Genomic DNA, 56,603 nt, shown 5'->3' with positions numbered 1-56,603 from the left:
CAACCCTTCATCGCCATGAATATCCAAAAATAAATCCACGCCTGTTTCGTGCATTTTTTCGCGTACATAATACACTTCGGGGCTGCGCTCTAATGTGGGATTGACCCATTCGCGGTTTAAATTTGCGCCCGCTGCGTTGGTGCGCAAATTGCCCAACACGCTGCCATCGGGATTCATATTCGGCACAACATAGAATGTGGCGCAATCCAGTAAAGCGCGAGCGGTGGGGTCTTGCGGGTCAAGCAGTCGCGCGAGCAAGCCTTCAATAAACCATTCCGCCATTGTTTCCCCAGGGTGCTGGCGGGCGATAATCCAAATTTTCCAATCGCTTTCGGCTTGGCTGCCGATGGTGAGCAAATTCAAATCGCGCCCTTGCACGGTGCTGCCCAAGTCATCAATTTGGCACAAGCCGCTGCCTTGCGCTTCACCGAGCAAATTCAAATGTTGTTCATGCGAATAGGGTTCAAAATAAGCGTAATAAATGCTGTTGGCGAGCGGCGTGTGTTCAATAATTAATTCGCCATTTTCATAACGCGATGGCACACGAAACCAGTTTTGACGGTCGTAAGAAGCCACCGCCTGATAATCTTCCCAGCCATTGGGATACGCCGATTGCGCCGCATTTTCAAAGTGCATGGTGCAACGCGTGTACGCCGCGCCTTGCAAACGAAAATAAAACCATTGGGCAAATTCTGAAGCATTATCAGGGCGTAACGCCAAACGAATGTGGTCGGGATTGGACAAATCGTGTACCACCACCGAGCCAGCGTCAAATTGAGTGCTGATTTTCATGTGCTTTTCCTTTTTCAGGCTGCCTGAAATTATTGAACTTTATAAAATGTTTCGCCCGCTTGAATATAATGCAATTGCGTGCGCGCCATTTCGGTTACGGCTTCATAGCCATTTTTTAAATCTTTTACTTCGGCTTTTAATTGTTCATTGCGTTGGGCTAATTTGCGATTTTGTTCTTCGGCGGCGGCGGCTTTTTGTTTCATCACTTCATATTCGGTGCGTAAACCACCTTTGTGAAACCAAATTTGGTATTGTAGCCCCAAAAATATCACCGTTAAACCAATGGTAATGTACTTCATGATAACCTACTTTATTTTGTGTCTTTAGTAAGAGTTACAGGCTGCCTGAAAACCAATATAATGGTTTTCAGGCAGCCTATTTTCCATCAAATAATGCTTAACTCATTATTTTTTCAACTGATAAAATGCGGCAATACCAGGGTAGTAAGCAGCTTCGCCCAATTCTTCTTCAATGCGCAACAATTGGTTGTATTTTGCCATGCGGTCGGAGCGGCTCAATGAACCTGTTTTGATTTGCATACAGTTGGTGGCAACGGCTAAATCGGCGATGGTGCTGTCTTCGGTTTCGCCAGAGCGGTGGCTCATCACGCTGGTGTAACGATGGCGTTTTGCCAAATCCACCGCTTTCAAAGTTTCGCTCAAAGTACCGATTTGGTTCACTTTTACCAACAGGGCGTTGGCAACGCCTTTGTCAATGCCTTCTGCCAAAATTTTTGGATTGGTAACGAACAAATCATCGCCGACCAATTGCACGCGGTTGCCCAATTTTTTGGTCAAATATTTCCAACCAGCCCAGTCGTTTTCGTCCATGCCGTCTTCAATGGAGATGATGGGGAATTTGTCCACCAATTGCTCCAAGTAATCTGCAAATTCTTCGCTGGTGTACGATTTGCCTTCGGCAGATAAATGGTATTTGTCATTTTCGTAGAATTCGCTAGACGCGCAATCCAAGCCCAAAGCCACATCTTCACCTGCTTTGTAGCCAGCCGCTTCAATCGCTTCCACGATGAGTTGCAAGGCTTCTTCGTGGCTGCCCAAGTTGGGTGCGAAACCGCCTTCATCGCCAACAGTCGTTGGGAAACCTTTGCTGTCGCACAATTTTTTCAGCGCGTGGAAAATTTCTGCGCCGCAACGCAAGGCTTCGCGGAAAGATTTTGCACCAATTGGCAAAATCATAAATTCTTGAATATCCAAGCTATTGTTTGCGTGTTCGCCGCCATTAATCACGTTCATCATGGGAACGGGCAAAGCCATCGGACCTGCACCACCCAAGTAACGATACAAAGGCAAACCAGCGTCTTCTGCCGCCGCACGCGCCACCGCCAAAGATACGGCTAACATGGCATTCGCACCCAAACGCGCTTTGGTTTCCGTACCGTCCAAATCAATCATGATTTGGTCAATATAAGTTTGCTCGCTGGCGTCAATGCCAATCAGGGCTTGGGCGATTTCATTGTTTACATGTTCAACGGCTTTCAATACGCCTTTGCCCAAATAGCGCGATTTGTCGCCATCGCGCAATTCCAACGCTTCTTTTTCGCCTGTGGACGCGCCGCTTGGCACGGCTGCGCGACCCATCACGCCGCTTTCCAACAATACATCACACTCCACCGTTGGATTGCCGCGTGAATCCAAAATCTCGCGGGCAACGATGTCAATAATTGCGCTCATGTGTAGCTCCTGTGTTTTCGTTTTAAGGGAAATAGAATTGCGGCGGATTATACCTGTTTTGTGGGTCGTAGCGTAGTGTAATAATGTTGTTTTAGGTTAAGAAATTTAGTTTTCAGGCTGCCTTTCCGTACACGACAAAAATAACAGTAGGGTGCGCCGTGCGCACCAATCCCGCCGCAATATTTATATTATTCAGCCATTTGGTGCGCACGGCGCACCCTACTACATTTTGGCGATTGGGAAAATTGTTGTGTACTTTCAGGCTGCCTGAAACCCATTTTCCCGCAAATGCGCCGCCAAACGCGGCAAATCATGTTCCACCAAACCTGTTGAACTGGCACACAAAAATAAACGCGCCATGTGTTTATCAAAATAGCTGGGCAAATCGTCCAATGCCGCCCACGCGTCTTGTTCGCGCCCAAAATCGCGCAACCATTGCAAAATTTCGCGTTCACGATGACCGTTCAGGCTGCCTGAACGGGGTAAATCGGGCGTTGTGCCAATGATTCGCGCATGAAAATTGGGAGAAAATGGGCGACGCAAATCGTCCAAATCGCGCCCCAAACGCCATGTTGATGAAACCACAAATTGCACATTTTCCCATTCAGGCTGCCTGAAAAAGGTTTCCAAAAGCGGTATTTGGCTAAATAAACGCGCATTGGGACGCGATACGGCAGAATGCAATACGCCGTCAAAGTCTAAAAAAATCAACATTTTGGATTGTCCTATTTTGTCAAATTTGCCCATTTTAACCGAAAATATGCTTGATATGCCAAGCTGTTTTTTTTGGGTTAAATCCAGTAAAATGGCGTTTTTCAGGCTGCCTGAAACCCATTTTTTATCACATGATTGGAAAACACCATGACCCAAGAATCTTTAAGCTACCGCGATGCAGGCGTGGACATTGACGCTGGCGACCAACTCGTTGAAAACATCAAACCCTTTGCCAAACGCACCATGCGCCCCGAAGTGCTGGGCGATTTGGGCGGCTTTGGCGCATTGGTGGAAATCAGCAAAAAATACCAAAACCCTGTATTGGTAAGCGGCACAGATGGCGTTGGCACCAAACTGAAATTGGCGTTTGAATGGGACAAACACGACACAGTCGGCATTGATTTGGTGGCAATGAGCGTGAACGACATTCTGGTTCAAGGTGCAGAGCCTTTGTTTTTCTTGGATTATTTTGCATGTGGCAAATTGGACGTGGCGCGTGCCACCGATGTGATTAAAGGCATCGCGCAAGGCTGCGAAGAATCAGGCTGCGCCCTAATCGGTGGCGAAACGGCAGAAATGCCCAGCATGTACCCAGACGGTGAATACGATTTGGCAGGTTTTGCGGTGGGCGTGGTGGAAAAATCGCAAATCATCAACGGGCGCAACATCAAAGCAGGCGATGTGGTGTTGGGCTTGGCGAGCAATGGGGCGCATTCCAACGGCTATTCGCTGGTTCGCAAAATTTTGGCGCGCGACAATCCCGATTTGGACGCGCCTTTTGATGGCGACAAAACTTTGCGTCAAGCGATTATTGCGCCAACCCGTTTGTATGTGAAACCGATTTTGGCAGCCTTAAAAGAATTTGAAATCAAAGGTATGGCGCACATCACAGGCGGTGGTATTACCGAAAATGTACCGCGCGTGTTGCCTGAAAATTGCGTGGCGCAAATTGACGCAAAAGCATGGGAATTGCCCAAATTATTCCAATGGTTGCAACAAGGCGGCAATGTGGAAATGGCGGAAATGTACCGCACGTTCAACTGTGGTGTGGGCATGGTCGTGATTGTGTCGCCCGAAAACGCGGACAAAGCCGAAAAATTCTTGGCGGAACAAGGCGAAACGGTTTACCGTTTGGGCAAAATCCGCGAGCGCGTGGGCGATGAACATCAAACGCAAATCGCGTAAATCTTTTCAGGCTGCCTTTTTGATTCAAAGGCAGCCTGAAACCTATTTTGAGGTGAAATGATGTTTAATCAACAAGAGGGTATTATTTGGTTGAATCCAGATGATGATTTGGAACAGGCTTATGCGTATGCCCGCGCCACGTTCAAATATTTTTGGCGTGAACTGTATTGGGAATACCGCCGCATTATTCCTGCTTTGGATTTTGCGATGGTCAAAGCCCCCTTTATGCAGGAACTTGATGGCGAAATCCGTACCGAGCATATGTGGTTGAATGAAATTGATTTTGACGGCATACACGTCAGTGGTACTTTGGTGAATGAACCGCATGAATTGACGATTGTCAGCGTAGGTGAACGCATTGAAGGGCTGCCTGTGGATGCAATTAGCGATTGGATGTTTTTGTGTCAAGATGTGGTGTATGGCGGTTTTACCGTTCAGGCTGCCCGCTTGCAAATGGACGAAGCGGAACGTGCGGAACACGATGAAGCATGGGGTTTGAATTTTGGCGAAGCAGGCAAAACTTTGCTGGTTTACGAGCAAGAAGCCCACCCCGAAAATGTGCAAGAACACCCCATGTGTGTGAATATGGTAGAAAAATGGCGCGAGCATTTGCAGCAAAACGCTGATTTGCCTACCGAATCCAATCAACGCGGCTACACTTTGTTGCACACGGAAGCGATTGCGGGCAATGCACCTTTGGTTGCATTATTGCTGGAACACGGTGCAGACCCCAAAGCGCAAACCGATGAAGGCTATACCGCAGCCAACTTTGCTCGCCATTTGCAATGGCAAAATGTGCTGGTGGCTTTGGGCGAAGTGGCGGATTTGCATTAAATGGATTTTCAGGCTGCCTTTTGGGTACACGACAAAACTCATGTAGGGTGCGTATTACGCACCAAAATTTCAATTACTTGAATGATTTGGTGCGTAGTATGTACCCTACATGAAGGCAGCCTGAAAATTTAATCTTCCTGCCAACCACCCAAATGCTCCACCAATTCCAAAATCATTTGCGACAAACTTTCCGCCATCAAAATTTGTTCTGCAAAAGCCATGCTGGGTGCGTCATCGCCGTGCTGTTCCGCTTGTTCTTGTAATACGTCCAAATATTGAATGCGCTTAAATGTAAAATCTGCGGTCAAAATAAACGCGATTTGCTCGCGCCACACCAAACCCATTTGGCTCACGGTTTTGCCCGTTTTCAAATGCTGGGTAACTTCATCGGCGGTCAAATCCTGTTTGGCGACTTTCACCACCGACACCACATCGCCCGAGCCGCGCAATTCGCAATCGCTGTCCAATTCAAATCCACCCGCCGCCGCGCCCGCCGCCAGCCATTCGGTCATCAATGCGCTGGGCGATTGCTTGGTGTGGGGCAATTTGGCTTCCAAGCCGCCGAGTGCTTCGCGCAATTTCACCACCATATTTTCCGCTTTATTCGCAGAAGCATGATTGACAAACAAAAAACCATGTCGCGTGTCGCACAAAGCATATAATCGGCTGCTGCGTGTGAATGCGCGTGGCAATAAATCATCGGTAATTTGTTCTTTTAATTCATTTTTTTCTTTTTTGCCAATTTTACGGTTTTCATTTTCTTGAATTTCGGCAACTTTTTCATCTAAAAATTCACGAATCACGCTGGCGGGCAAGACCTTGTCCGAGCGTTTGAGCGAAACCAGCCATGTGAAATCGGCTGGAAATAGCAATTCGGGCGAAAAACCATGCGGCGCAGCAAAACCTTCGCTAAACCAATCCAAACCCGTGATGGGCGCAAATTCGCTGCTGTTTAATTTGTCGGCTAGGGTGTCGGCTTCGGGTAATTGATTGATATTGATGGGATAAAAACTGATTTGTTTGAACCACATGATGTGTTTCCTGCTGTTGAAAAAGGGGGCGATTATAGCATTTTTATGGGGCATTTGATTTCAGGCTGCCTGAACTATTTTATTTTTTGTGAATGAAACGGTTGGGATTTTTTCATTTGGCTGACTTTTGAAAAAGCAGGTGTAGATTGGCTCTCAAAGCCGACATTTCCACAGAAAATCAAATGGGTGAGAATAGCGCGTTTTGTGTTTTTGATAAATGAAATAATCATACAATTTTGGTTGTATACCGTAAGGCTGCCTGAAAGCCGTAAATCCGTGTACAATACACGCCGAATTTTTCAAACCACTTTTCCCAATATCATGGACGACCTTCCCAGTATATTGTTTTTATTATTTTCTCAATCAAAATAAGGCTGCCTGAAATGCACTTCTGCCATTTTGGGCAGTTGGAGCATAACTATGGATACGCAAATCATCAACGAAGACAACGAGCGCAATCACGATATTGAGCGCATTCACCAGCTTGCCAGTGAACTTCTGCCTTTTAGCAAAGACATTGACCCCCACACCCATCAGTTACCCGAAATCAACATCAATTTGCAATTGCAAATGTTGGTGGGTTTACTGGAAGAAATGCACCCTGCCGATATGGCAGACGTGTTGGAAAATTTACCGCCCAAAGAACGCGCCCTTGTTTGGCAATTAAGCAATCCCGAAGAAGATGGCGAAGTTTTGTTGGAAGTGTCCGATTCAGTGCGCGAGCATTTGATTGAACACATGGACGAAGACGAGTTAATCGCCGCCGTTGAAGAAATGGACGCAGACGAACTCGCCGAGCTCGCCGATTCCCTGCCCGAAAAAGTCGTTGTGGAAGCGATGAAAGAATGGGACGAAACGGAACGCGCCCAAGTTCAGGCTGCCATGTCTTATGCCGACCATCAAGTTGGCGCAATGATGAATTTTGAAGTGGTCAGCATTCGCGCCGATGTAACGTGTGAAGTGGTGCTGCGCTATTTGCGCCGTTTTGACAAATTGCCCGAACACACCGATAAAATTTTTGTGGTGAATCAGGAAGATATTTTGCAAGGCGTGTTGCCCATTCGCAAATTATTGGTGGCTGACCCCGAAGATTTGGTGGCAGACGTGATGGTGAGCGATATTGTCGTGTTTCGCGCCGAAGACGATGTGGAAGAAGCCGCCGCCGCCTTTGAACGCTATGATTTGGTTACCGCGCCTGTGGTGGATGCCGACAAAAAACTCATCGCCCGCTTGACGGTGGACGCGATGATGGACGTGATTCGTGAAGAAGGCGAAACCGATATGTTGAATATGGCGGGTTTGCGTGAAGACGAAGATTTGTTTGCGCCCGTTATGCGTTCCGTGAAAAATCGCTGGGTGTGGTTGGCGGTGAATTTGGTTACGGCGTTTATTGCCAGTCGCGTGATTGGTGCGTTTGAAGACTCTATTGCACAAATTGTCGCATTGGCGGCGTTGATGCCGATTGTGGCAGGGATAGGCGGCAATTCGGGCAATCAAACCATCACCATGATTGTTCGCGCCCTGTCCAGCAGCAGCATTTCGCAAGCGCAAACGGTGGTGTTGATGAAAAAAGAAATTGGCGTGGCTTTGGTGAATGGGCTGGTGTGGGGTAGCGTGATGGGGCTGGTATCGTATTTATTGTATGGCAATTTGGGGATTGGTATGGTGATGGTGGCGGCGATGACGTTGAATTTATTGCTGGCGGCGGTATTGGGCGTGTTGATTCCCGTACTGATGGAGAAATTTGGTAAAGACCCTGCGTTGGGCAGTTCGGTGCTGATTACGGCGGTAACCGATTCGGGGGGATTTTTAATCTTTTTGGGTTTGGCGACAGTATTTTTATTATAAAAACGGGTTTTCAGGCTGCCTTTGGCTTTTTCGCAAAAATAAGGCAGCCTGAAAAAACACACTTTTTCGGTTTTTATCATAAATTTCTTGACAAAAATCAAAAAATAAACGATAATCCACGCTCTTTATCCGAAGCCATCGCCTTCAGCCTATTTCTGCCCAGATGGGGCATTTTCTTTTTTGCAGGTTGTCGCCGATGTAACCCACCAGTATCGTGAAACTGGCGACAACTTTTCTGTTAAATTTTTGATGTTATTTTATTTTCAGACTGCCTGAAACGATTTCATCTCATATTTTCCCTGCGCCTCATGCTTCTAAAGGCTGCCTGATATATTGTATCAGGCGGAATGTTGTTGTTTTCAAAAAGAAAAAACATGACCATTCAATTTTCCGATTTAAATTTAGACAAAAATCTTGTTTCCGCTTTGAAATCAGCAGGCTACGACAGCCCCACGCCCATTCAAATGCAAGCCATTCCAGCCGCTTTGCAAGGGCGCGACATCATGGCTTCCGCCCAAACAGGTTCAGGCAAAACCGCCGCATTCTTGTTGCCCAGTTTGCAAAAAATCACCAAACGCAGCGAAAAATCAGGCAAAGGTCCTCGCGTTTTGGTGCTGACCCCCACACGCGAACTCGCCGCCCAAGTGGAAAAAAACGCACAAATTTACGCGCAAAACATGAAATGGGTACGCACCGTAACTTTGGTGGGTGGTTCATCTTTTGGTCAGCAAATCAAGGCTTTGAGTCGCCCCATTGACGTGATTGTGGCAACCCCAGGTCGCTTGATGGACCACATGCGCAGTGGTCGCATTGATTTTGACCGCTTGGAAGTGCTGGTGTTGGACGAAGCCGACCGCATGTTGGACATGGGTTTCATTGATGATATTGAAACCATTGTTGCCGCCACACCTGCCGACCGCCAAACTTTGCTGTTTTCCGCCACTTGGGACGGTGCAGTGGGCAAATTGGCGCGTAAATTAACGCAAAACCCTGAAATCATTGACATTGAACGCGAAGACAAACAAGGCAAAATTGAAGAGCAACTTTTGTATTGCGATGACAAAAATCACAAAAACCGTCTGCTTGACCACATTTTGCGCGATGCGAACATTGACCAATGCGTGATTTTCACGTCCACCAAAGCCATGACCGAAGTGCTGGCAGATGAATTGTACGAAAAAGGCTTTGCCGCAAATTGCTTGCATGGCGATATGCCGCAAGGTTGGCGCAATCGCACGCTGATGGATTTGCGTAAAGGACGTTGCAAAATTTTGGTGGCAACCGATGTAGCAGCGCGTGGCATTGACATTCCCACAATCACCCACGTCATCAATTACGATTTGCCCAAACAAGCGGAAGATTATGTGCATCGCATTGGGCGCACAGGACGCGCGGGACGCACGGGCTTGGCGATTTCCTTTGCCGAAGTGAACGAATACATGGCGGTGCATAAAATTGAGCGTTACATTGAACGCAAGCTGCCTGAAACCGTGATTGAAGGCTTGGAACCCACGCGCAAACGCAACAAAAATGCCGACCGCAAACCCAAAGGCAAAGGCGGTTTCGGCGGCAAACGCGAAGGCGACCGTTGGTCTAGCCGCAGTGGCTCGGGCGACAAAAAACCGTATGGCGAGAAAAAATCGTTTGGCGGCAAACGTGAAGGCAGCCGTGATGGGGTAAAACGTGATGGCGGCTTTAAAAAAGACAGTTTTCGCGGCAAACCGAAATCGGGTGGCGGTAAACCACGAGTTTAATCATTGATTAAAAAACCTGTTTTGTTTTGGCAAAACAGGTTTTTTGGTTTTTCAGGCAGCCTTTCATTACCCTACAAATTTTTGCCTGCCACCCACCTGTTCCTCTCCTTTGGGAGAGGGTTAGGGAGAGGGGAAAACTGGCGATACTCAACGACTTTTCCCTCTCCCCAGCCCTCTCCCAAAGGAGAGGGAGCAGAGGTGGCATCTCAACGATTGCGGGCAATGTTTTATTTTTGTAGGGTAGTGAAAGGCAGCCTGAAAACCATTCACCCACGCAAACGCCGCACCGTTTCCGCCACATCTGCCGCTTGCGTAATTGCGGAAATCACCGCCACGCCGTCCGCACCCGCCGCGTGAACACTTGCCACATTGTCCACCGTAATGCCGCCAATCGCCACAATTGGCTTATCGCCGCCAAGCTGTCGCGCCAACCGCAGCAAATCCAAGCCCACGTTTTGCGTGGCATCGGGTTTGGATTGCGTGTGAAAAATCGCGCCTACCGCCCAATAAGCCAATTCAGGCAGCCTGAAACTGCGTTGCAAATCCGCTTCCGAACTGTTGGACAAACCCACAAACAGCCGTCCAGCCGACTGTGCCAATACTTCACGCGCCGCCATATCGCTCTGCCCAATATGCACGCCGTCTGCGCCAATCGCCAATGCCAACGCCACATCATTATTCAGCACAAATGGCACATTGAATTGGCGACATAAATCTTGGCAATCTTGGGCTAATGATTTGATGTGTAATGGATTATTTAAAGCGTTGTCGCCTTTTTCGCGTAATTGGAAACAAGTGATGCCAGCACGTAAAGCGTTTTCCAAAGTGTGCAATAAATTGGCTTGCGGCGTACCCATGCTTTTGTGCCGACAATCGGGTGTACCAGCGACCCAGTAAACCGATAAAAATTCTCGTGAAAACATGATATTATCCTTATTTTATCCTTGTTTTACTCTTTCAGGCTGCCTGAAAAATCATCTTGCGCCAATGCCCAATGGTTCACCGCGCCATGCCCATGCCCCACGCCAATCGGCTGACCGATTGCCGAACTAATACATTGTTTTGCCAAACGAATTGCGCTGAATACATCTTGCCCCTTTGTCAATTCCGCCGCCACACACGCCGAAAACGTGCAACCCGTGCCGTGCGTATGCGGCGTATCAAAACGCGGACTGTCCAACACAAAATGCTCATCGCGGGTAAACACAAAATCGCGGCAAATCGCGCTGCGTGAATCGTCCAAATGCCCGCCCTTAATCACCACCGTGTCCACGCCCAAATCGTGCAAAATCGCGGCGGCTTGTGCAGCATCATCTTGATTGTGAACATGAATGCCTGTGAGCATGGCGGTTTCGGGCAAATTCGGCGTAAGCACGTTTGCCATCGGCAATAATTCACGCTTTAATGCGGAAATTGCGCTATTTTGTAGCAAAGCCGCGCCGCCTTTCGCAAACGCCACAGGGTCAAGCACCAACGCGCCAAAATCGTATTGGCGCACCGAATGTGCCACGCATTCAATCATTTCCGCCGTGCCAAGCATGCCGATTTTGTACGCGCCAATGTGGAAATCTTCGCCAATCGCGGCGATTTGCTTGGCAACATTATCCAATGAAATCATGTGAATATCGTGTACGCCCAATGTGTTTTGCGCGGTAACGGCGGTAATCACGCTGGTGCCAAACGCGCCGCGCATTTGAAAGGTTTTCAAGTCCGCCTGAATGCCCGCGCCGCCGCCACTATCCGAACCTGCAATGGTTAAAACCTGTGGTGTCATCATCAATTTCCTTGTTGTAAATGAACGAGTTGGGCGACTTGTTCGGCGGACACGGCTGCCAGCGTGTCCAACAATTTCCATGCGAATGTGCCGCTTTGCGTGGGTGATAAATCTTGCGCGGCTAATTCGCCCGCCACCGTGTAAACTGCCACTGCTTCGGCGGCAGCCTGAAATACGTTTTCACGCGGCGCAACCGCCAAAAATGCCCCCACCACCGCACTCAACAGGCAGCCTGAAGCCGTTACTTTCGGAAACAAAGTTGTGCCATTGTGTAATGAAATAAATTGTTTACCATCGGCAATATAATCCACTTCGCCGCTTAAAATCGCCACGCAATTCAATTTTTGCGCGACCGTTTGGGCGATTTGCGCCAAATCCGCCGAACCCGAGCCCGCGTCCACGCCTTTCGCCTGCCAATCCACGCCCGCCAAATACGCCAGTTCGCCTGCATTGCCACGAATGGCAGAAAATTGCATATTTTGTGCCAATTTTGAAACGGTATTGCGGCGTAATGCGCTTGCCGCCACCGCCACAGGGTCAAGCACAATCGGCACATTCGCCCGATTTGCCGCCGCGCCCGCGTTGAGCATGGCGGCGACTTTTTCATCGGACGGCGTACCCAAATTCAGCACCAATGCGCCGCTCAACGCCGCCAATTCCGCCATTTCATCAGGACTTTCCGCCATCATCGGCGACGCACCCAATGCCAACAAACCGTTGGCGGTAAAATTGGCGGAAACCAAATTGGTAATATTGTGAATCAAAGGGTTATGTTTACGGATTTTGTCTAAATATTGAATGTGCATTGCTGTTTCCTTGTGCAAAAACAGCCAGCCACAGACGAAAGAAAGCACCGATTTGACATGATAAAATCACGCCAAATCAGTGCTAACCGAATGAAAATAAGCTAAATTCATTTTAGTTTCCTACGCCAGTGCTAACTGTATCAGGTTCACGGGTGTTTCTCAGCTGCCTTGTTTGTGGCAGCACCCCGACTAAAAAATGGGAATAGGCTTGAATTGTATAATATTTGCTTGGAAAAAAACAGATAGGCAGCCTGAAAAAAGTTTTGGTGGTGTCCTGAAAAGTGTGCTGATTTAAACTTGTTTAGGATTATTCATCGCCCAAAAACCAATATTAAATGCTTTAATATGGTAAAACAATGTTTTAGAAAAACAGCGACTGCGCCGTATTGCTCTACTTAATCGATGACGAATACGACAATTATTTCCTTCAATCGCTTTGGTATGTTGCTTACCAATCCATTGGTCATCTGCGTCAGAAAATGCGTTTACAAAAGCATCCCACTCATCGCTAGCAATACGGTCGTAAGTAACTTTCAGTTCTTTTAATCGCGTTTTTAAAGCCAGAGCTGTTTGCAAATCACGTTTTCCCCAAACAAATGCAACTATTTCACCTGTTTTGGCATGATAAGCATAAATCAACCAGACTTTGTTTTTCTTATGTCCAACAAATGTATGAAATTCATCAATTTGTAAAGTGTCATAATGTTTTTGTTTGGGTGTGATTTGGTGTTCGCTGCGTTTTAAGGCAGCCTGAATTTTGGCTCTGCTATAAGCCATTATCCTAGAAATAGCGCGGATACTACAACCATTAACAATCATTCTCCAAATCATGAAATCTGATTCGGAATGACAGCCTTTGTTATTCAGAGCGTGGTCACCAATAAAACATCGTTTGCATGTTTTGCAGCGATATTTTTGTTTGTGATTGCCATTGAAGCCATTTTTCTTTATATTTAGTTCTTGGCAGCTAGGACATTTCAGGGTTATTTCGGTTTTCACACATCAAAATATACTCTGTTCTCGCTGCTTTTTGTTAGCTTATTTTAAACAGCACACTTTTCAGGACACCACCCGTTTCCGCCATCAGCGTTTCAATCGCGTTCAACACAGCTTCGCGTGCGCCCAGTTGGGTGCGCTGTGCTTCGGTGCTGCCTGAAAGGTCGGGTTTTTCAGGCTCAACATCGGGCAAAGCAGGTAAAGGGGTGGCGGCTTGTTGTGCCAACACTTGCTGTTGATAGCATTCTTGGATTTGGCGCATGATTTCAGGCGGTGGGGCGTACACTTTTTTCATGCCACCTTTGCCGCCTTTGGCTGCGACTTCTTGGAAAGCCCAAGCCTGTCGTTTAACCAAATCGCCCAAGCCAACTTTGGTACTTGGTATGCCCTTCAAGCCCATTTCCAAGAGTTCAGCAATGAAATAATGAGATTTCAGTTCCATTTTCAGGCTGCCTCTTCATATAAATGTTGATAACGGGGACGAATGCGTTTACCATCTTTTGTCCAACGTTTTGGGAAAAGCTCATGTAATGGCTTACCCAAAAAATCAGCAATCGCCTTTTCGCCTGATAAACTGGGCTGATACAAAGCCAAACTTACCACTTTCAACGAAACATTATGCGCTTCTGCAACATCGGTTAAAGTTTTACCACGCATTTTGATTTCCGCACGAATTAACTCTGGGTGCATAAAAAATCCTTTCAATAAAACAGCTTAATCGGCTGACCTTATGTCTCATAACCACAAAATCAACCTGTTAAACAGTCTTTGCAAACTGTTGATTAAGGCAAATCAAGCATTTATTGGCACTTTTTTCAAATTGTTAAAGAACATTTTTTCAAAACGGTTTACAATTTCTGTTTTGAAGTTGTAAACATGATAAAGTAGATTACCAAAGTAATCAACTTGCTTACCTAGAAAAAAATGATTAATTTTTATAAAACTTTGGTTTATTTACAAATAAAGTATTCTACTCCTGTATCAAACTTGGTAATCAACTTTCAAATGGAGTAGATTACTTTTCGGAGCTAAAAAATGGTTGAGCTGGGCGCACAAGAAATTACAGAATTAGTGGAAAAAGCATCTGAATTAGGTGTACAACTGGATTTACCAACAACTAAAACAGGTGTAAAAAAAAGGGCGGATAGCCAAAATTGGCAAACACGCACCGTAAAAGGAAAAGGGGGACGTGCAGGACTGAAAACTTTGTATTCACTCCCTACACAAGTCATTGAAGAATTAGAGAGAAAGGGCTTATCCCATTTAATTGAAGGTCATACGAGCAGTACACCCGTGCCATTTTATTCCGCCACTTCAATTAGTGGCGTGCCTGAATCCATGCAGGCTGCCGTCCAAAATTACACAATGTGGGCAAACGAACAAGACCGTAGTAGTGTTGTTCCCATTCGCTATTATCGCCATGTTTATGCCAGTGCAGGCGCAGGCGAAATCGCATGGGATACCAGTTGCGATGTTATGTGGTTTCGTACCAGCTTTATCAACTATTTAGGCTGTGATGCCGCGCATCTGTTTTGCACACGCATTAAAGGCGACAGTATGTTTCCTACCTTAATTGATGGCGGCACGGCTCTATGGCGCACCTGCACCGAATATGCAGGCGAAGGCATTTATATTTTGCGCCAATTTAACGAAATCCGTGTTAAACGGCTTGTTCGCCATAATCGCCACAGTTTCCACATCATCAGCGATAACGACAACAAGTCTATCTATCCTACCGAAACCCTAGATTTGAGCGAATACGAGCCGCACGAATTTGAGTTATATGGCAAGTACCTGTGGGATTGCGGTATCTCTGACCACAGCATTTCAGAATCGGTAATCATTCCCTAATCATTTTGTGATAACAATATGACAAAAATCGCGCAAAATTATCTGAAATTTGATAATTTTTGCGCGAAATTTTGCATTTTTGTTTTGGGGCGTGATTATGTCTTGTATGTTGATTTGTTTGCGATTTAGCATGGCGCAAATGCAGTCCCACCCATGACAAAACTATCACTACCCCATAAAAACAAAACAGCAAACGCGACGACATCGCATTTGCCTGTTTTGTTTTTGAAATGGTGTTGCAAGATGTGAAATAAAATTCAAGGTAATTTATCTTGTAGAAGAGTGCGGAAATTTCGTGCTTGGCATCATTCAGGCTGCCTTATTTATTTTAAATTATTGTGCGCTCACATCTTTACCGAAAAATTGTTCGCCCAATTTTTTCAAAGTGCCGTCTTCGCGCAATTCCATCATGGCAACATTGATTTTTGCCAATGCGTCTTGATTGCCCTTATTGACAATCAAACCTGCGCCTTGTTTCTCATTTGCGTCTGCTGTCCAGACAATTTTCAAGCCTGAATTTTCATTTTTTTGCAAATAATCCAAAAATGACAAAGTGTCATTCAGGGTAACATCAGCGCGTTTTTGTTGTACCAAAGTCAAGGCTTGTGCCATACCATCAACGGGCACGATTTCCGCTTGGGCTTTTTTCGCGGTTTCGCCGTAGTTACTGCTCAAGGTTTGCGCCGCTTTCAAGCCTTTGATGTCGGCAACGGTGTTTACGCGCGTTTCGTCTGTACGCGCCATAATCGCAGGCCCGCTCCAGCTATAAGGCTCTGATTTATCAAAAGTAGCTTGGCGTTCTGGCGAAGTCAAAGCCACTTGGTTCGCCACCATATCAAAACGGCCTGCTTTCAAACCTGCCAACATCGCGTCCCATTGCGTTTCTTTAAATTCAACGGTTACGCCCAATTTGGCGGCAACGGCGCGGGTTACTTCCACATCGTAACCTGTTAATTTGCCGTCTTTATCGTGGTAGGTAAAGGGCGCGTAAGTGCCTTCGGTGCCAACGGTAATCGTGCCTTTGTTGTTAATGCGCTCAATCAGGCTGCCTGAAACGGTGGCGGCGGTGCTGTTGCTTTGGCTGGCGGCTGCGGCAACGCTGGCTGCCACGCCACTGGCGGCGGTGGCTGATTTGCCGCCGTCAGATTGTCCGCAAGCGGATAAAATCAAAACGGTGGTGGCGGCAAGTGCAAATTTTTTCAACATAATTTTCTACCTTGTAAATGTGCGTTTAATGAAAAAATGATAATTGTATCGGAAAAGCAAGTGTATTCAAAATGATATTTCAGGCTGCCTGAAAATGTTTAATCCGTGCCACGCGCCCGATTTTCGTGGAATTGCGCTTGCCAATCGGCGAACTTGCCTTGTTCAATGGCTTCGCGCATTTCTGCCATAATCACTTGATAAAAATGCAAATTGTGAATGGTACAAAGTTGTGCCCCCAAAATTTCGCCGACTTTATCCAAATGATGCAAATAGGCGCGACTGAAATTTTGGCAAGCATAACAAGTACATGACTCATCAAGTGGACGTTTGTCAAATCTGTGTTTGGCGTTGCGGATTTTGATGTCGCCAAAACGCGTGAACAGCCAGCCATTTCGCGCATTGCGGGTCGGCATGACACAGTCAAACATGTCCACACCGTGTGCCACGCCGTACACCAAATCTTCAGGCGTACCCACGCCCATTAAATAATGTGGTTTGTGTTTAGGCAGCATGGGTGCAATGGCGCGGAGCATGCGGTACATTTCGGGTTTTGGCTCGCCTACGGATAAGCCGCCAATCGCAATCCCTTTAAAATCAATATCTTCCAAGCCGAGCAAAGATTCTTCGCGCAAATCTTCATACATCGCGCCCTGAATGATGCCAAACAGCGCATTCGGGTTTTTCAAATCTTCAAACGCCTTTTTGCTGCGCTCTGCCCAACGCAGCGACATTTGCAGCGATTTTCGCGCTTCGGCGTGGGTGGCGTTGCCTTCGGTGCATTCGTCCAGTTGCATGACGATGTCGGAATTCAAAACCGTTTGAATTTTCATGGAAATTTCGGGCGATAAAAACAATTTGTCGCCATTGATGGGGCTTTTGAAGGTGCAGCCGTCTTCGGTTAATTTCCGCATTTGCGACAAGGAAAACACTTGGAAACCGCCCGAATCGGTCAAAATCGGCTTGTTCCAGCCAATGAAATCGTGCAAACCGCCAAATTGCTCAATCACTTCAAGACCAGGGCGCAACCACAAATGATAGGTGTTGCCCAAAATGATTTGCGCTTTGATGTTGTGCAAATCGGTGGGGGTCATGGCTTTAACCGAGCCATAAGTGCCGACTGGCATGAATACGGGCGTTTCCACTTTGCCGTGATTGAGTTCCAAAGTGCCGCGCCGTGCGTAGCCGTCTGTTTTGTGTAGGGTAAATTTCAGCATATTTTTTTCTCAAAAAAGTTTCAGGCTGCCTGAAACAGATTAAAACGGCGTGATTATAACTTTTTTTGCGCGGAAATTGCGTTTCAGGCTGCCTGACAGTACACGACAAACTAATCGTAGGGTGCGTATTACGCACCGAAATTTCAATTATTTGAATGATTTAGTGCGTGGTACACACCCCAGACCTACCAAGTTCTCATCGTATCGTAGGGGCGGATTTTATATCCGCCCTGTGGGAAGTACCACAATTCAAATATCGTAGAAAGGGCAGATATGAAATCTGCCCCTATGAAGTACAGAACTTGGCAAGTCTGGGTACGCACCCTACCCTTTAGTTTTAATTATTGGTGGCACCATTTGGCTCTTGCGTAGCCTAAAATTATTCCCTGCCACCAGCGATATTATTGCGGCTGTATTTGCCCTAATAGGCGCATTTATTTTCATACTAGAAGGCGTGAATAAACAAAGCATTATCGTTTCCCCCACCCTACTCTATATGGGCGGCGCAACCTATGCCTACACACGCTACCCACTTACCCTATCCACCCTTTTTGCGGCAGGCATGATACTTTCAGGCTACCTGATGTTAATTGCCCGCAGCGATATTATTCCCGACTCGCCCAGTAAACGCTTGCCAAAAAAATAAAATCATCATATAATCTTGCGTTTTTCAACCTTGCTGTTTATTTGCATGAATAAATGGCTGATTTTAAACCATAAGGACAAAAACATGCGTCATTACGAAATCGTGTTTATCGTTCACCCAGACCAAAGCGAGCAAGTGCCTGCTATGGTTGAACGCTACAAAACCATGATTACCGAAGCGGCTGGTAAAATTCACCGCTTGGAAGACTGGGGTCGCCGCCAATTGGCTTACCCAATCAACAAAATTCACAAAGCACACTATGTTTTGATGAATATTGAAGCAACACCTGCTACTGTTGAAGAATTGGAAACCGCATTCCGCTTCAACGATGCCGTATTGCGTCATCTGACCATTCAAACCAAAGCAGCCGTTACCGAAGCATCGCCTATGATGCGCGAAGAAAAATCCAAAAGCCTGATTGCAGGCGAAGCTGCTAGCGAAGAAATTGCTGAAGCATAATTAATTGGATAACCAATTTACCCTGACCGCTTGCCTACACAAAATTGATGTCTTGCGCCACACCCCAGCAGGTGTTCCTGTTTTAGATGTGGTTTTGCAACACAACAGTTGGCAAGAAGAAAATGGTTTACGCTGCCAAATTAAATTTGAACTCCCAGCCAAAATCATCGGTCAAAATGCCCAAGCATGGCAGCACAGACAAGGCGAAATCGTTACCGTAAGCGGTTTTCTGGCACAAAAAAGCCAACGCATTTTTCGCCCCGTGCTGCGCATTCAACACATTACAGAATATAAAGGTTAAAACGACATGGCTCGTCAAACATTTAAACGCCGCAAATTCTGCCGTTTTACAGCAGAAAAAATCCAAGAAGTGGATTACAAACAAGTGGATTTGCTGAAAGATTTCATTACCGAAAACGGCAAAATCATTCCCGCTCGCATTACTGGCACCAAAGCACACTACCAACGTCAGTTGGCTGTGGCTGTGAAACGCGCTCGTTTCTTGGCTCTGTTGCCTTACACCGACCAACACAAATAATTAGGAGTATCACATTATGCAAATTATCTTGTTGGAACGCGTTGCTGGTTTGGGCAACTTGGGCGATGTGGTAACTGTAAAAAACGGTTACGCGCGCAATTTCTTGATTCCTACTGCAAAAGCAAAACGTGCAACCGAAGCAAACTTGAAAGAGTTTGAAGCTCGCCGCGCTGAATTGGAAGCCAAACAAGCCGCAATCTTGGCAGACGCACAAGCGCGTAAAGCCAAATTGGACGGTCAAACCATTACTGTGGCTCAAAAAGCAGGTGTGGATGGTCGTTTGTTCGGCTCTGTTACCAATGCAGACATCGCTGAAGCCATCAAAGCGACTGGCGTGGAAGTGGTTAAATCCAATGTACGCTTGCCAGAAGGTCCATTCAAAGCGATTGGCGAATACGATGTGGAAGTGGCATTGCACGCTGACGCAGTTGCCAGCATTAAATTGGTTGTAGTCGCTGCTACAGAGTAATACTCTCATAAAAATCAAAGGCAGCCTGAAAATGATTTTCAGGCTGCTTTTTTGTGGTGAATTTAAATCAAATATTCATTATTTTCTTGACAGTTTGCCGCAAAATTCATACGATTACACAAATTTAATAATTTTAACTTATATTTGATGACATCGTTGTCATGCTCATCAAATGTAAATTTTCCACTACCCTTATTTTTCACTTGGAGTTTTGTATGTTTCGCCAATCTTTACTCGCTACTGCTTGTTTAGGCTTGTTTGCTGCACCTGCGCTTGCCGCACCCAGCAACACCACGCACACCGAAGCTGCTATTCAACGCATTGATAACACAAAACAATTCATCTCTGACCGCTTTACTTTAGACGGTGTGGTGCGTGTTCGTGCTGATGGCGAAGATACAGCCGCACAATACACGAGCATTGCCAATCCAAAATCTAAAACGGAAAGCCACATCAATTTAGAAGCATGGTTGGGTTTGCGTTTGTACAAAGATTGGACGGTTAAAATGCAGCTTGAGCCGCAATACAATTTGCGTACAGGCAAAATGAACAACGACCAAGATATTCCCATGAATAAATTATTTGTGGAAGGCTCATTAACCAACAATATGAAGTTGCGCGTGGGTAAATATGGCGCGTTCTCTTCTTATGGTCGTGTGTATGATAATGAGGTAACGGGTGCGGAATTGACATTTAACAATTCAATTGCACCGACCAAATTGGCAGTGGCGCGTGTTACCAAAAATGCGTTTAACGACAATCCTTGGGGCGTGGGCGTACATCGCAATGGCACGGTGATTTTACAATCCAAATACCCATTGGCGGTAAACACGAATATCGGCGGCACAGTGGCTTATGTGCAAGATGTGAAACGTCCAAATGGCAATGAAAAAGACGCTTGGTTTGGCGAAATTGGTTTGGATACGAAATTGGGTCAAGATTGGTCGGGTTTCATCGCTTATAGCCGCTCCAATATTGAAGATGTATTTGATTCAGCAGGCAAAGAAGTGAAACAAGATGGCGCGTTTGCCGAAATCAAATATAAAAATGCGGATTGGCAAGCGGTAAATTCGTATGATGTGTATGCCAATGTGCGTCATGTGGGTGCGATGTCGGGTGTGTCTTCTGTCAGCGATTACAGCAAAAACGTAAAAGGCGTGCAAGTGGGCGCAAACTATGTGCCATACAAAAACCTGAAAGTTGGCGCGTTCTATTTGCACGGCAAACAGATTAACGCGACCGTGCCAACAGGCGAAAAACAAGACGTGAATGTTTGGCGCGTACAAGCTGAATACAAATTCTAATTTTTGCCTTATTTGAATAAAAAAACCGCTACGATTTGTGTTGTAGCGGTTTTTTGGGCTTTCAGGCAGCCTGAAATATTGTAAAATCAATTTATTTAATGAATTTGGAGAACGCGATGAAAGTGATTTTCGCAGGTACGCCCGATTTTGCCGCCGCCGCATTGCAAGCGATACACGCGGCTGGTTTTGAGATTCCATTGGTTTTAACGCAACCCGACCGCCCGAAAGGTCGCGGCATGCAATTGCAAGCCTCGCCCGTGAAACAAGCGGCGTTGGATTTGGGTTTACGCGTGGCGCAGCCTGAAAAATTGCGCGGCAATACGGAAGCACTGGCGATGTTGCGCGATGTGGGCGCAGACGTGATGGTGGTGGCGGCGTATGGCTTGATTTTGCCGCAAAATGTGTTGGACACGCCCAAACACGGCTGCCTGAATATCCACGCTTCGCTCTTACCGCGTTGGCGCGGTGCTGCGCCAATTCAACGCGCCATTGAAGCGGGCGACACGGAAACAGGCGTGTGCATTATGCAAATGGACGTGGGTTTGGACACGGGCGCGGTGGTCAGCGAACACCGTTACGCCATCAAACCGACCGACACCGCCAACGAAGTCCACGATGAATTGATGAGCATAGGCGCGGCGGCGATTGTGGCGGATTTGCGTGAATTGGCGCGTTCAGGCAGCCTGAAAAGTGTCGCACAACCCGAAAATGGCGTTACCTACGCGCAAAAATTGTCCAAAGAAGAAGCGAAAATCAATTGGCAGGAATCGGCAGATGTGGTTACCCGCAAAATCCGCGCGTTCAATCCCGTGCCGACCGCGTGGACAGACTGGCAAGGCAAACCGATGAAAATTTGGGCAGCCAACACAGTGGCGCAACACGGCACGGCTGGCACCATTTTGGCAGCAAACGCGGACGGTATTGTGGTGGCGTGTGGCGATGGCGCGGTGCAAATCACTCAATTGCAGCCTGCTGGCGCGAAACGCATGACGGCGGCGGCGTTTTTGGCGGGGCGCGAATTGAGCATTGGCACAGTATTTGAATAATTTTTCAGGCAGCCTGATAGTACAAAAAAATTAAAGTTTGCCTACAGCGTGCGCTCTATCGCCGCGCGGCGACTTACTTTTTAGAAAAGTAAGCCAAACAATAATAAAATCAAAAAATATTATTCAAATTCAAATGGTTTGAAATTTCAGGCTGCCTGAACTATTTTATTTTTGTGAATGAGACTGTTGGACTTTTTTCATTTGGCTTACTTTTTTGATAAACAGCGTAGGTCAGTTTTCCAAACCAACATTCACAAAATGACAACACGCCCAACAATAACCCAATGTTTCAGGCTGCCTGAAAAAGGAAACCCATGAATTTACTGTTTATTTGTTCACGCAATCAATGGCGCAGCCCCACCGCCGAACAATTGTTTTATCGCCACCCTACCCACCAAGCGCGTTCTGCTGGCACGAGCAGAAATGCGCGGCACACCGTTTCCGCCGCCGATATTGCGTGGGCTGACCATATTTTTGTGATGGAAGAAAAACACCAAGCGCGTTTGAAAGCAGAATTTACCCGCGCCTTGCAATATAAACCTTTGACGGTACTGGATATTCCCGATGATTACCGTTATATGGACGCGGAATTAATTGAATTATTGCAAACCAGTTTACAAGACTACTTATAATTAATATTCAGGCAGCCTGAAAACTTAAAATCATAGGAAAAACAAATATGTGCCAACTACTCGGCATGAATTGCAACACCCCCACCGACATTGTTTTCTCATTTGAAGGCTTCAGCAAACGCGGCGGCTTAACCGACCACCACACCGATGGTTTTGGCATAGGTTTTTTTGAAAACAAGGGTTTACGCTTATTTTTAGACAATCACCCCAGCGCACAATCGCCCGTTGCCGAATTGGTCAAAAATTACCCGATTAAATCAGAAAACGTCATCGCCCACATTCGCAAAGCCAGTCAAGGACACACTTCGCTGGAAAACACCCACCCTTTCCAACGCGAATTGTGGGGCGAATATTGGCTGTTTGCCCACAATGGACATTTGCAAAATTTTCAACCAAATTTTAAATATTATCAATCAGTTGGCAACACAGACAGTGAACGCGCATTGTGTTACTTGCTGGATAGCCTGCGCCAACAATTCGCCCACAAACCCGACCCAGCCACCCTGTACGCGGCGGTGCAAGCCATTGTGTTGGAAATACGCGAATTTGGTTTATTTAACATGATGTTATCCAATGGCGATTATTTATTCACCCACACCAGCACCCTACTCCACTACATCGTGCGCCAAGCCCCATTTGGCGAAGCGCATTTGGTTGATGAAGACATTGCCATTGATTTCAATGAAGTAACCACGCCCAACGACCGCGTTGCCGTCATCGCCACCCTGCCACTCACCGACAATGAAACATGGCAACAATTGGCGCAAAACGAGTTTGCCGTCTTCCATCACGGCGAAATTGTGTATCGCCACACGCCACAACCAGCCGTGTATTTAAGCGTGGAAGAAGGCTTAGCGATTGCCCGCGCAGTCGGCACGGCGTGTTGAAATTCAGCCATTTGCCCCCATTTTACTTTTTCAGGCTGCCTGAAAATATTTCCACTCACTCAAAGGATTAAAATATGAAAAAAATGATTTCTCTTGCTGCTGTTTTGGCTGTGGCTGCTTGCGGTGGCGCACAAAACGAACAAGACAAAAAAATTGCAGAAAATGCCAAAAAAATTGAAATTTTGGAACAAGAAGCCAAAATCAAACAATTAGAAGCCCAAGCCGCTCAAGCTGCCGCCGCTACCCCAGCCCAAGCCGCCAGTCAAGTTTACCAATTGGCAGCCAGTGCCGTTGCCGAGACCATTCCGCAAAATTTGCAAGAACAAGCCAAAGCAAGCGGTCAAGCCGTTACAGGCACGGACGGGCAACAATATATGTTTGACCCCGATAGCGGCAACTGGTTGCTGTATGGCGCGATTGGTGCGGCGGCGGGTTATTTGATGGCAAATGCAATGAACAATAAAAATGCCGCCAAATATCAACCCGTTACCAAACCAACAGCAGCCGTGCAGCGCGTGTACAAAGATTACACCGTGAAAAACCCAAACAGCATTCCTGCGCCACGCGCCGCCGCCCCAGCCGCGAATTCGGCAAATACGAAACCCACGCCGAACTACCGCCCTGTTCCCACGCAAGCCGCGCCACAACAGTCTGCACAACCGTCCACTCAACCATCGGCACAACCCAAACCCACGCCCAACTATCGCCCTACACAACCTAGCAAGAGCGGTGGATTTGGTTTGGGCGGTGGTCGCCGTGGTCGCCGTTAATATTCAGACTGCCTGAATACATACATATGAACCAATATTAGGAGTATGACAAGGCAGCCTGAAAACCGTTTGCAGGTTTTTCAGGCTGCCTTTATACTTGGCAACATTTTTTGTTTGAAAGACAACCATGAAATTTAACACCCCACGCCATTGCTCATTTTGCGGCAAATCCGAAAACGATGTTGCCCACCTAATTGAAAACGATGCTGGCAACGCTTTGATTTGCAACGAATGTATTTCCGATTGCAATGCACTTTTTTCAGAACACAGTCATGGCAATCAGCCAGCAGGCGGCGAAACCAGTCCATCAGATTTGGGCGAATTGCCCACACCCGCCGAATTGGTTGCCCAATTAAATGAACATGTGATTGGGCAAGATTTGGCGAAAAAAGCCCTTGCCGTTGCCGTGTACAATCATTACAAGCGTTTGAACACGCCTGCGGAAGACGGCAAAGTGGAATTGTCCAAATCCAATATTTTGCTGATTGGTCCAACGGGTTCAGGTAAAACCTTGTTGGCACAATCGCTGGCGCGTAAACTCAATGTACCGTTTGCGATGGCAGACGCCACCACACTCACCGAAGCAGGCTATGTCGGCGAAGACGTGGAACAAATCATCACCAAATTACTCAATAAATGCGATGGTGATGTGGCAAAAGCTCAACGCGGCATTGTTTATATTGATGAAATTGACAAAATTTCACGCAAATCCGACAACCCGTCCATCACTCGCGATGTCTCAGGCGAAGGCGTGCAACAAGCCTTGTTGAAACTGATTGAAGGCACATTCGCCAGCGTGCCGCCACAAGGCGGTCGCCGCAACCCGAATCAGCAATTTATTGAAGTGGACACCACCAATATTCTGTTTATTTGCGGCGGCGCGTTTGCGGGGCTGGAAAAAGTCATTCGCCAGCGCACCGAAAAAGGCAGCATTGGTTTTGGCGCAACCGTACACAGCAAAGATGAAAACATCAATGTAACCGAATTATTTGAAAGCGTTGAACCTGAAGATTTGATTAAATTTGGTTTGATTCCCGAATTGATTGGTCGCTTACCCATCATCGCCACGCTGGAAGAATTGGACGAAGACGCTTTAATCAATATTTTGACCGAACCCAAAAATGCTCTGGTGAAACAATATCAAAGCCTGTTTGCGATGGAAAACGCCGAATTGGTGTTTGAAACGGAAGCCTTGCGCAGCATTGCCAAATTAGCCATCAAACGCAGAACGGGCGCGCGCGGTTTGCGTTCTATTGTGGAACGCGCTTTGTTGGAAACCATGTATGTGTTGCCCGATTTGAAAGAAGTGCGAAAAGTCGTGATTACCCAAGCTGTGATTGAAGACGAAGCCGCGCCCACTTTGTATCGTGAAGACGGCAGTGAATTTATTTTGAAAAAATAATAATTTAAAATAGAAAAACACGTTTCAGGCTGCCTGAAACGTGTTTTTTATGTAAACAATATTGTTGTGCCACAAGGCAGCCTGAAAAATTATTTAAACAATAAAATCAACACCAAAACCACCGCAATCACGCCCAACCAAAAATTTTGCCGCCTTTGCGTGGCAACCAAATGAATATAGGCTTCACGCATTTCCTGTTGGCGTTTTTCGTCTAATAATTGGTTTAATTTGCGGGGCAGACTGGGCAAAATATCAGCCCAATCAGGCACTTCTTCTTTCAGATTTTTCAACAGGGCGCGTGGACCAATTTGCGTGTCCATCCATTTCACCAAAAACGGTTTTGCCGTGTCCCACAAATCCAATTCAGGGTCAAGCTGTCGCCCAAGTCCTTCAATATTCAATAAAGTTTTTTGTAACAAAACCAATTGCGGCTGAATTTCCACATTAAACCGCCGACTGGTTTCAAACAATCTCATCAACACCAGCCCAAAGGAAATTTCCGACAAAGGCTTATTGAAAATCGGCTCGCACACGGCACGAACAGCGGCTTCCAAATCTTCGGCGCGAGTGTCGGCTGGCACCCAGCCACTTTCAATGTGGGCAGTCGCCACGCGATGATAATCGCGGTTGAAAAATGCGAGAAAATTAATCGCCAAATAGCGTTTATCGTATTCGGTCAGGCTGCCAACTATGCCAAAATCCAGCGCAATATACCGTCCATCGGGCGCAACGAGAATATTACCAGGGTGCATATCGGCGTGAAAAAAACCATTGGTAAACACTTGTGTGAAGAAAATTTCCACGCCATAACGCGCTAATTTTTTTAAACTAATGCCTTGTTCCAATAATTTTTCTGTTTCGGAAATGGGCGTGCCGTCCATCCACTCAATCGTCATCACTTCGCGGCTGCACAAATCAAAATACACTTTGGGAATAATGATTTGCTCGCTGTTTTCAAATTGACGGCGCAATTGGCTGGCGTTGGCGGCTTCGCGCATTAAATCCAGTTCATCGTGTAAATATTTGTCAAATTCGGCGACCACTTCGCGCGGCTTCAAGCGTTTGCCATCGGCAAATAAACGTTCTATCCACGTTGCGGCAAAACGCATTAACGCCAAATCTTGGTCTATCACTTCGCCCAAATTCGGGCGCAATACCTTCACCGCCACCCACGTTCCATCAAATAACTGCGCCTTATGCACTTGGGCAATGGACGCGCTGGCAACGGGTTCGGCTTCAAATTCCGCATACAATTCATGAATGGGTTTGCCCAAAGATTGCTCAATTTGTTGGCGCGACAATTCGGCGGGAAACGGTGGCACTTTGTCCTGCAATTTTGCCAATTCTTTTGCATAATCAGCAGGTAACAAATCGGGGCGCGTGGACAACACTTGTCCCAATTTCACAAAAATCGGGCCCAAACTTTCCAATGCCAAACGCAAACGCACAGGCATGGCTTGTTCACGCGCTTGTGGCGATTGTGGAATACGGCGCACCAGTTTTCGCGCCCAGCCGTGATGAACGTAGGGCAAAATCATATCGGTTAAACCATAACGATAAACCGTTTTGAGTATGGTGTGGGGACGGGAAAACCAGTTCATAAAATTCATTTCTTGCCATGTGTTTGGGAATGCGGATTATACCGTTTTTAGGTGCTTTCAGGCTGCCTGAAAAGGGGAAAAAATCCTTTCAGGCAGCCTGAACGTCATGAATGTTGGTTAAATAAGACTCATCAAATGTAATATCTGCTAAATTTTTGTCAATTCCTGCCGCATTTGGGCAATCACTTTCGCGTAATCAGGCTGCCCAAAAATCGCCGAACCTGCCACAAATATATCCGCCCCAGCCGCCGCAATCTCGCCAATATTGTCCACTTTCACGCCACCGTCCACTTCCAACAAAATGCGTCTGCCCGACTGATGTTCGTATTCGTCCAACATTGCGCGTACTTGTTTGATTTTATTTAAAGTATTGGGAATAAAACTCTGCCCACCAAAGCCAGGATTCACCGACATCAACAACACCAAATCCAATTTATCCATCACATTTTCAAGCACATAGGCTGGTGTGGCAGGGTTCAGCACCAAACCCGCTTGTTTGCCTGCCGCTTGAATCAGCGACAGGCTGCGGTCAATGTGGCGACTAGCTTCGGGGTGAAAAGTAATCACGTCTGCGCCAGCCGTGCTAAATTGTTGAATTAAATCATCAACTGGTTCAACCATCAAATGCACGTCCATCAGCGCATTGCCTGCGTAAGGCTTCAAAGCTTGGCAAACCATTGCACCAAAAGTCAAATTCGGTACATAGTGATTGTCCATCACATCAAAATGAATCCAATCCGCCCCAGCCGCCACCACCGCCGAAACTTCTTCGCCCAAACGCGCAAAATCTGCCGCTAACAGACTGGGGGAAATACGAAAATCTCTCATTTAAGACACCTTTGTTTCATCTAAAAATTAGATTACAATCAAAACTAGAAAATTCAATTTTAGCCCAAAATCAACCCTTTTTAGGAGAATAGCCATGAAAAAATTATTTGCTCGCCCACTCTATTATTCACATTATGCCGTTTTGTGTATCAGTATGATGTTGATGTCTTTACATATTTCCCCTATTCACGCGGCAGAAGTGCGCTTAAATTGCGATTTGCGCGTGCTGGAATTGAGCGAGCCGCAACGCAATCAAATTCGCGTGCGCCGCCAAGCCTACAAAAACGAACAAATCCGTTTGAGACGCGAACAGCAAAATTTCAGCAATCAAAATAATCAATTGGTATTGCGCAATTTTTTTGCCAAATCCGCGTTTGATAATCAGCAAGCAGGACAAATTGCCCAACAACGCCACCAAGTGAATATGCAACAAACCATTTCTGAATTAAGTTTTTATCATGATGTTTTTCAAATGCTTACACCAAAACAAAAAGACATTTGGTTGCAAAAATGTATGCCCTCTTCATCGGGACACATTTGAATATAGAGTGTTTATACTTTCAGGCAGCCTGAAAACTTCCAAAACGCTGAAAATTCGCGTATTATCTGCCCCAATCTTTTCGTAAACAGAGTATGCAGATGAAACCCATCTTCCTTGATTTTGAACAACCCATTGCCGAATTAACCAAAAAAATTGAAGAATTGCGCTTTGTCCAAGACGATTCTGCGGTAGATATTTCCAAAGAAATTAATCAATTGCAAAAAAAGAGCAATGATTTAATCAAATCCATCTACAGCAAATTGACGCCCGCGCAAATCTCGCAAGTTTCGCGCCACCCGCAGCGTCCCTACACTTTGGACTATATTGCTGCGCTTTGCACCGATTTCCAAGAATTGCACGGCGACCGCCATTTTGCCGATGACCATGCCATTGTAGGTGGTTTGGCGCGATTTAATGGGCAAAGCGTGGTGGTGATTGGACACCAAAAAGGACGCGACACGAAAGCCAAAATCAAGCGCAATTTTGGTATGCCACGCCCCGAAGGTTATCGCAAAGCCTTGCGTTTAATGCACATGGCGGAAAAATTTGGGCTGCCTGTTTTGACTTTTGTGGACACCCCTGGTGCCTACCCAGGTATTGGCGCGGAAGAGCGCAATCAATCCGAAGCGATTGGTAAGAATTTGTATGAATTAACCAAATTGCGCGTACCTGTGATTTGCACTATTATTGGCGAAGGCGGCTCGGGTGGCGCATTGGCGATTGCGGTCGGCGATTATGTGAATATGTTGCAATATTCCACCTATTCCGTGATTTCGCCCGAAGGTTGCGCGTCTATTTTGTGGAAAACGGCAGAAAAAGCCGCCGACGCCGCTTCCGCATTGGGCATTACCGCCGACAGATTGCTGAAACTTGGCTTAATTGACGAAGTGATTGCCGAACCCTTGGGCGGCGCACACCGCGATTACGATGAATTGATGGAACGCGTCAAAGCCGTGTTGGAAACGCAATTAAGCGCGGTGCAGGCTTTGCCTGTTGATGATTTGCTCAATCGCCGTTTTGAGCGGATTATGGATTATGGTCAATTTATTGATAAATAATTGAATGTTTATTTTTCAGGCAGCCTGAATGAATTTTCAGGCTGCCTGAATTATTTTTGCGTAAAAACACGCAATTTCATTTGCCTATTGATGATTTGTTTGCTATTTTGCGCCTTTACTTATACGCCGCATTCATCGCCCATGTTTTCACGCAACACATTCATTATTATTGCGCTTTTTTTCCTGACCATGTTTACCATGATGTTGGTCAATCCCATTCCCGTTCGCGCACAATTGCAAATCGCCAAACTGTGGCTGCAACCTTTGCCCAGCGCAAACAGTTTACCCAATCCTGTTCCGAAACAACGCTTTATTGACACATGGGGTGCGCCACGCGGCGGTGGGCGCAAACACGAAGGCGTGGACATTTTCGCCAAACGCGGCACACCTGTGGTCAGCAATATTGACGGGGTGGTGTGGAAAATGGAAAACAATCGTTTGGGTGGCACATCGGTGTGGCTGATTGGTGCGGGCGGCGCATTTCACTACTACACGCATTTGCATAAATACGCCGATATTCAATTGTATCAATATGTTAAACAGGGACAAGTGATTGCCTATGTGGGCAATACGGGCAATGCGCGTACCACGCCGCCGCATTTGCATTATGGTATTTATGTGAACGGCAAAGCGATTAATCCTTATCCTTTGCTAAACAAAAAATCCTAATTAAAATAATGGGTTTATCCAATTCAGGCTGCCTGAATAAGTCAAAACAGGACAAAATCATGCAAATCATTTATGTACACGGTTTACACAGCAATGCCCATTCGGTAAAAGGTAATATTTTGCGCGATTATTGCGCGGCACACCACCCAGAAATTGTGGTACAAAGCCCTGATTTAAATCATAAACCTGAACAAGTTTTACAAATTTTGCGCGATTTAATTGCGTTTTTTTCCTGAAAATGCGCAGAATTTGCCCGATGATTTTGTCGCCCACGATGAAAAAGCGACTACTTGGCAAATGACGATGGGCGATTTGCGTTGGTTCGCACAACGCAAGCCGCAAACCATCAGGCAGCCTGAAAACGTGTTGGTGTTGCTGGAAACAGGCGATGAATTATTGGATTATCGTGAAGCGGCGGATTATTATCGGAGCTGTCATGTGGCGATTACGCAAGGCGGCGACCACAGAATGACGGGATTTGCGGAGAAATTGCCGCAGATTTTTGAATTTATAGTGGATTCAATTTAAATCAGGACAAGGCGACAGCGACCCATAAGGAAACTAGCAACGCTGTACTGGTTTAAATTGAATTCACTATGTTTACACGACTCTCAACACTTTTTAAACAAGCATAGAAAAAGCGCATAAGTTTGTTCTAAAATATTTATCGACCAAAATAACTCATCAAAGAAACCAACTTATGCGCCAAGACGAATTTATCATCAAAATGTACTTAATGGTAGATGATTTATACAAAAAATTAATTACTACACCCATCAAAAAAGGCGGTTTTGAAACCCAATTATCTGATAGTGAATTGATTTGTATGGAACTTGTCGGTGAATTTTTGAATCTCAATACCAACCAAAACATTTGGCAATATTTCAGGCAGCATTGGCTGGACTGGTTTCCTAATATAACGCTAACTCGGGATAAGCCTTTCTTACTTCATTGGTAATAAAGACTTTTTCCCGAACATCATTGGCTATAAGGAAAAAGACAATAGGCGGAACCTGAAATCAAATTCAAAATAAAGCCGCGCTCCAAACGATGGCGAGTATGTTCAATTTAACACAAATTTTTCAGTTGCCCAAAAATGGTTTCGATAAACCCACGTTTTTTGAGCAATTTTTTTCTGCTCACTTGTGTATTGTTTGGGCTTCATATCGTACACGGCGGGCGTTGTCGCCTTGTACTGCATTTTCATTTCTACGACTATATCTGAAATCAGTTTTCAGGCTGCCTGAATATTTTTACGGCTTCAATTGACTATGTGATTGTTTTGCCAATAAATATGCTACATCCGCCGTATCCGCCAACACGGTCAAATGCCCCATTTTGCGCCCTACTCGTGCTTGCGTTTTGCCATACAAATGCAAATGCGCTTGCGGATTATCCAGCACCGCCGACCAATTTGGCTCGCCGCCATCATCGCCCCACACATCACCCAAAATATTCGCCATGCAACACGCTTGCTGCAAACGCGTATCGGCAGGCGCAAAACCGCACATCAAGCGCACTTGTTGCTGAAATTGGCTTGCCAAACACGCGTCTATTGTGTGATGTCCGCTATTGTGTGGGCGCGGTGCAATTTCATTCACAATCAAATCGCCCGCATCGCCCACCACAAACATCTCCACCGCCAACACACCCACATAATCCAATTCATTCGCCAAACAAATTGCCATGCTACGCGCTTGATTTTGCACACTTTCAGGCAGCCGCGCAGGTACGACCGAATACGCCAAAATGCCGTTTTCATGGAAATTTTCCGCAGGGTCAAACGCGGCAATCGCGTCCGCATTCAAACGGCACACCACCACCGAAATCTCGCCACGCAAATCCACCATTTTCTCCAATACGCACGGCACTTCTCCATGTGAAACAAAGGCTTGGCGCAATTCGTCCAATGTATTTACCCGAATTTGCCCCTTGCCGTCATAACCCAAAGTCGCCGTTTTCAAAATGCCCGATAAATATTGTGAACTTTCTGCACCAATATCTGCCATTTTTTCAATCACTTGATACGGTGCAGTTTGCAAACCCGCTTTGCGTATCCACGATTTTTCCAAAATACGGTTTTGGGCAATCGCCACACAATCGCCGCTCGGCGACACGCGCGTGTGTTGCGCCAAATCGCGCATGGCTTGGGCGTTCACATTTTCAAATTCGGTGGTAACTGCGGCACATTTTGCCAATTCTGCCAAAGCCTTGGGGTCATCAAATTTGGCGCACAAATGCTGGTCGGCGAAACGAGCAGCGGGCGCATTCGGGTCGGGGTCAAGCACGGTTACGCGATAGCCCATGGTTTTGGCAGCCATCGTAAACATGCTGCCCAATTGTCCACCGCCCAAAATGCCCAACATGGCTGGTGGTAAAATTTTATGTGTATTCATTGAGTTAACCTTTCAGCCTGCCTGAATTATTTTGAATGGTGTCCAATACCGTTTGCGCGTGATTGGCGACTTTTACTTTGCGCCATTCGTGGACAATTTCGCCTTGTTCGTTCAACACAAAAGTGCTGCGCTCAATACCAAGATGTTCTTTGCCATACAATTTTTTCAATTTCAACACATCAAATTGTTTGCACACGCTTTCGTCTGTGTCGCTCAATAGTTCAAATTGGAAACCTTGTTTGGCACAAAAATTTTGATGTGATTTCACACCATCGCGCGAAATGCCGACCACCGTGTAACCCAATTGGGCAAATTCGGGCAACAAGCGATTAAAATCCAAGCCTTCAGTGGTGCAGCCTGCGGTGTGGTCTTTGGGATAAAAATACACGACTAATGGCAAATGTTTTGAACTATCAAATACTTCGCCACTTGATGAAGGTAAACTAAATTGCATAATGGTCTTCCTAAAATGTTTTTTCAGGCTGCCTTTCAGTACACGACAAAAATAACAGTAGGGTGCGCCGTACGCACCAAATTCACCAACAATATTTAAATTATTCAGCCATTTGGTGCGTACGGCGCACCCTACATGATTTGTGTTTGGAAAAATTGTCGTGTACTGTAAGGCTGCCTGAAAGTGGATTTAGCCGCAAAACCTAATCACAGTTTTGCGGCTAGTTTGAATTTTCAGGCTGCCTGAATTATTGCAAAGTCAATGCGCCCACGCGATCAAACACATGGTCTTTCGCATTGCCTTCTTCCCACAATTTAATGCGCAAACGCAAGTCGTTTACCGATTCGGCTTGGCGCAAGGCTTCATCAAAGGTAATGCGGTCTTGGGTGTACAGGCGGAACAAGTCATCGTCAAAAGTTTGCATACCATCGGTTTGCGAGCGTTTCATCAACGCCATCGCTTCCATTAATTCGCCTTTGAAAATATGGTCTTGCATGGCAGATGAGTTAATCAACAAGTCCACAATCGCAGTACGACCACCATCTTTCAAACGCGCCAAACGCTGACCAATAATTCCCACCGTATTCAATGCCAAGTCCATCAAAACTTGTTGATGACGTTCTTCTGGGTAAAAGTTCATAATCCGTTCAATAGTTTGCACGGCATTGTTGGCGTGAATGGTGAAAATACACAAATGCCCCGTTTGCGCCAATTGCAAGGCGTATTCCATTGTATGCTCGTTACGCACCTCGCCCACGCAGACCACGTCTGGGGCTTGACGCATAGCAGATTGCACCGCCATAGACCACGAATTCGTATCCGTACCCAATTCGCGTTGCGTGAAAATGGATTTGATGGGCTTGTGCAAATATTCCACAGGGTCTTCAATGGTAACGATATGACCTGCCGAATTTTTATTGCGCCAGTCCAACATCGCCGCCATAGACGTTGATTTACCCGAACCCGTCGCCCCCGCCAAAATCAGCAAACCACGCGGTTGCATTGCCAAATCTTTCAAACCTTGTGGCAATTGCAAATCGTCCACCGTCAAAATTTTGGTGGTAATGCGCCGCCACACCATGCCCACGCGACCTTGTTCATGGTACGCGTTCACACGAAAACGAATGCCACTTGCCGATTGTACGGAATAGTTTAACTCCAATTCTTTGTCAAACTTGGCGCGTTGTTCGGGCATCATGGTGGAATACACCAGCGTTTGCGTGTCTTGTGCGTTCAAGGCTTTGAGCGGCACGGGGGTTAATTCGCCATTGATTTTGAACGATGGCGGAAAACCTGCGCTGATGAAAATATCCGAAGCCTGACGCTTTTCACATTCCAACGCCATTTTTTCCAGCAAAGGATGTAAAGCCGCGCCCATCATCATATTGCCTGCTTCCACAGGCATAGGCACTTCGCCTTTGGCGAGCAAGTCAGTGGCTGCCTGACGTGCTTGCGCACGTTCTTTGGCGGCTATTTCGGGGTGATTGGTTTTGTAATCGTTTACCAAACCAGACAACAAAGAGGTTACATCTGTAGAAGGAGGTTGGTGTGTCATAATGGCTGTCTCTTCCGTGTATATTTTCAGGCTGCCTGAAAACACATGATAAATCAGTTAATCATATCTGGGTTTTGGGCTTTGGCGCGCGCATCTTCCAGCGACACAATACCGCGTTTTACCAAATCTTGCAAACATTGGTCAAGGGTTTGCATACCTGTGCTTTGACCTGTTTGCAGTACCGAGTTAATTTGTGCGATTTTATTTTCACGAATCAAGTTACGCACGGCGGCGGTAGAAATCAAAATTTCATGAGCTGCCACACGACCTTTACCGTCTTTGGTTTTCATCAAAGTTTGGGCGATTACCGCGCGTAGCGATTCGGACAACATGGAACGCACCATCTCTTTTTCACCTGCTGGGAACACGTCAATAATACGGTCTACGGTTTTAGAAGCTGATGTGGTGTGCAATGTACCAAATACCAAGTGCCCCGTTTCGGCGGCGGTCAATGCCAAACCGATGGTTTCGGGGTCGCGCATCTCGCCCACCAGAATAATGTCTGGGTCTTCACGCAAAGCCGATTTCAAGGCATTGGCGAAACTGTGGGTGTGTTCATGCAATTCACGTTGGTTTACCAATGATTTTTTGGATTGGTGCACAAACTCAATTGGGTCTTCAATGGTCAAAATATGCCCTGGTACATTTTGATTGATGTAGTCAATCATCGCCGCCAGCGTGGTGGATTTACCCGAACCCGTTGGACCTGTTACCAACACCAAACCACGTGGTGTGTCGGCAATACGTTGGAATACACGTGGGGCTTTTAATTCGTCCAGTGTCAATACTTTGCTTGGAATCGTCCGCAATACGGCGGCAGGACCACGATTGGTGTTAAACGCATTCACACGGAAACGCGCCACATTAGGCAATTCAAACGAAAAGTCAGTTTCCAAATTTTGTTGATAATTTTTGCGCTGCAAGTCATTCATAATGGAGCTAATCATATTCCCCACATCTTCCGCACTCATTTCAGGCAGATTGATGCGACGAATATCGCCGTGTACACGAATCATCGGCGGCAAACCTGCCGATAAGTGTAAGTCAGATGCTTTGTTTTTCACGCCAAACGCGAGCAAGTCGGTAATTTGCATGGACATATTGATGATAACCTTATTTTAAATTTTTTAAATAAATTACTTGAGATGGCAATATTGTAAAGAAATTTTACTCAAATGATAAGTACAAGGTTCTAAATAAATGGATTTTTTATGAAAAAAGAAGCAAAGTGTCGCAAACAGGCAGCCTGAAAAACAGCCCATACCCTTTCAGGCTGCCTGAATACTTTTAGAACCTGTGTTCGTAATCTCAATACCCCGCCACCGTCATATTGCCCACCAAAATAGAACCAATCTTCCCCGAACTGCGGCGCAAACTATCATCAGAAATGCCTTGAATACTCAATAGCATATCTTGCAAACGTCCCGCAATCGTAATTTCCGAAACAGGATAAGCAATCACGCCATTTTCCACCCAAAAACCAGCCGCACCACGCGAATAATCGCCCGTCAGCATATTCACGCCCTGCCCCATCAATTCGGTAACCAGCAAACCTGAACCCATTTGTTTTAACAAATCTGTTTGCGTGGCAACGGTATGATTTAAATATAAATTATGCGCACCACCTGCATTACCAGTCGTTTGCAAACCCAATTTTCTCGCGCTGTAACTGCTCAAAAAATAGCCACGCACCACGCCATTTTCTATCACAAAACGCGGTTTGGTCGCTACGCCTTCGCCGTCAAAATAGGTGCTGCCCAAAGTACGCGGCGTGTGCGGCTCTTCACGCAAATTCACAAAATCAGGCAAAATTTGTTTACCTAAACTATTGAGTAAAAAACTACTTTCACGATACAAAGCACCGCCACTCAATGCACCCACAATATGCCCAATCAGGCTGCCTGAGACGGTCGTGTCAAACAAAACAGGATAATTCCCAGTCGGCAAAGTGCGCGCACCAAGACGGCGTACCGTGCGCTCTGCTGCCAATTTGCCAATGGCTTCAGGCGTATCCAATTGATTGAAATCACAGGAAATATCATACCAATAATCGCGTTCCATGCCTTTAGAATCCGCCGCCACCACGCTGCAAGACAAGCTGTGTCGCGTGCCACGCTGATGTTGCAAAAAACCATGCGTATTGCCATAAACATATTGAAAATGCGAAGTTTGTACCCCTGCGCCTTCCGAATTTTGCACGCGCTCATCATGCGACAACGCCGCTTGTTCGCAATTTTGTGCCAATTCTATTGCTTGTTCGGTGGATAATTGCCATTCATGGTATTTGTCCAAATCGGGGCAATGTTTTGCCATCAAAGCCGCGTCTGCCAAACCCGCGCATTCATCTTCCGCCGTGTACCGCGCAATGTCTAAGGCAGCCTGCACCGTATCCTGCAAAGCCTGCTCGGAAAAATCCGCCGTGCTGGCACGACCTTTGCGTTGCCCCACATACACAGTGATGTCTAATGATTTATCTTGTTGAAATTCAATTTGTTCAATCTCTTGCAAACGAATTTGTACGCTCTGCCCAACCGATTCGCTAATATCGGCTTCGGCGGCGGTTGCGCCTTTTTCACGCGCCAACTTCAGCGTGTGTTCGGTTAATTGGCATAAATATTCGGCGGTGTTTTGAAGCATGATTTATCCTGTTCTGTAAAGGTGTGGAGCGGTATTTTACTGGTTTTCAGGCAGCCTGAAAATAGAACTGCTTGACTTCACACAATTTTAATTTTAGAATGCGCGACTTCTAATGTTGTAAATATGGTTTAGGCAGTCTGAACACTTCAGTCTGCCTAAAAAAATGTTCAATTTTTACGAGGAACGTAAACACAAATGAAGAAGTATTTTTACTTAATCTTCGCCTTGTTCTCGATTCTCTTCGCGCTGCCTTCACACGCTGCCAAGCAGCAAAGCAGCCACTACCAGCGCGAAGTAAATTGTATGGCAACGGCGATTTTCTATGAAGCACAAGGCGAACCCTATCGCGGCAAAGTCGCTGTGGGGAATGTGATTATTAACCGAATGCGTTCAGGCATTTATCCACGCACCGTGTGCGGTGTGATTCGTGAACGCGGACAATTTCAATGGGTGCATAACCTGAAATTGCGCAAAAATCGGGTTTACTCACAAAAACGCCATAAGCGTATTCACAAGTTAGCCCACACCTTGTATCGTGAATACAAGGAAGGCAAACCCAAAGATGTTACTCGCGGTGCATTGTTTTTCTCATCAAATGGTGTAACTCCTGCACCCCGCGCAGTAAAAGGCGTGAAAATTGGTCGTCATCAATTTTTCACTTTACGCAACTTCAAGAAATTTAAAAATTACGCATAATATTATTGGATAGCTAAAAAATTGTTTGATTATTTTAATGACTGAATAAGAGATAGACTAAATAGAAACGTAAAGTAAGGCAGCCTGAAAAGTGATTTTTCAGGCTGCCCAATTTTTTGAACCAATGTTTAAATTAAATCATTAAATATTAGTCAGGAATACGCAATACTTGACCTGGGTAAATTTTGTCAGGGTGAGACAACAAGGGGCGATTCGCTTCAAAAATTTTGTTGTACTCATTGGCATTGCCGTACATTTCTTTGGCGATTTTAGACAAGGTGTCGCCTGATTTCACGGTGTACATGCGTGATTCAGGTGCTGGCTCTTGCACGGTGATGTGGTCAATCACTTTGGCAACATGCTGCACATTGCCTGCTGCCAAAATTGCTTTTTCGCGCTCGGCTTGGCTGGCGGCGGTGCCTGTGATTTCTACAGTGTCGGTATCACCGTTGTAGTTCACGGTCAAGCCTGCAATGGTGGCGTTTTCTTGGATACGCGCCAACAATTGATTGGCAATTTCTTGCGCGGCTGGCTCGGTAGGCGCAACAGGTTCTTCGGTGCGGTTGAAGATTTTATCGCCAATTTCTTTGGCAAAATCAAAAATACCCATAATAGTTTCCTTATCAAAATTAAAGGGTTAATAAAATTACTGCAAATAAACAAGTCGCCCGAAAAAATCATTTCCAGGCTGCCTGAATTATTTAAAGAAATCGCCCATGCCTGCTGGCAAACCTGCGGTAAATTGCGACATGCGCGATGAAGTCAAATCTTCCGCCTTGTCGTACGCGTCTTGAATGGCTGCCAAAATCAAGTCTTCCAGCATTTCTTTATCGTCTGACGCTTGCGCAATCAGCTCTTGATTGATGTCAATTTTATGCACAACATGGTTACACGTTGCCGTTACTTTAACCAAGCCATTGCCCGCCTGTCCCAAAACTTCGGTTTGTGCCAATTCTGCTTGGGCTTTTTTCATATTTTCTTGCATTTTTTGGGCTTGTTGCATTAAGCCACCGAGTCCTGCTTTGCCGAACATATTTTTTCCTTGTGAACTTGTGAATGTGATGGCTGCGCGTGTTTCAGACAGCCTGAAAACAAAACAATGATTATACGGATTTTGAACTAGCACGCGAACTTTTTTTGCTGAAATTTGCAATTTGCGGCAAAAAACATTCCACCAAATACAAACGCTCGCCGCCCCACTCAAACCACGACCGCCGCGCCAACACATAATCAGGCGGCGTGGTAAATTCAATTGGGCTGCGCGCGATGTTCAGGCTGCCTGAAAACAAAATCGCCCCCAATGGCGAGGTGCCACAATCTAGCACATCGCGCCAACGCGAATCCACCGTGCAAACACTTTGGGCATGAACCACCGCCGTGTTGTCCAAATGCAGCGTTACGCGGCGCGTAAACACATTTTCAGGCAGCCTGAAATCATGAAACCAATCGGGCGCATTCTCCACACCCAAATAATCCAATTGCACCGCAAAATCGCCCAAATCCGACAAAGCCGCCGTCAGCGATTGGCTGCTGGCAAGTTCAAATAAATCATTATTTAATAAAGGGAAATGTATTTGCCAAATCATTTTATCAATATCAATAAAAATAAATAACAGGCAGCCTGAAAACACACTTTCAGGCTGCCTTATTTTAATTAAACCATCACAAAATCACGCGGCGGAAGTCTTTCAACAAATTCGCCATGTAAACCGCAAAACGCATACCTGCCGCGCCATCAATCACGCGGTGGTCAAACGACAAACTCAACGGACACATCAAACGTGGCTCAAATTCCTTGCCATTCCACACGGGTTTCATTTGCGATTTGCACACGCCCAAAATCGCCACTTCGGGGGCATTCACAATCGGCGTGAAGCTGGTGCCGCCAATGCCGCCCAAGCTGGAAATCGTGAAACACGCGCCTTGCATTTCTTGCGGTTTCAATTTGCCTTCGCGGGCTTTTTTGGACAATTCGGTCAATTCAATGGAAATTTCCTTAATGCCTTTTTTGTCCACGTCTTTAATCACAGGCACAACCAAACCGTTTGGCGTGTCTGCCGCGAAACCGATGTTGTAGTATTTTTTCAAAATCAGGTTGTCGCCGTCCAAAGACGAGTTAAATTCAGGGAAAGCTTGCAACGCGCTCACAGACGCTTTGATGATGAACGCCAAAGGCGACACTTTCACGCCCGCTTTTTCCCATTCTTTGTTGAGTTGTTGGCGGAAAGTTTCCAATTCCGTCATGTCCGCGTCTTCGTTCACGGTAACGTGGGGAATCATCACCCAGTTGCGCGACAGGTTTTGACCTGAAATTTTCTTGATTCGGCTCAATTCTTTCACTTCAATTTCGCCAAATTTGCTGAAATCAATTTTGGGCCAAGGCAACAAATCCAAACCGCCACCCAAGCTCGCTGCCGCAGGGGCTGCCTGAACGCTCGCGCCACCGTTTTGCATCACGCCTTTCACAAAGGCTTTCACGTCTTCTGCGGTAATGCGATTTTTCGCGCCCGTGCCTTTGACCAAGCCCAAATCCACGCCCAATTCACGCGCCAATTTGCGTGTGGAAGGACCAGCGTGGGCTTTGGCAAATGCCGCCTCGTTTACCGCGCCATAAGCAGCAACAGGTTGATTTTGTTGAACTTGTGGTGCAGATGGAGCAGGGGCTTGTGGCGCAGGCGCGGCAGCCTGAACGGGTGCGGTTTCCTGTTTGGTGGCTGCTTGTGGTGCAGATTCCGCCACAGGCGCACCGCCTGACACTTCCACAATCACCGTGCCTTGCGAAACCTTGTCGCCCACCTTAACGTGCAAAGCCGTTACCACGCCAGCCGCCGTGCTGGGTACGTCCATCGTGGCTTTGTCGGTTTCCAAAGTGATGAGCGTTTGGTCAAGCGCGATGGTGTCGCCCACTTTGATTTCTACCGCAATCACGTCCACATTGCTGTGTCCGCCAATGTCGGGTACTTCCACTTTTTGCGTTGCGCTTGCCGCAGCTTGTGGCGCGGCTGCCTGAACGCTGGGCGCAGGTGTTTCTGCTGGTTTTTCAGCCGCTTGTGGTGCGGTTTCGGTTTGGCTCGCTGCTTCCACCAACACAATCACGCTGCCTTCGGAGACTTTGTCGCCCACTTTCACGCGCAATTCTTTCACCACACCAGCCGCGTCCGCAGGCACGTCCATGGTGGCTTTGTCGGTTTCCAAAGTGATGAGCGTTTGGTCAAGTGCGATGGTGTCGCCCTCTTTGACTTCAACCGCAATCACGTCCACGTTGCTGTGTCCACCGATGTCGGGGACTTTGATTTCAATTAAACTCATGATTTGACTTTCTTTTTGTTTAAATGGGGGAATGATGCGTTCAGGCTGCCTGAAACATTTGCCGTGTTGCCAATAATGTTCTGCCAATCCTGAACGAATAAACTGATTTAAGCTCAACAACAACCGCATAATTTCATTGTACCTTGATGTTGGAGACAATCAGGGCGATGTTCTGTGCAAGCAATAAGTGTAAAACACAAACTACCAATCAGTAATAAACGTAACATCTTGTTTCCCCCTAAAATAATGTTGGGTCATTTTTCAGGCTGCCTGAAAATTGATTTTTTGACGTAAAAACTATTTTTCACATTGCTTGGTTTGCGCGTTATACGAACCGCCATAATCCAAACAATGGTCTTTGTCGTCAAAAATCAAGCCGTAAGCACCGAATAAAATCATCAATATGCCCATGATTAAAAGCCATTTTTTCATCAAATTAAATCCGTTTGTTGATAAATTCTAGCCAGTTTCTCATCAAGCGTTAATAGGGTCAAATTGTGCGCTTTGGCGGTTGCCAAAATCAGTGTATCAGGCAATTTGATTTTGTGGTGCTGGCGCAAAGCGATTGCCAAGTCACGGATTTCATTGGAAATCGGAAATTGCGTAAAACGCTGGGCGATTGCCATCAGATGTTGCGATGTGGCTTTGTCTGCGCCATGAAATCCCACAAATTCAATATAAGTAATCACACTAATACCGCATTGCGATAAATAAACGCCTTTTTCTGCTAATAATGCCACACTTTCAGGACTTTGTTTTTGCAGCCCAATCAGCGTACAGGTATCCAACAAATAACGTTTACCATTCATCGCGCACCGCCCTTTGATAGGCAACAGGGTCAATGTCGGCAAATGCGTCTATTGGTGGATTTTGTTTAAAAAAATCAATCAATAACATATCGTCCTGTTTTGCCCATTGCTCAATCAAAGCACTCACGCTGATGTTTCTGGCAAGTGCTTGATTCAAAACCATTTGCTCAATATGTGGCGGTAAATCAATGACCATTTTTGCCTCCTATTGGATTTTGTCTCTTCCCAGCCCTCCCCAAATGAGGGGGAGGGCAAGAAAAGACTTTCAGGCTGCCTGAACACGCCAATTAACGTTTCCAGCTTGGCTCAACGTCTGTGGCAATGCCGTATTTGTCAATCGCCACTTGTACGGTTTTCTTGTCCAATTTGCCTTGATTTGCCAAAGCGTTCAAAGCGGCAACGGCAACGTGGTAGCGGTCTACTTCAAAGAAGTTACGCAAATTGGCGCGGCTGTCGCTGCGACCAAAACCGTCTGTACCCAACACCACCAATTCGCCATTTTCTTTTGGAATGGCAGAACGAATGCGCTCCGCAAAACCGCGAATGTAGTCGGTGGACACAATCACAGGACCCGCATGACCTTGCAACTGCTCGGTAACGAATGCCACTTTTTGCTCGCCAGTGGGGTGCAAACGGTTGTGGCGTTCCACTTCCATCGCATCGCGGCTCAACAAATTGAACGATGGGCAAGACCAAATGTCGGCTTCCACGCCAAAGTCGTTTTTCAATAAATCGGCAGCGTGAATCACTTCTTCCAAAATCACGCCCGAACCCATCAACTGCACTTTCAGGCTGCCTGAACCGCCTTCGCGGAACAAATACATGCCTTTCAAAATATCGCGTTCAATATTGGCGCGTTGGGGCATGGCAGGGTGTTTGTAGTTTTCGTTCATCACGGTCAAGTAGTAGAACACATCTTCTTGTTCCACATACATGCGGCGCAAACCGTCTTGCACAATCACCGCCAACTCATATTGATAAGTCGGGTCGTAAGACACACAGTTGGGGATTAAATCCGCTTGAATGTGGCTGTGTCCGTCTTCGTGTTGCAAGCCTTCGCCATTCAAAGTGGTGCGACCAGCCGTGCCGCCAATCAAGAAACCGCGTGCGTGCATGTCGCCAGCCGCCCAAGCCAAATCGCCAATGCGTTGGAAACCAAACATTGAATAGTAAATGTAGAATGGAATCATGGCGTAACGGTTGTTCGCGTAAGAAGTCGCTGCCGCAATCCAGTCCGCCATCGCACCGGGTTCATTAATACCCTCTTGCAAAATTTGACCGTCAATGGATTCTTTGTAGAACATCAACTGGTCTTTGTCTTGTGGCGTGTAGAGCTGACCTTTCAAGTTCCAAATGCCATATTGACGGAACATGCCTTCCATACCAAAAGTACGGCTTTCATCAGGCACAATCGGCACAATGCGTTTGCCAATTTGCTTGTCTTTCAACAACGTATTCAAAATGCGGACAAATGCCATGGTGGTAGAAAACTCACGTTCGCCACTTGATTGCAGTTGCGCGTCAAAGGCTTCCAAAGCAGGAATGGGCAAGGCTTCGGTATTGGGATTGCGTTGTGGCAAATAGCCGCCCAAAGCATTGCGGCGTTCGCGCAAATAGCGCATTTCTTCGCTGTCTTCGGGGAAACGGAAATAAGGCAAATCGCCACTGTCAATTTGCTCGTCCGTAACCTGAATGTTGAAACGGGTACGGAATTGTTTCAAAGATGCCACGTCCATTTTTTTGGATTGGTGTGCCACGTTTTGACCTTCGCCAGACGCGCCCATGCCGTAGCCTTTGATGGTTTTTGCCAAAATCACGGTAGGGCGACCATCGGGATTGTTTACCGCTTCATGATAAGCCGCGTAAACTTTGTGTGGGTCATGACCGCCACGGTTCAATGCCCAAACTTCATCGTCCGACATATTGGCAACCATGGCGCGCAATTCGGGCGTGTTGAAGAAATGTTCGCGCACATAAGCACCGTCTTTGGATTTGTAGGTTTGATAGTCGCCATCAACCACTTCTTCCATGCGTTGTTTCAAGGCATTGTTGGTATCACGCGCCAAGAGTGCGTCCCATTTGCTGCCCCAAATCACTTTAATCACATTCCAGCCTGCGCCACGGAATGTGCCTTCAAATTCTTGAATGATTTTGCCGTTGCCGTGAACAGGGCCGTCCAAGCGTTGCAAGTTACAGTTAATCACAAAAATCAGATTGTCCAAGCCTTCACGCGCTGCCAATGAAATCGCGCCCAAAGATTCGGGTTCGCTCATTTCGCCATCGCCACAGAAACACCATACTTTGCGACCTTTGGTTTTGCTCAAACCGCGTGAATCCAAATATTTTAAGAAACGCGCTTGGTAAATCGCCATCAAGGGACCCAAGCCCATGGATACGGTGGGGAATTGCCAAAAATCGGGCATCAAATGGGGGTGGGGATAAGAAGATAAGCCGTTGCCACCGATTTCTTGACGGAAATTATTGAGTTGTTCTTCGCTCAAACGTCCTTCAATAAAGGCGCGGGCATACACGCCTGGGGCGGAGTGTCCTTGTACAAACACCATATCGCCTTCTTCGCCATCGCCTTTGGCTTTCCAAAAGTGGTTGAAACCGACATCATACAAAGTGGCGGCTGATTGGAAAGACGCAATGTGTCCGCCCAATTCCAAATCTTTTTTGCCTGCACGCAAAACCATGGCTGCCGCGTTCCAACGGATTGCGGCACGAATGCGGTGTTCCAATTCGTGATTGCCAGGGGATTTGGCTTCTTGACCTACGGGAATGGTGTTCAAATAAGCGGTGGTTGCGTCAAAAGGCAAGTGTACGCCACGGCGGCGTGTGTATTTCACCAAGTTTTCCAAGATAAAATGGGCGCGTTCTGCCCCTTCGTTTTGTAAAACCGATGCCAGTGAATCCAACCATTCTTGGGTTTCAATGGGGTCGGTGTCGGTCATTGAGTTATAGGTTTGAGACATAAGTCTTCCTTCCATGATTTTTAGTGTAGAAATATTATTTTCTATAATGGATTAGATTTAAACGAGAATTGCCCCATTGTTTACAAAATAATCCACTATACAACACGGGAGATGTGCTAACAAACAGTCTTATTGTACGCGAAAAAGGAGGGCTTATCCAATAGCCAGTATCATTCATTAGCATAATCTGGCTATGCGCCATTTGGTGGAGTCAGGAAAATTTGGGCGTAACACGCAACACTTTTATCAACAAAATCAAATTCACGCCCACACAATGTTCAGACTGCCTGAAAAAGAATGGATTAAATTTTTTATGATTCAAATGAGATGCGGGTGTGCAGTTTTTTCAACAGGAAAAGCCGTGTAAAATAAGCGCGTTTCACTGATTCAGAAAAATAAGGACACTCTATGCACACCCTACTCCCCTTTTTTGGCGTGATTCGCGTGTCGGGCGATGACCGTCATGAGTTTTTGCACAATCAATTGTCCAATGACATCAAAAATTTAGCGAAAAATCAAGCCTGTTACGCCACCTACAACACGCCCAAAGGTCGCGTGATTGCCAATATGTTGGTGCTGAATACGGGCGATGAATTGATGTTGGCTTTGGCGGCTGATGTGGCGGAAAAAGTAGTTAAACGCTTGAAAATGTTTGTGTTACGCGCCAAAGTGCAATTGGATATTTTGGCGGATTGGGGCGTTTCAGGCAGCCTGCAAGAAAATGCACCGCCTGTTTATCCCAGCGAACCGCATTTGGTTTTGAATATGAATGATGTGGGCGAAATCGTGTTGCCCCATGCAGGCAGCCTGAAAATCGCACCACAAAACACGTTGCCCGAATACCATCCACACGCCGAAGAAGTATGGAATATCCATGAAATTTCAAGTGGCTATGCTTGGATTCACGCCGCCACCAGCGAAACTTGCGTGGCGCAAATGTTGAACCAACACACCATCGGCGGCGTGCATTTCCGCAAAGGCTGCTACCCAGGACAGGAAATCATTGCGCGCGCCCAATATCGTGGGCAAGTGAAACGTGGTTTGGCGGTGGCGCGTAGCACTGTGGCGCAAACGGCTGGCGCGGAAGTGGTGGACGCAAGTGGCGCGGAAGCAGGTTTGGTGCTGAATATTGCAGGCTGCCTGAATTTGCTGGTCATCAAACATGGCGCAGCAAACGGCGAATTGCGCGACACGGCTGGTAATGCGTTTACGCTGGAGCATTTATTTTTTGAAACCAATACGTTAGCTGATGAGTAATTTTTCAGGCTGCCTTTATTAAGTACACCATTTTTTACCAACACCTAAAATTCGGTGTGTCATACGCACCCTACATTGATTTATCGCTTACTTTCAGGCAGCCTGAAAATCTATTTTTAAAATAAAAACATTAGGATAACACATGCTTCCCTTACCCAAAAAATTACCCAAAACCGCCAATCGTTTGCGCCATCGTTTGAATTTGTGGGCGCCCTTGTTTTTCACAGGGATTAGAATCACTTATTTATCAGAAGATTACACCCATTGCCGCGCCACGCTGAAAAATTGGTACAACACCAAAAATTCACATGGCACACAATTTGGTGGCAGCCTGTTTGCCATGACCGACCCCATTTACGCGATGATGTGTAACTGCTTGTTTGGACAAAAACATTATGTGTGGGACAAAGAAGCCCACATTGATTTCATCAAATCGGCGCAAGGCGAAGTGTATTTGGATTGCCAAATCAGCCGCGAAGAAATTGACGCGATTTTGTCTGCCACCGCCGATGGCGAAAAGCATTTGCCCGTGTTTACCGTGCGCGTGTTTGATAAAAACAATGAAACCATCGCCATCGCCACGCGTACTTTGTATGTGCGGCTGAAAAAAGAGTTCCGCCCCGAACAATCATAAAGGCAAAACATCATTTTCAGGCAGCCTTTCAGTACACGAGAATTTTAAATTTTGCCACAAATCTGTCCCCTCCCCCGTCTCCAACGGGGGAGGGCTAGGGTGGGGGAAAATCAGTAGAGCAAATTAATTTCATTGAAAATCAAAGAGCCACCCCCACCCTAACCTCCGCCAGCGTAGGAGGGGACAGAGTTCAGGTAATCTAAATATTTTTATCGTAAACCCAAAGGCAGCCTGAAAAAAAATTAACCCACTCAATAATAGGTAAAAAAATCATGTATTTCCTGCTCTCCCCCGCCAAAAATTTAAACGAAACGCGTGATTTCACGCCGAAAATTTACTCACAGCCGCCTCTGCTTGACCAAGCCGAATTATTGATGAACGATTTGCGCCCACTCGCGCCGCAGCAACTGGCTGAATTAATGCACATTTCCGACAAACTCGCGCTGCAAAACGCAGAACGCAATGCGGCGTGGCAAGCACCGTTCACGCCCGATAATGCGAAACAAGCCATTTATATGTTTAATGGCGATGTGTACGAAGGCATTGACGCGTATAACAGAAATGAAAATGAAATCAGCTACATCCACAATCATGTGCGGATTTTGTCGGGGCTGTATGGCATTGTGCGTCCTTTGGATTTGATTCAGCCCTATCGTTTGGAAATGGGGACGGCATTGCCCAATTCGCGCGGCAAAAATTTGTATGAATTTTGGGGCGAGCGCGTTACCACGCGTTTGAATTTCACTTTGGGTTGTTCGGAAGACGATATTGTGGTGAATTTGGCTTCGCAGGAATATTTTAAAGTAATTCAGCCTGCCAATTTGAATGCGCGGATTATCACACCTGTGTTTAAAGACGGCAAAAATGGCGCAAATTATAAAGTGGTGAGTTTCTATGCGAAACGGGCGCGTGGCTTGATGGTGCGTTATGCGGCGCAAAATGCGATTGAAGACGTTGAATTATTGAAACAATTTGATTTGGAAGGTTATGCGTTTAATGCGGCAGCCAGTTCGGAAAATGAATGGGTGTTTTTGCGTAACCATGTAGAATAAATTTTCAGGCTGCCTTCTTTTTATTTTTTTGTATATACTAAAGGCAGCCTGAAAAATAAGCATCAAAATGAAAAATATGAACCTACTCAAATATTTACAAGCACAGGGCATAGCCAGCCGCAAATCCTGCCAATGGTTAATCAAAAATCAACTGATTGAAATCAATGGCGAAATTTGGGATAACGAGAAAGCCGAAATTCAACCTGATAATGTGCAAACTTTGGTGATTAATGGCGAAGACGCGGTGATTATTCCCCTACCCTATTATTATATTTTACTTAATAAACCAAAGGATTACGAAACTTCGCATAAACCGCGCGATTATCCCAGCGTGTTTACCCTGTTTCCCGAACATTTACGCGCCACCGATATTCAAGCGATTGGGCGGCTGGATGCGGACACCACAGGCGTGTTGCTCATCACCAATGACGGGCAATTCAACCACAAAATGACTTCGCCCAAACACAAAGTCGCCAAAATCTACCGCGTTACCCTAAAACACGCAGCAGACCATGAATTGTGTAACACTTTGAAAACAGGCGTATTATTACACGATGACAATGAAACCATTGCCGCCGAACACGCCGAATTGCGCGATGAACACACGCTGATTTTAACCATCGTGGAAGGCAAATACCATCAAGTCAAACGCATGGTGGCGGCGGCGGGCAACCGCGTGGAAGCCTTGCACCGCGAGCGTTTCGGTGATTGGGATACGCAGGATTTGGAAGCGGGCGAATGGCGATTTATTCAACCCGATAATTCATTGACTGGAAAATCATGACGACACAAACCAATCCCCAACGCACGGGTTTGTTCTATGCGTTGGGTTGTTTTTTGATTTGGGGGACATTCCCGATTTACTGGTATCCCATCAATCAATCCGCCATGCCTGCCGAACAGATTTTGGCGAACCGTGTGGCGTGGTCGGCGGTGTTTTCCTTGATTTTATTGTTGATTTATCGGCAACATCAGGTGATGTGGACGGCTTTCAGGCAGCCTAAATTATTGGGGATTTATTTTCTGTCATCGCTGCTGATAGGCGTGAATTGGCTGGTGTATTTGTGGGCGATTGTCCATCATCGCGTGGTGGATGCGAGCTTGGGTTATTTTATTAACCCATTGTTTAATATATTTTTAGGCTGGCTGGTATTCAAAGAGCAGATGAATCGTTTACAAAGTTTCGCGTTGATTTTGGCAGCAATAGGCGTGGTGTGGCTGGCGATTTTGGGCGGACAATTTCCATGGATTGCCATTTTGCTGGCGGGCAGTTTTGGCTTGTACGCGATGATACGCAAACTCGCGCCTATGGACGCGCTGGTGGGTTTGACTTTAGAAACGGTTTTGCTGTTGCCGTTTGCGCTGGCGTATTTGGCGTGGTGTGGCGTTTCAGGCAGCCTGATTTTTGCGGAACTGAATGGTTTGCAAACCGCCGTTTTGCTCGGTTCGGGCGCGGCGACCACTATTCCGCTCTTATTATTCAATGGCGCGGCAAAACGGATTTCCCTGTCTTTATTGGGTATGTTGCAATATGTGTCGCCGACTTTGCAAATGCTGTGCGGCTTGATTCTGTTTCGTGAGCAAATGGACATGAACCGTTTGATTGGTTACGCGTGGGTGTGGGCAGGCGTGGCGGTGTTTTTGTGGGCGATGTGGCGCAAAACGCGTGTTCAGGCTGCCTGAACAATCAAAATTGGGGCGAACCAAATGATTCGCCCCAATTTTCAGGCAGCCTGAACATTAAATCGTATTGCCTTGCGCCTTAATCCGCTCAACTTGATTGGACAATTTGGACAACGCCGACAAATACGCCTTGCTGGTCGCCACCAACACATCGGTGTCCGCGCCTTGACCATTGACCACACGCCCATCTTTTGCCAAACGCACGCTGGTTTCGCCTTGACTTTCCGTGCCTTCCGTAACCGCGTTCACCGAATAAATTTGCAAAGTCGCGCCTGATTGCGCCACGCTTTCAATCGCTTTAAAAATCGCGTCCACAGGACCCGAACCCGTCGCTTGAGCGCGATGTTCCGTGCCATCTACGTTGAACACAATTTCAGCACGTGGCGATTCGCCTGTTTCCGTAACAATATGTTGTGAAACAAATTTATAGCGGTCATCTGACAAATGCGACATCTCGTCCGACACCAGCGCGTGCAAATCTTCATCAAAAATCTCACGTTTTTTGTCCGCCAATTCTTTGAAACGCGCAAACGCCGCATTCAAGGCTTCCTCGCTGTCCAATTCAATGCCCAAATCCGCCAATTTGGTTTTGAAGGCATTGCGACCCGATAATTTGCCCAAAGTCAAACGATTGGTTGCCCAACCTACTGATTCTGCAGACATAATTTCATAAGTTTCACGGTGCTTCAACACACCATCTTGGTGAATGCCTGATTCGTGTGAAAACGCGTTTGCCCCCACCACCGCTTTATTCGGCTGCACAGGGTAGCCTGTAACCGTGGAAACCAGTTTAGACGCGGCAACAATTTGCGTGGTGTCAATGCCCGTTTCCAAGCCAAACACATCGTGGCGCACTTTCAATGCCATCACAATTTCTTCAATCGCCGCATTGCCCGCGCGCTCGCCCAAACCGTTTACCGTGCATTCCACTTGACGTGCCCCACCTTGCAACGCCGCCAAAGAATTCGCCACCGCCAAACCCAAATCATTGTGGCAATGCGCCGACCAAATCACTTTGTCGCTATTCGGTGTTTTGGCAATCAATTCGCGAAAAAACGCTTCCGTTTTGTGCGGAATGGAATAGCCCACCGTGTCGGGAATATTAATTGTGGTCGCGCCCGCTTCAATCACTTTACCGCAAATTTCCGCCAAGAAATCAATTTCGGAACGCAATGCGTCTTCACAAGAAAATTCCACATCATCGGTGTATTCTTTGGCAATTTTCACAGCTTTTACAGCGTTTTCAATCACTTGTGCAGGCTGCATTTTCAATTTATGCTCCATGTGAATGGGGCTGGTGGCAATAAAAGTGTGAATGCGGCGTTTGGCGGCAGGCGCAAGGGCTTCACCAGCGCGGCGAATATCGCGTTCCACCGCACGGCACAATGAGCAAACCGTTGAATTTTTAATGGTTTGTGCAATTTCGTTTACCGCCGCCCAGTCGCCTTCGCTGGCGGCGGCAAAACCTGCTTCAATCACGTCCACGCCCATTTTTTCCAATTGGCGGGCAATGCGGACTTTTTCTTCTTTTGTCATTGCTGCGCCAGGGGATTGTTCGCCATCGCGCAGGGTGGTGTCAAAAATAATAACGCGGTTTGTGGTGTTCATGAGCATATTCCATTCATTTTGTTTGGTAAATTGATTTAAATCTAAATACTTGCCTTGCGCCTGTGCCAATTCGCTTAATTTTTGCAACTGATTGATTGGCACCGAACCGCGTGTACGCCATTTATAAATGGCGGCGGTACTGGGGGCATTGAGTGGGTCGTGTTGCTTTAAGGCTTCGGCGAGCGCATTCACGCCGCCAAAATAATCCACGAGTTTGTCTATGTCTAGCTGCATAATATTGGTTTGTCCAATTGATTTTGATGAATGCGGATTATACGGATTTTGGACATTTTGGCAATAAGGCAGCCTGAAAATTTGTCTAATTTTATTTTCAGACTGCCTGAATTGGACAAATTGTCTAATTTAAAAAATCTGTATCTACGGAAAAAGTCAGTCAAATACAAAAAAGCCCAACCGTTTCATTAGGGGCTAATGACAATTTGTTCGCGGTTGGATTTTGCGCTAAATTCGTCCCATTCTGCGTTGAAAATACTCGCCAATGGACGGCATTGGCTCACATTTTCGCCTTGAATTGAACGAATTTATCTGCAAAACCAAGCTCGCGCCCAAATTGTCATTAGCCCCTAAGCAAAAAATATTTCAGGCAGCCTGACTGAATTTTCTCTGCAAATTTAGGTTAATTTATGCCATAATTCGCAAGCGTTGTCTGTTTTCAGGCAGCCTGAAAAAGAAAAATCCCATTTAATATTAGGAGTTTGAATATGAGTACCATCATCTACACCCACACCGATGAAGCCCCAGCGTTGGCAACCCAATCGTTTTTGCCGATTATCCGCGCCTTTGGCAAACACGCCGATGTGCAGTTTGAATTGGCAGACATTTCGCTGGCAGGTCGCATTTTGGCGGTGTTTCCTGAATTTTTACAAGAGAATCAACGCATTCCTGATGCATTGGCACAGTTGGGCGAATACGTTTTGCAACCCGAAGCCAATGTGATTAAATTGCCCAATATTTCCGCGTCCATGCCCCAGTTGAATGCAGCCATTTCTGAATTGCAATCAAAAGGTTATGCCGTTCCCAATTACCCCAGCAATCCACAAACGGACGAAGAAAAAGACATTCAAGCACGCTACGACCGCATTAAAGGTTCAGCCGTGAACCCCGTTTTGCGCGAAGGCAACTCCGACCGCCGCGCCCCCAAAGCCGTGAAAAATTTCGCCAAAAAATACCCACACAGCATGGGTGCATGGTCTGCTGACAGCAAATCGCACATTGCCACCATGTCATCGGGTGATTTCTTCCACAATGAAAAATCCGTTACCGTTCAAGAGCCTACCACCGTTAAATTTGTCTTCACCGACAAATCGGGCAAACAAAGCGAATTGCGTAAGCCTTTGAAATTATTGGCTGGCGAGATTATTGACGCAACTTATATGAGCAAAAAAGCCCTGATTGCTTTCTTGCAAGAACAAGTGAAAGACGCGAAAAATCAAGGTGTTCTGTTTTCATTGCACATGAAAGCGACCATGATGAAAGTGTCCGACCCGATTATTTTCGGTCATGCGGTTAAAGTGTTTTTCGCGCCTGTGTTTGAACAATTTGGCGACAAGCTGGCTGAAATTGGCGTGAATGTGAATAATGGTTTTGGTAACTTGTTGGCTGGATTGGAAAAATTGGATTCTGAAACCCGTCAAGCCATTGAAGCCAAAATTGCCGAAGTGTATGCCCAAAACCCCGATTTGGCGATGGTGGATTCCGACAAAGGCATTACCAATTTGCACGTTCCCAGCGATGTGATTGTGGACGCGTCCATGCCTGCCATGATTCGGAATAGCGGTCGCATGTGGGACAAAAACGGCAAAGCCATTGATACCAAAGCTGTTATTCCAGACAGCTCTTATGCGGGCATTTACACCGCGACCATCAATTTCTGTAAAGAAAATGGCGCGTTTGACCCCACAACCATGGGTTCTGTGCCAAACGTGGGCTTGATGGCACAAAAAGCCGAAGAATACGGTTCGCATGACAAAACCTTTGAAATTCAAACCGATGGCAAAGTGGAAATCGTTACCGAAAACGGCACCGTTTTGACTTCACACGAAGTGGAAGCAGGCGACATTTGGCGCGCTTGCCAAACCAAAGACGCACCCATCAAAGACTGGGTTCAGTTGGCGGTAAACCGTGCGCGTTTGAGCAACACGCCAGCGATTTTCTGGTTGGACGAAAACCGCGCCCACGATGCCGAATTGATTCAAAAAGTGAAAACTTATTTGGCGGATTTGGATACAAATGGTTTGGAAATCAGCATTTTGGCACCAGAACAAGCGTGTTCAGCCAGCCTGAAACGCATGAAAGACGGCTTGGACACCATTTCCGTAACGGGCAATGTTTTGCGCGATTACAACACGGATTTGTTCCCGATTTTGGAATTGGGTACGTCTGCCAAAATGTTGTCCATCGTGCCTTTGATGAACGGCGGTGGCATGTTTGAAACAGGCGCAGGCGGTTCTGCCCCCAAACACGTTCAGCAATTCAACGAAGAAAACCATTTGCGTTGGGATTCTTTGGGCGAATTTTTGGCGTTGGCGGTGTCGTTGGAGCATTTGGCGCAACGCGAAGGCAATGCCAAAGCGCAGGTTTTGGCGGACACTTTGGATGCAGCAACCGAGCAATTGTTGTTGAACGACAAATCGCCCAAACGCAAAGCGGGTGAATTGGACAATCGCGGCAGCCATTTCTACATCGCTTTGTATTGGGCGCAAGCTCTGGCAGCGCAAGACAAAGACGCGGATTTGAAAGCGACTTTTGCGCCAGTAGCCGAAAAATTAGCCAGCCAAGAAAGCGAAATTTTGGCGGAATTGGCAAGCGGCGCAGGTAAAGCGGTGGATTTGAACGGCTATTATTTTGTTGATGCCGACAAAGTTGCCCAAGCCATGCGCCCAAGCGCGAAATTGAATGCGGTAATTGATGCGTTGTGATTTCAATGATTTGTATTTGATTTAAAATGAAATTCAGGCAGCCTGAAAAGTTTTGTACAGCTTTTCAGGCTGCCTGAAATGCAAATTTTTCTGATTGGGGAAATTTTTATGAAAACGAAATCGTTTTTATCTTCAATGGTTTTGGTGGCATTCTTGGCAAGTCCTGCCCTTTCATTTGCTTATGACGAACAAGACGAGAAAACCATTCGCGCTGATGTCGCCAAAATGAAAGTCGCCACGCTCAAACACGATGTTAAATCCATTATGCCAATGATGCCACAGGCTTTTTTTGATACTTTGTCAAAAGAAACCAACACGCCCATTTCAAAAATCAAACAAGAAATGTTGAAACAAGGCGAAGAAACCGCCAGAGATGCCAAAGAATTAAATGCCAGCTTGGATTATGTTATCCATTGGAAAAAACAAAGGGTTTTGAAATCCAAAACGGGGCGCGATTATGTGTTGCTTCCGACCACCACACGTCTCAATGGTCTTGAAATTAAAGGAAATTTGATTGCGATTAAAGAAAATGATGGGAAATGGTATTATCTGCAATATCAGCCGATATTTAAGTCTGTGATTCAAAAGGCTTATCCTGATTTGAAAGTTTTGCCTAAATAATGCAGGCTGAAACCTTTGCAAAACTCGGTTTGTAGGGGCAGATTTCATATCTGCCCCGTTTAGGTTCGCAGAAATTTTCATTCTTATCAATAAATTGAAAAAAGGGCGGATATGAAATCCGCCCCTACGTCAGCTTGCAAGTGGGTTTTGCAAAGGTTTCAGGCTGCCTGAAACTTGCTCCCTCTCCTTTGGGAGAGGGCTGGGGAGAGGGAAAAACTGTTGAGCATTGCCCATTTTGCCCTCTCCCTAACCCTCTCCCACAGGAGAGGGAATAAAATGGTTGGCAAGCACAAAATGTTGCCGAATTTAACCCCAAAAAACAGAAAGCCCATTATGTCATTAAATATTCCTGTTGAATTTCAAGATTTTGCCGATGAAATCATTGCCAGTTGCAAGCCCAGCGCACCATTCACGCTGACCGCCACGCCCACGCAACTTTGGGACAGCAAAGTGGGCGGCAAGCCTTATTTACCACGCGATTTTGCTTATCCAAACAATCCTGATGGCGAACCTTTGTTCTTTTTGGCGCAAATCAATTTCGCGCAAATGCCCGCCTTGCCCGATTTTCCGAGCAAGGGCATTTTGCAGTTTTTCATTGACGGCAAAGACGATTGTTACGGCATCAATTTTGATGACTACACAGACAATTCGCGCTACAAATTGATTTACCATGCCGATGTGATTGAAAACGCAGATGAATTTCAACAAGATTTTGATTTTGTTCAATTTGATGAAACTGATTCTGGCGTACCGTTTCCGCCTAATCACAGTTACCAAATTCATTTTCAGGCTGCCACGCCACAGCCGATTACGCAACATGATTTTGCTTTTGGAGAAGTGGTGCCTGAATTATTTGATTTTTTGGACGAAAAATCCGAAGACGATGATTACGAATGGGATTTACACGATAAATATGATGAATTTTCAAACAGCGAACAACATCGCGTAGGCGGTTATCCGTATTTCACGCAAGACGATGTGCGCGGTTATGGCTCGTATGATTTGAAAGATTATGTGCTGTTATTCCAATTGGTTAGCGATTGGGGAACTTATAATGAAGGCGTGGATATTTTGTGGGGCGATTGCGGTGTGGGCAATTTCTTTATCCACCCCAATGATTTGAAAAATTTGGCGTTTGATAAAGCGTTTTTTACGATGGATTGTTGTTAATTTGCCCCTAGAATATTCAGGCTGCCTTTCAGTACACGACAAAAAATCGGACGACCTGTTTTGGGTTTGAAAAATAGTCCAAAGTTGCCATCATCAACATGGCAGCTTTGGCAAGCTGCTCTAAACCAACACGAAAAATACCTTGCGATAAACGTTCATGAGATTTAGGCTTAATTGGATTAAGCGCATGTTGCCAACGCCCGATAACATAAGCCCAAGCCAATGTAACTGCCAGAATCGCAAACAACTTTTCCATTTTAAC

At 46.3% G+C, this 56,603-nt stretch carries 60 protein-coding genes, 2 pseudogenes and 1 riboswitch (1 of these 63 running past the window's edge); of the genes and pseudogenes, 31 read left to right on the top strand and 31 right to left on the bottom strand.

Annotated features, from left to right (window positions below):
* From Q338_RS02435 to Q338_RS02420, 4 genes are all read right to left on the bottom strand, one after another.
* On the bottom strand, positions 1–792 hold the 5' portion of the coding sequence (locus Q338_RS02435; RefSeq protein WP_034291619.1) for a M14 family metallopeptidase. The gene continues 339 nt to the left of window position 1, outside the view; only the first 792 of its 1,131 coding nucleotides appear in the window; the start codon lies at positions 790–792; the stop codon falls past the left edge of the window.
* A 29-nt stretch (positions 793–821) separates the two neighbouring features.
* Entirely contained in the window at positions 822–1,091 is a 270-nt protein-coding gene (locus Q338_RS02430; RefSeq protein WP_034291618.1) for a septum formation initiator family protein, read from the bottom strand.
* Positions 1,092–1,196: 105 nt separating this feature from the next.
* Complete coding sequence (gene eno / locus Q338_RS02425; RefSeq protein WP_034291617.1) at positions 1,197–2,483, bottom strand: phosphopyruvate hydratase; 1,287 nt, start codon at positions 2,481–2,483, stop codon at positions 1,197–1,199.
* 258 nt (positions 2,484–2,741) lie between these two features.
* The gene (locus tag Q338_RS02420; protein ID WP_034291638.1) at positions 2,742–3,197 is read right to left on the bottom strand and encodes an HAD domain-containing protein; all 456 of its coding nucleotides are present in this window, start codon (positions 3,195–3,197) and stop codon (positions 2,742–2,744) included.
* A gap of 147 nt (positions 3,198–3,344) precedes the next feature.
* Between Q338_RS02420 and purM the strand changes: the two genes are divergently transcribed.
* Together purM and Q338_RS02410 are read left to right on the top strand one after the other, a co-directional pair.
* Complete coding sequence (purM, locus tag Q338_RS02415; protein ID WP_034291616.1) at positions 3,345–4,382, top strand: phosphoribosylformylglycinamidine cyclo-ligase; 1,038 nt, start codon at positions 3,345–3,347, stop codon at positions 4,380–4,382.
* A 60-nt stretch (positions 4,383–4,442) separates the two neighbouring features.
* Positions 4,443–5,216: a DUF2314 domain-containing protein gene (locus tag Q338_RS02410; RefSeq protein WP_034291615.1), complete on the top strand. Its 774-nt coding sequence runs from the start codon at positions 4,443–4,445 to the stop codon at positions 5,214–5,216.
* A gap of 128 nt (positions 5,217–5,344) precedes the next feature.
* Here Q338_RS02410 and Q338_RS02405 read toward each other — a convergent pair whose 3' ends face one another.
* Positions 5,345–6,247, bottom strand: a complete 903-nt coding sequence (locus Q338_RS02405; protein ID WP_034291614.1) for a recombination-associated protein RdgC — start codon at positions 6,245–6,247, stop codon at positions 5,345–5,347.
* Positions 6,248–6,667: 420 nt separating this feature from the next.
* Between Q338_RS02405 and mgtE the strand changes: the two genes are divergently transcribed.
* Together mgtE and Q338_RS02395 are read left to right on the top strand one after the other, a co-directional pair.
* Positions 6,668–8,095, top strand: coding sequence for a magnesium transporter (gene mgtE, locus Q338_RS02400; protein ID WP_034291613.1), 1,428 nt, complete (start codon positions 6,668–6,670; stop codon positions 8,093–8,095).
* 374 nt (positions 8,096–8,469) lie between these two features.
* Complete coding sequence (locus tag Q338_RS02395; RefSeq protein ID WP_034291637.1) at positions 8,470–9,849, top strand: DEAD/DEAH box helicase; 1,380 nt, start codon at positions 8,470–8,472, stop codon at positions 9,847–9,849.
* 266 nt (positions 9,850–10,115) lie between these two features.
* On the opposite strand, the gene thiE is transcribed toward Q338_RS02395, so the two are convergent.
* From thiE to Q338_RS02365, 6 genes are all read right to left on the bottom strand, one after another.
* Positions 10,116–10,772, bottom strand: coding sequence for a thiamine phosphate synthase (gene thiE / locus Q338_RS02390; RefSeq protein ID WP_034291611.1), 657 nt, complete (start codon positions 10,770–10,772; stop codon positions 10,116–10,118).
* A gap of 26 nt (positions 10,773–10,798) precedes the next feature.
* Complete coding sequence (thiD, locus tag Q338_RS02385) at positions 10,799–11,626, bottom strand: bifunctional hydroxymethylpyrimidine kinase/phosphomethylpyrimidine kinase (protein WP_034291610.1); 828 nt, start codon at positions 11,624–11,626, stop codon at positions 10,799–10,801.
* The gene (gene thiM / locus Q338_RS02380; RefSeq protein WP_034291609.1) at positions 11,626–12,429 is read right to left on the bottom strand and encodes a hydroxyethylthiazole kinase; all 804 of its coding nucleotides are present in this window, start codon (positions 12,427–12,429) and stop codon (positions 11,626–11,628) included. Before thiM ends, thiD begins: the two co-directional genes overlap by 1 nt.
* 100 nt (positions 12,430–12,529) lie before the next feature.
* Positions 12,530–12,627, bottom strand: a riboswitch (TPP riboswitch).
* Between the two features lie 93 nt (positions 12,628–12,720).
* On the bottom strand, positions 12,721–13,428 hold the full coding sequence (locus tag Q338_RS02375) for an IS1 family transposase (RefSeq protein WP_034291608.1): 708 nt from the start codon (positions 13,426–13,428) through the stop codon (positions 12,721–12,723).
* 34 nt (positions 13,429–13,462) lie between these two features.
* A complete protein-coding gene (locus tag Q338_RS02370) occupies positions 13,463–13,867 on the bottom strand; it encodes a hypothetical protein (protein ID WP_034291607.1) in 405 nt (134 codons plus the stop codon).
* A gap of 2 nt (positions 13,868–13,869) precedes the next feature.
* Positions 13,870–14,115: a helix-turn-helix domain-containing protein gene (locus Q338_RS02365; protein WP_034291606.1), complete on the bottom strand. Its 246-nt coding sequence runs from the start codon at positions 14,113–14,115 to the stop codon at positions 13,870–13,872.
* Positions 14,116–14,460: 345 nt separating this feature from the next.
* Between Q338_RS02365 and Q338_RS02360 the strand changes: the two genes are divergently transcribed.
* Entirely contained in the window at positions 14,461–15,276 is an 816-nt protein-coding gene (locus tag Q338_RS02360) for a helix-turn-helix domain-containing protein (RefSeq protein ID WP_034291605.1), read from the top strand.
* Positions 15,277–15,609: 333 nt separating this feature from the next.
* Here Q338_RS02360 and Q338_RS02350 read toward each other — a convergent pair whose 3' ends face one another.
* On the bottom strand, positions 15,610–16,482 hold the full coding sequence (locus Q338_RS02350) for an amino acid ABC transporter substrate-binding protein (protein WP_034291602.1): 873 nt from the start codon (positions 16,480–16,482) through the stop codon (positions 15,610–15,612).
* Positions 16,483–16,580: 98 nt separating this feature from the next.
* Positions 16,581–17,696, bottom strand: a complete 1,116-nt coding sequence (gene tgt / locus Q338_RS02345) for a tRNA guanosine(34) transglycosylase Tgt (protein ID WP_034291601.1) — start codon at positions 17,694–17,696, stop codon at positions 16,581–16,583.
* A 364-nt stretch (positions 17,697–18,060) separates the two neighbouring features.
* Between tgt and Q338_RS14015 the strand changes: the two genes are divergently transcribed.
* From Q338_RS14015 to clpX, 11 genes are all read left to right on the top strand, one after another.
* Positions 18,061–18,342, top strand: a complete 282-nt coding sequence (locus tag Q338_RS14015; protein ID WP_244772940.1) for a hypothetical protein — start codon at positions 18,061–18,063, stop codon at positions 18,340–18,342.
* Positions 18,343–18,426: 84 nt separating this feature from the next.
* On the top strand, positions 18,427–18,801 hold the full coding sequence (gene rpsF / locus Q338_RS02340; protein WP_034291636.1) for a 30S ribosomal protein S6: 375 nt from the start codon (positions 18,427–18,429) through the stop codon (positions 18,799–18,801).
* Between the two features lie 4 nt (positions 18,802–18,805).
* Complete coding sequence (gene priB, locus Q338_RS02335) at positions 18,806–19,102, top strand: primosomal replication protein N (RefSeq protein WP_034291600.1); 297 nt, start codon at positions 18,806–18,808, stop codon at positions 19,100–19,102.
* A 6-nt stretch (positions 19,103–19,108) separates the two neighbouring features.
* Positions 19,109–19,339, top strand: coding sequence for a 30S ribosomal protein S18 (gene rpsR / locus Q338_RS02330; RefSeq protein WP_002641495.1), 231 nt, complete (start codon positions 19,109–19,111; stop codon positions 19,337–19,339).
* 16 nt (positions 19,340–19,355) lie between these two features.
* On the top strand, positions 19,356–19,808 hold the full coding sequence (gene rplI / locus Q338_RS02325) for a 50S ribosomal protein L9 (protein ID WP_034291599.1): 453 nt from the start codon (positions 19,356–19,358) through the stop codon (positions 19,806–19,808).
* A 215-nt stretch (positions 19,809–20,023) separates the two neighbouring features.
* A complete protein-coding gene (locus Q338_RS02320) occupies positions 20,024–21,112 on the top strand; it encodes a hypothetical protein (RefSeq protein WP_051968429.1) in 1,089 nt (362 codons plus the stop codon).
* 116 nt (positions 21,113–21,228) lie between these two features.
* Positions 21,229–22,158, top strand: a complete 930-nt coding sequence (gene fmt / locus Q338_RS02315; protein ID WP_034291633.1) for a methionyl-tRNA formyltransferase — start codon at positions 21,229–21,231, stop codon at positions 22,156–22,158.
* Positions 22,159–22,472: 314 nt separating this feature from the next.
* Positions 22,473–22,790, top strand: a complete 318-nt coding sequence (locus Q338_RS02310; RefSeq protein WP_034291598.1) for a low molecular weight protein tyrosine phosphatase family protein — start codon at positions 22,473–22,475, stop codon at positions 22,788–22,790.
* Between the two features lie 47 nt (positions 22,791–22,837).
* On the top strand, positions 22,838–23,677 hold the full coding sequence (locus Q338_RS02305; RefSeq protein WP_084693478.1) for a class II glutamine amidotransferase: 840 nt from the start codon (positions 22,838–22,840) through the stop codon (positions 23,675–23,677).
* A 74-nt stretch (positions 23,678–23,751) separates the two neighbouring features.
* A complete protein-coding gene (locus Q338_RS02300; protein ID WP_034291596.1) occupies positions 23,752–24,447 on the top strand; it encodes a hypothetical protein in 696 nt (231 codons plus the stop codon).
* Positions 24,448–24,574: 127 nt separating this feature from the next.
* Positions 24,575–25,849, top strand: coding sequence for an ATP-dependent Clp protease ATP-binding subunit ClpX (gene clpX, locus Q338_RS02295; protein WP_034291595.1), 1,275 nt, complete (start codon positions 24,575–24,577; stop codon positions 25,847–25,849).
* Positions 25,850–25,938: 89 nt separating this feature from the next.
* On the opposite strand, the gene ubiB is transcribed toward clpX, so the two are convergent.
* Entirely contained in the window at positions 25,939–27,450 is a 1,512-nt protein-coding gene (ubiB, locus tag Q338_RS02290) for a ubiquinone biosynthesis regulatory protein kinase UbiB (protein ID WP_034291632.1), read from the bottom strand.
* A 147-nt stretch (positions 27,451–27,597) separates the two neighbouring features.
* Positions 27,598–28,278: a ribulose-phosphate 3-epimerase gene (gene rpe, locus Q338_RS02285; protein ID WP_034291593.1), complete on the bottom strand. Its 681-nt coding sequence runs from the start codon at positions 28,276–28,278 to the stop codon at positions 27,598–27,600.
* 94 nt (positions 28,279–28,372) lie between these two features.
* On the opposite strand from rpe, the gene Q338_RS02280 reads away from it, so the two are divergent.
* From Q338_RS02280 to Q338_RS02260, 6 genes are all read left to right on the top strand, one after another.
* Positions 28,373–28,819 carry a hypothetical protein gene (locus Q338_RS02280; RefSeq protein ID WP_051968428.1) on the top strand — a complete coding sequence of 149 codons (447 nt, stop codon included), beginning with the start codon at positions 28,373–28,375 and terminating at the stop codon, positions 28,817–28,819.
* A gap of 98 nt (positions 28,820–28,917) precedes the next feature.
* Positions 28,918–29,877, top strand: a complete 960-nt coding sequence (locus tag Q338_RS02275; RefSeq protein ID WP_034291592.1) for an acetyl-CoA carboxylase carboxyltransferase subunit alpha — start codon at positions 28,918–28,920, stop codon at positions 29,875–29,877.
* Complete coding sequence (locus Q338_RS02270; protein WP_244772930.1) at positions 29,878–30,546, top strand: M23 family metallopeptidase; 669 nt, start codon at positions 29,878–29,880, stop codon at positions 30,544–30,546.
* 59 nt (positions 30,547–30,605) lie between these two features.
* Positions 30,606–30,782, top strand: coding sequence for a YqiA/YcfP family alpha/beta fold hydrolase (locus tag Q338_RS14010; protein WP_169815833.1), 177 nt, complete (start codon positions 30,606–30,608; stop codon positions 30,780–30,782).
* Positions 30,766–31,074, top strand: a complete 309-nt coding sequence (locus tag Q338_RS02265) for a YqiA/YcfP family alpha/beta fold hydrolase (protein WP_051968427.1) — start codon at positions 30,766–30,768, stop codon at positions 31,072–31,074. Before Q338_RS14010 ends, Q338_RS02265 begins: the two co-directional genes overlap by 17 nt.
* 172 nt (positions 31,075–31,246) lie before the next feature.
* Positions 31,247–31,504: a hypothetical protein gene (locus Q338_RS02260; RefSeq protein WP_034291591.1), complete on the top strand. Its 258-nt coding sequence runs from the start codon at positions 31,247–31,249 to the stop codon at positions 31,502–31,504.
* Here Q338_RS02260 and Q338_RS15105 read toward each other — a convergent pair.
* The 6 genes and pseudogenes from Q338_RS15105 to pmbA all read right to left on the bottom strand — a co-directional run.
* Positions 31,490–31,674 (bottom strand): annotated as a pseudogene (locus tag Q338_RS15105) (transposase); the annotation flags it as partial. The gene Q338_RS02260 and the pseudogene Q338_RS15105 overlap by 15 nt on opposite strands.
* Before the next feature lie 125 nt (positions 31,675–31,799).
* Entirely contained in the window at positions 31,800–32,942 is a 1,143-nt protein-coding gene (locus tag Q338_RS02255; protein WP_034291589.1) for a 5-(carboxyamino)imidazole ribonucleotide synthase, read from the bottom strand.
* A 4-nt stretch (positions 32,943–32,946) separates the two neighbouring features.
* Positions 32,947–33,396, bottom strand: coding sequence for a peroxiredoxin (locus tag Q338_RS02250; protein ID WP_034291588.1), 450 nt, complete (start codon positions 33,394–33,396; stop codon positions 32,947–32,949).
* Positions 33,397–33,643: 247 nt separating this feature from the next.
* Positions 33,644–34,801, bottom strand: a complete 1,158-nt coding sequence (locus Q338_RS02245) for a PilT/PilU family type 4a pilus ATPase (protein ID WP_377896435.1) — start codon at positions 34,799–34,801, stop codon at positions 33,644–33,646.
* 203 nt (positions 34,802–35,004) lie between these two features.
* Positions 35,005–36,045 carry a type IV pilus twitching motility protein PilT gene (locus Q338_RS02240; RefSeq protein WP_174905287.1) on the bottom strand — a complete coding sequence of 347 codons (1,041 nt, stop codon included), beginning with the start codon at positions 36,043–36,045 and terminating at the stop codon, positions 35,005–35,007.
* A gap of 214 nt (positions 36,046–36,259) precedes the next feature.
* Positions 36,260–37,588: a metalloprotease PmbA gene (pmbA, locus tag Q338_RS02235; protein WP_115723685.1), complete on the bottom strand. Its 1,329-nt coding sequence runs from the start codon at positions 37,586–37,588 to the stop codon at positions 36,260–36,262.
* 195 nt (positions 37,589–37,783) lie between these two features.
* Here pmbA and Q338_RS13655 point away from each other — a divergent pair, with 195 nt between their 5' ends.
* Positions 37,784–38,284, top strand: a complete 501-nt coding sequence (locus Q338_RS13655) for a cell wall hydrolase (protein ID WP_084693474.1) — start codon at positions 37,784–37,786, stop codon at positions 38,282–38,284.
* Positions 38,285–38,432: 148 nt separating this feature from the next.
* Here Q338_RS13655 and lysM read toward each other — a convergent pair whose 3' ends face one another.
* From lysM to aceE, 8 genes are all read right to left on the bottom strand, one after another.
* The gene (gene lysM, locus Q338_RS02225; protein WP_034291583.1) at positions 38,433–38,894 is read right to left on the bottom strand and encodes a peptidoglycan-binding protein LysM; all 462 of its coding nucleotides are present in this window, start codon (positions 38,892–38,894) and stop codon (positions 38,433–38,435) included.
* An 87-nt stretch (positions 38,895–38,981) separates the two neighbouring features.
* A complete protein-coding gene (locus tag Q338_RS02220) occupies positions 38,982–39,317 on the bottom strand; it encodes a YbaB/EbfC family nucleoid-associated protein (protein ID WP_034291581.1) in 336 nt (111 codons plus the stop codon).
* Positions 39,318–39,387: 70 nt separating this feature from the next.
* Positions 39,388–39,870: a chorismate--pyruvate lyase family protein gene (locus Q338_RS02215; protein WP_147293714.1), complete on the bottom strand. Its 483-nt coding sequence runs from the start codon at positions 39,868–39,870 to the stop codon at positions 39,388–39,390.
* A 76-nt stretch (positions 39,871–39,946) separates the two neighbouring features.
* The gene (gene aceF / locus Q338_RS02210) at positions 39,947–41,593 is read right to left on the bottom strand and encodes a dihydrolipoyllysine-residue acetyltransferase (RefSeq protein ID WP_034291625.1); all 1,647 of its coding nucleotides are present in this window, start codon (positions 41,591–41,593) and stop codon (positions 39,947–39,949) included.
* A 297-nt stretch (positions 41,594–41,890) separates the two neighbouring features.
* Complete coding sequence (locus Q338_RS15290; RefSeq protein ID WP_257010963.1) at positions 41,891–42,025, bottom strand: hypothetical protein; 135 nt, start codon at positions 42,023–42,025, stop codon at positions 41,891–41,893.
* Positions 42,025–42,402, bottom strand: coding sequence for a type II toxin-antitoxin system VapC family toxin (locus tag Q338_RS02205; RefSeq protein ID WP_034291580.1), 378 nt, complete (start codon positions 42,400–42,402; stop codon positions 42,025–42,027). The genes Q338_RS15290 and Q338_RS02205 overlap by 1 nt, the downstream gene beginning before the upstream one ends.
* Positions 42,392–42,598, bottom strand: a complete 207-nt coding sequence (locus Q338_RS02200; RefSeq protein WP_034291578.1) for a hypothetical protein — start codon at positions 42,596–42,598, stop codon at positions 42,392–42,394. Before Q338_RS02200 ends, Q338_RS02205 begins: the two co-directional genes overlap by 11 nt.
* Positions 42,599–42,689: 91 nt before the next feature.
* Positions 42,690–45,377, bottom strand: a complete 2,688-nt coding sequence (gene aceE, locus Q338_RS02195) for a pyruvate dehydrogenase (acetyl-transferring), homodimeric type (protein ID WP_034291577.1) — start codon at positions 45,375–45,377, stop codon at positions 42,690–42,692.
* 408 nt (positions 45,378–45,785) lie between these two features.
* On the opposite strand from aceE, the gene ygfZ reads away from it, so the two are divergent.
* From ygfZ to rarD, 5 genes are all read left to right on the top strand, one after another.
* Positions 45,786–46,634, top strand: a complete 849-nt coding sequence (gene ygfZ / locus Q338_RS02190; RefSeq protein WP_034291574.1) for a CAF17-like 4Fe-4S cluster assembly/insertion protein YgfZ — start codon at positions 45,786–45,788, stop codon at positions 46,632–46,634.
* 142 nt (positions 46,635–46,776) lie between these two features.
* Complete coding sequence (locus tag Q338_RS02185) at positions 46,777–47,268, top strand: DUF4442 domain-containing protein (protein ID WP_034291573.1); 492 nt, start codon at positions 46,777–46,779, stop codon at positions 47,266–47,268.
* 272 nt (positions 47,269–47,540) lie between these two features.
* Positions 47,541–48,320, top strand: a complete 780-nt coding sequence (gene yaaA, locus Q338_RS02180; RefSeq protein ID WP_034291570.1) for a peroxide stress protein YaaA — start codon at positions 47,541–47,543, stop codon at positions 48,318–48,320.
* Positions 48,321–48,396: 76 nt separating this feature from the next.
* Positions 48,397–49,104, top strand: a complete 708-nt coding sequence (locus Q338_RS02175) for a 16S rRNA pseudouridine(516) synthase (RefSeq protein ID WP_034291624.1) — start codon at positions 48,397–48,399, stop codon at positions 49,102–49,104.
* On the top strand, positions 49,101–50,003 hold the full coding sequence (gene rarD, locus Q338_RS02170) for an EamA family transporter RarD (protein WP_051968424.1): 903 nt from the start codon (positions 49,101–49,103) through the stop codon (positions 50,001–50,003). Before Q338_RS02175 ends, rarD begins: the two co-directional genes overlap by 4 nt.
* 57 nt (positions 50,004–50,060) lie before the next feature.
* On the opposite strand, the gene Q338_RS02165 is transcribed toward rarD, so the two are convergent.
* The gene (locus tag Q338_RS02165) at positions 50,061–51,845 is read right to left on the bottom strand and encodes a 2-isopropylmalate synthase (RefSeq protein WP_034291569.1); all 1,785 of its coding nucleotides are present in this window, start codon (positions 51,843–51,845) and stop codon (positions 50,061–50,063) included.
* 488 nt (positions 51,846–52,333) lie between these two features.
* Here Q338_RS02165 and Q338_RS02160 point away from each other — a divergent pair, with 488 nt between their 5' ends.
* From Q338_RS02160 to Q338_RS02150, 3 genes are all read left to right on the top strand, one after another.
* Complete coding sequence (locus Q338_RS02160; RefSeq protein ID WP_034291568.1) at positions 52,334–54,550, top strand: NADP-dependent isocitrate dehydrogenase; 2,217 nt, start codon at positions 52,334–52,336, stop codon at positions 54,548–54,550.
* A 108-nt stretch (positions 54,551–54,658) separates the two neighbouring features.
* Positions 54,659–55,171 carry a hypothetical protein gene (locus Q338_RS02155; protein ID WP_147293713.1) on the top strand — a complete coding sequence of 171 codons (513 nt, stop codon included), beginning with the start codon at positions 54,659–54,661 and terminating at the stop codon, positions 55,169–55,171.
* 276 nt (positions 55,172–55,447) lie between these two features.
* Positions 55,448–56,341 (top strand): YwqG family protein, encoded by an 894-nt coding sequence (locus tag Q338_RS02150; protein WP_051968423.1) that lies wholly within the window; start codon positions 55,448–55,450, stop codon positions 56,339–56,341.
* 28 nt (positions 56,342–56,369) lie between these two features.
* Here the strand turns inward: Q338_RS02150 and Q338_RS14740 are convergent.
* A pseudogene (locus Q338_RS14740) lies at positions 56,370–56,603 on the bottom strand (hypothetical protein); the annotation flags it as partial.

The sequence above is a fragment of the Alysiella crassa DSM 2578 genome (genome assembly GCF_000745955.1).
Taxonomy (GTDB): domain Bacteria; phylum Pseudomonadota; class Gammaproteobacteria; order Burkholderiales; family Neisseriaceae; genus Simonsiella; species Simonsiella crassa.
This window is presented reverse-complemented; position numbering and strand designations above follow the sequence as displayed.

Excerpts from the sequence above, each read along its gene's own strand:
- Q338_RS13655 (WP_084693474.1), top strand. The coding sequence starts at position 37,784 with ATGAAGAAGTATTTTTACTTAATCTTCGCCTTGTTCTCGATTCTCTTC.
- yaaA (WP_034291570.1), top strand. The coding sequence starts at position 47,541 with ATGTATTTCCTGCTCTCCCCCGCCAAAAATTTAAACGAAACGCGTGAT.
- Q338_RS02395 (WP_034291637.1), top strand. The coding sequence starts at position 8,470 with ATGACCATTCAATTTTCCGATTTAAATTTAGACAAAAATCTTGTTTCC.
- Q338_RS02215 (WP_147293714.1), bottom strand. The coding sequence starts at position 39,870 with ATGATTTGGCAAATACATTTCCCTTTATTAAATAATGATTTATTTGAA.
- Q338_RS02245 (WP_377896435.1), bottom strand. The coding sequence starts at position 34,801 with ATGCCTGTGGAAGCAGGCAATATGATGATGGGCGCGGCTTTACATCCT.
- ubiB (WP_034291632.1), bottom strand. The coding sequence starts at position 27,450 with ATGAACTGGTTTTCCCGTCCCCACACCATACTCAAAACGGTTTATCGT.
- Q338_RS02420 (WP_034291638.1), bottom strand. The coding sequence starts at position 3,197 with ATGTTGATTTTTTTAGACTTTGACGGCGTATTGCATTCTGCCGTATCG.
- Q338_RS02200 (WP_034291578.1), bottom strand. The coding sequence starts at position 42,598 with ATGGTCATTGATTTACCGCCACATATTGAGCAAATGGTTTTGAATCAA.
- lysM (WP_034291583.1), bottom strand. The coding sequence starts at position 38,894 with ATGGGTATTTTTGATTTTGCCAAAGAAATTGGCGATAAAATCTTCAAC.
- Q338_RS02310 (WP_034291598.1), top strand. The coding sequence starts at position 22,473 with ATGAATTTACTGTTTATTTGTTCACGCAATCAATGGCGCAGCCCCACC.
- Q338_RS15290 (WP_257010963.1), bottom strand. The coding sequence starts at position 42,025 with ATGAAAAAATGGCTTTTAATCATGGGCATATTGATGATTTTATTCGGT.
- Q338_RS02150 (WP_051968423.1), top strand. The coding sequence starts at position 55,448 with ATGGTTGGCAAGCACAAAATGTTGCCGAATTTAACCCCAAAAAACAGA.
- rpsR (WP_002641495.1), top strand. The coding sequence starts at position 19,109 with ATGGCTCGTCAAACATTTAAACGCCGCAAATTCTGCCGTTTTACAGCA.
- rpsF (WP_034291636.1), top strand. The coding sequence starts at position 18,427 with ATGCGTCATTACGAAATCGTGTTTATCGTTCACCCAGACCAAAGCGAG.
- Q338_RS02370 (WP_034291607.1), bottom strand. The coding sequence starts at position 13,867 with ATGGAACTGAAATCTCATTATTTCATTGCTGAACTCTTGGAAATGGGC.
- Q338_RS02430 (WP_034291618.1), bottom strand. The coding sequence starts at position 1,091 with ATGAAGTACATTACCATTGGTTTAACGGTGATATTTTTGGGGCTACAA.
- Q338_RS02250 (WP_034291588.1), bottom strand. The coding sequence starts at position 33,396 with ATGCAATTTAGTTTACCTTCATCAAGTGGCGAAGTATTTGATAGTTCA.
- Q338_RS02240 (WP_174905287.1), bottom strand. The coding sequence starts at position 36,045 with ATGCAAATTACCGACTTGCTCGCGTTTGGCGTGAAAAACAAAGCATCT.
- Q338_RS02305 (WP_084693478.1), top strand. The coding sequence starts at position 22,838 with ATGTGCCAACTACTCGGCATGAATTGCAACACCCCCACCGACATTGTT.
- thiM (WP_034291609.1), bottom strand. The coding sequence starts at position 12,429 with ATGCACATTCAATATTTAGACAAAATCCGTAAACATAACCCTTTGATT.
- aceE (WP_034291577.1), bottom strand. The coding sequence starts at position 45,377 with ATGTCTCAAACCTATAACTCAATGACCGACACCGACCCCATTGAAACC.
- Q338_RS02280 (WP_051968428.1), top strand. The coding sequence starts at position 28,373 with ATGAAAAAATTATTTGCTCGCCCACTCTATTATTCACATTATGCCGTT.
- rplI (WP_034291599.1), top strand. The coding sequence starts at position 19,356 with ATGCAAATTATCTTGTTGGAACGCGTTGCTGGTTTGGGCAACTTGGGC.
- purM (WP_034291616.1), top strand. The coding sequence starts at position 3,345 with ATGACCCAAGAATCTTTAAGCTACCGCGATGCAGGCGTGGACATTGAC.
- Q338_RS02320 (WP_051968429.1), top strand. The coding sequence starts at position 20,024 with ATGTTTCGCCAATCTTTACTCGCTACTGCTTGTTTAGGCTTGTTTGCT.
- rarD (WP_051968424.1), top strand. The coding sequence starts at position 49,101 with ATGACGACACAAACCAATCCCCAACGCACGGGTTTGTTCTATGCGTTG.
- mgtE (WP_034291613.1), top strand. The coding sequence starts at position 6,668 with ATGGATACGCAAATCATCAACGAAGACAACGAGCGCAATCACGATATT.
- Q338_RS02205 (WP_034291580.1), bottom strand. The coding sequence starts at position 42,402 with ATGAATGGTAAACGTTATTTGTTGGATACCTGTACGCTGATTGGGCTG.
- thiD (WP_034291610.1), bottom strand. The coding sequence starts at position 11,626 with ATGATGACACCACAGGTTTTAACCATTGCAGGTTCGGATAGTGGCGGC.
- Q338_RS02405 (WP_034291614.1), bottom strand. The coding sequence starts at position 6,247 with ATGTGGTTCAAACAAATCAGTTTTTATCCCATCAATATCAATCAATTA.
- Q338_RS02410 (WP_034291615.1), top strand. The coding sequence starts at position 4,443 with ATGTTTAATCAACAAGAGGGTATTATTTGGTTGAATCCAGATGATGAT.
- tgt (WP_034291601.1), bottom strand. The coding sequence starts at position 17,696 with ATGCTGAAATTTACCCTACACAAAACAGACGGCTACGCACGGCGCGGC.
- Q338_RS02255 (WP_034291589.1), bottom strand. The coding sequence starts at position 32,942 with ATGAATACACATAAAATTTTACCACCAGCCATGTTGGGCATTTTGGGC.
- fmt (WP_034291633.1), top strand. The coding sequence starts at position 21,229 with ATGAAAGTGATTTTCGCAGGTACGCCCGATTTTGCCGCCGCCGCATTG.
- Q338_RS02260 (WP_034291591.1), top strand. The coding sequence starts at position 31,247 with ATGCGCCAAGACGAATTTATCATCAAAATGTACTTAATGGTAGATGAT.
- Q338_RS02185 (WP_034291573.1), top strand. The coding sequence starts at position 46,777 with ATGCTTCCCTTACCCAAAAAATTACCCAAAACCGCCAATCGTTTGCGC.
- Q338_RS02155 (WP_147293713.1), top strand. The coding sequence starts at position 54,659 with ATGAAAACGAAATCGTTTTTATCTTCAATGGTTTTGGTGGCATTCTTG.
- Q338_RS02160 (WP_034291568.1), top strand. The coding sequence starts at position 52,334 with ATGAGTACCATCATCTACACCCACACCGATGAAGCCCCAGCGTTGGCA.
- Q338_RS02275 (WP_034291592.1), top strand. The coding sequence starts at position 28,918 with ATGAAACCCATCTTCCTTGATTTTGAACAACCCATTGCCGAATTAACC.
- thiE (WP_034291611.1), bottom strand. The coding sequence starts at position 10,772 with ATGTTTTCACGAGAATTTTTATCGGTTTACTGGGTCGCTGGTACACCC.
- clpX (WP_034291595.1), top strand. The coding sequence starts at position 24,575 with ATGAAATTTAACACCCCACGCCATTGCTCATTTTGCGGCAAATCCGAA.
- Q338_RS14010 (WP_169815833.1), top strand. The coding sequence starts at position 30,606 with ATGCAAATCATTTATGTACACGGTTTACACAGCAATGCCCATTCGGTA.
- rpe (WP_034291593.1), bottom strand. The coding sequence starts at position 28,278 with ATGAGAGATTTTCGTATTTCCCCCAGTCTGTTAGCGGCAGATTTTGCG.
- Q338_RS02360 (WP_034291605.1), top strand. The coding sequence starts at position 14,461 with ATGGTTGAGCTGGGCGCACAAGAAATTACAGAATTAGTGGAAAAAGCA.
- ygfZ (WP_034291574.1), top strand. The coding sequence starts at position 45,786 with ATGCACACCCTACTCCCCTTTTTTGGCGTGATTCGCGTGTCGGGCGAT.
- Q338_RS02365 (WP_034291606.1), bottom strand. The coding sequence starts at position 14,115 with ATGCACCCAGAGTTAATTCGTGCGGAAATCAAAATGCGTGGTAAAACT.
- Q338_RS02220 (WP_034291581.1), bottom strand. The coding sequence starts at position 39,317 with ATGTTCGGCAAAGCAGGACTCGGTGGCTTAATGCAACAAGCCCAAAAA.
- Q338_RS02175 (WP_034291624.1), top strand. The coding sequence starts at position 48,397 with ATGAACCTACTCAAATATTTACAAGCACAGGGCATAGCCAGCCGCAAA.
- Q338_RS02300 (WP_034291596.1), top strand. The coding sequence starts at position 23,752 with ATGAAAAAAATGATTTCTCTTGCTGCTGTTTTGGCTGTGGCTGCTTGC.
- pmbA (WP_115723685.1), bottom strand. The coding sequence starts at position 37,588 with ATGCTTCAAAACACCGCCGAATATTTATGCCAATTAACCGAACACACG.
- Q338_RS02350 (WP_034291602.1), bottom strand. The coding sequence starts at position 16,482 with ATGTTGAAAAAATTTGCACTTGCCGCCACCACCGTTTTGATTTTATCC.
- aceF (WP_034291625.1), bottom strand. The coding sequence starts at position 41,593 with ATGAGTTTAATTGAAATCAAAGTCCCCGACATCGGTGGACACAGCAAC.
- Q338_RS02165 (WP_034291569.1), bottom strand. The coding sequence starts at position 51,845 with ATGCAGCTAGACATAGACAAACTCGTGGATTATTTTGGCGGCGTGAAT.
- eno (WP_034291617.1), bottom strand. The coding sequence starts at position 2,483 with ATGAGCGCAATTATTGACATCGTTGCCCGCGAGATTTTGGATTCACGC.